Here is a 41,783-nt window from a genome sequence, read left to right on the forward strand (position 1 = left end):
GTGGCCCTGGGATACGTTAATCTCCCTGAGGTTACCGCGGAACGCTTCTTCACCGAAAACGGTGAACGGTGGTACCGCACCGGTGACCAGGGCAGATATCTCCCTGACGGCTGTCTTGAATTCCTCGGCAGAAAGGATCATCAGGTCAAGGTCAGAGGTCACCGCATTGAACTCGGGGAAATCGAATCCGCTCTCCGCTCCCTGCCTGAAATCGTCAGAGCCGTTGCAGTTACCGTGGGCAACCCTCCTCAGCTTGCAGTTGCGGCTGAGACTGAAAAGCAGTCTTCCGTAACCGCCGATGAAATCAGGGAAAAACTCTCCTCCATCGTTCCGGAATACATGGTTCCTAACCACATCGAATTCTATGAATCACTTCCGGTCAGCGCCAACGGCAAAATTGACCGCAAGGCCATCATCGGAAGCTTCAGTAACGTGAACACTTCCATGAAAGAAGAGGACAGACCGAGAGGGGAACTGGAAAACCGGGTTGCAAATATCTGGCAGAGGATTCTTAAACTTGAAAACATTTCAAGAAATGATGATTTCTTTATGTCCGGAGGAGACAGTCTGACGGCAACAAGATTTGTGCAGACACTGCAGCAGGAGAACATAACCTCCGCCCCGCTGCCTCTCAGAACCCTGTTTTCAACACCGACAATAGCATCAATATGCAGCTACATCGAACAGAACAGTCTCCGTGATCACGGCGATGCTGCTGACAACTCATATGAAGAAGGAACACTGTAACATGACACTTAACAGACAAGGCATTATAAGCCTGATGAAAAACATGGCTTCGCGAAACATTCATCTGTGGACCGAAAACGGCAACCTGAAATTCAAGGCTCCTGCCGGAGCCCTGACGGCTGACGACAGGAAGGCCATTGCCGACAACAGGCAGGCAGTAATCAGTTATCTTGACTCCCTGACAACCGTAACCCATGATGAAAACCACCGTTATGACGATTTTCCGCTTACGGATCTGCAGCTTGCATATTCTCTCGGACGCAGCAATATCTATGAATACGGCGGTGTGGGATGCCACAGCTACATTGAACTGGAAACAGACAGTCTGGACAGGGATCGTCTCGAAAAGGCATGGCACGCCCTTATCATGCGTCACGACATGCTTCGTGCGGTGATTTCAGCAAACGGCACCCAGCATGTGTTGAGGGAGGTTACTCTGCCGCACGTACCGCTGCATGATTTCAGTGCCATGACCGGGGAAGAAGCCGGAGCGGCTCTTCTTAAGCTCAGATCCGAAATGGATCACCGTGTCTACGATCCGGGACAATGGCCTCTTTTTGACGTCAGGGTTGTCAGAATGCCGGAACGCTCCATTCTGATTTTTTCCATTGATCTCATCATTGCCGACTTCGCCAGCATCCAGATACTGCTCGCCGAACTGGGACAGGCCTATGACCATGGTGCGGAAACACTTCCTCCTCTGCCTTTCACCTTCAGGGATGTAATGGTGGCCAGAAAAACCGAACAGAACAATCCTTTCCTTGAAGCCCTGCACACAAGGGATGAACAGTACTGGGCCGAGCAGGTAAAAACCATGCCTCTTCCGCCGGAACTTCCGGTAATTCCCGGAAGCGGAAGAAACCGCGACAATGTATCCGTAAGACGTTTCCACTATGCCATGGACAGCCTTAAGTGGCAGAAGCTTAAACAGCTTTCAATGGATAAAAAGCTCACGATATCAAGCGTTATCCTGGCGGCCTTCACTGAAGTTCTTGCCCGCTGGTCAAGAAATCCGGATCTCACCATCAATCTGACGCTGTTTAACCGTCCTGAAGGTGTTCAGAACATTGTAGGCGATTTCATTGACGTCAACGTTCTCGGCATCAGGGGAAGTCAGACCGGCTCCTTTGCCGAAAGGGTAATGATGATTCAGAACCGTCTCTGGGAAGACCTTGAGCATACCGGTTTTACCGGCATAAACGTTCTCAGGGCACTCAGCAGGGAACACGGTCAGAACATACTGATTCCGGTTGTCTACACCAGTACCCTGGGAGTAAAAAACGAAGCCCTTGAGAAAAATGACTTCATGAACAGAGCCTCCCTGCACTACGGCATCACCCAGACACCTCAGGTGTGGCTTGACTGTCAGACTACAGAACGCTACGGAACACTGCAGCTTGACTGGGACGTAAGAAACGGGGTATTCCCTGAAGGCCTGCCTGAAGCGGCATTTGAAGCCATGCAGAAACTTCTTGACGATCTTACCGACAGACCTCAGATCTGGGACAGTAACAGCACCGTCACCCTGCCTGACGACATGCTCGGACGCATCAGGGAAATCAATTCCGTTAAACGTGAACATGAGAACCTCTTTCTTCACGAAGGGCTGGTAAACAACGCCCTTAAGACACCGGATGCGCCTGCCGTATATGCAGCTGACGCCGAACTTTCATACATCCAGCTGGCAGGTGAAGCCCTCGCCATTGCGGACAGACTTAAATCGGCAGGCGTCGGAAAAGGCGACAACGTAGCCATTCTGCTTCCGAAATCAGCCCTGCAGTTTGCCTCCGTCTTCGGTGTTCTCTTCGCCGGTGCGGCATACGTGCCTATTGACTCCGGTCAGCCGGAATCCAGAATCAGGTCTATCATAGCCGATGCCGGAATCAGAGTTCTCATCACCGACGGCGCACATGAGGGGACGTCTTACGGAGAACACACTGAAAACATCACCCACGTACTCGGACAGACAGGTACCGGTACAGCCGGAACCGTGACCGCTCTGAAGGAAATGTCGGAGAAGCTCGCTTCATCTCATGATGAAACCGGCAGGGTTGCCTATATCATCTTCACCTCAGGCACCACCGGCAGACCGAAGGGGGTAATGGTAAGCCACAGGGCAGCATGGAACACCGTAAGTGAAGTTATTCTGCGCAATAACATCGGCAGCAGTGACCGGATGCTGTCACTTGCAAGCTACAGCTTTGACCTCTCCGTATGGGATAATTTCGGAACGACTCATGCCGGGGCAGCCCTCGTCATGATGCAGGAAAATGAAAGAACCGATCCTGAATGCTGGTGCAGTCTGATTGCCCGATACGGCGTAACCAGACTGAATACCGTACCTGCTCAGATGCAGATGCTCACCCAGTGGATGGAATGGGACGATAAGGCGAAGCTCAAAACTCTCAGAAGCGTATTCATGTCAGGAGACAAGATTCCGACCACCCTGCCTGACGAAATCAGAAAAATCTGTCCGGACATATCCGTCATCAGCATGGGAGGTCCAACCGAAACATCAATCTGGTGCGTGGAGTACCCTGTTACCGAAAGCTTTGCGGACAGACAGAGAATACCGTACGGAAAACCTCTGGCAAACCATGAAATTCTGATTCTCAACAGCAGACTTGAGCTGTGTCCTGAATATACTCCGGGAGAAATGTACATTGCCGGTGCCGGACTTGCCGACGGTTACTGCTCTGATCCGGAAAAAACAGCCGGGGCCTTCATTACTCATCCGGTATCCGGAAGAAAGCTCTACAAATCCGGAGACATCGGTTTTTACACCTCCGAAGGTCTTATTGAAATCCTCGGACGTGAGGACGGACAGGTAAAAATCAACGGCTACCGCATAGAACTGAGTGAAATAGAGGCGGCCATCGAACAGATTGATTTCGTAAAAACCGCCGCTGCGGTTCCGATTCAGGAAAATTCAACCATCGGAGCAGCCGTAACCATTGACGACAGGGTAAAGAACATCGGCGAAGACGTTCCGGAATTAATAAGAAAGGCTGTTTCCGACAGACTTCCTGCCTACATGATACCGGAAATCATCAGGATAACCGACAGACTGCCGCTCAGTGCCAACGGTAAAATCGACCGCAAGACCCTGATCCGCAGCTTTGCCGACATGCAGAAGGAGGAAAAGGCCGTCGAAAAACCTCTCGATACCAGAATTGAACAGGATCTGTTTGAAATATGGAAGGATATTCTGAAACATGACCGTATTTCACGTCAGGACAGCTTCTTCAATATCGGAGGTTCATCACTTTCCGCCATCACCCTGCTGAGCAGACTGCTGAGCCGCGGATATCCAGCCACTCTGGAACTCATATTCAACCACAGCACCTTTGCCGACATGGCTGAATGCATGAACAGAACCCAGGCTGAGCAGGCCGCATGGATTGAAAGCATCAGTCTTACCGACATGGCGGAAAAGGCAATGCACAATCTGAAAACCGCCCGTGAATTTGATCCGCATATCGGTACGCACAACGTATTCATGACCGGCTCAACCGGATATCTGGGAATCTACATTCTTTCACGACTGCTGAAGGAAACAGACTGCACCATGCACCTTCTGGTAAGAGCCAAATCCCCTGAAGAAGGTTATGCCCGCCTCCGCAAGGCCGCATCCGACAAGAATCAGTATCTTCCTGACAATCTTGAAGACAGGGTAAGCATCTATCACGGAGCCATGGACAGGGAAAGACTTGGACTGAGTGACGACGATTATCAGTATATAGCCTCAACATGCGACACCATCATTCACAATGCCTCCATCATCAACCTGATGGATCCGTTAAGCGCCATATTCCCGACCAACGTACAGGGTGTGGCCGGCATAGTTGAACTTGCCTCAACCTCCAGAGTAAAACAGATCAACTACATATCAACCATAGCCGTTCACTACGGTCTGGAAAACGCGGACATGTCCACGGTCATTCCCGAGAATACGGACATTCACAGATGGAAACAGCTGGATCTTACCTATGAACAGTCCAAAATCATGGCTGAAAACATCCTGTATCAGGCCAGAAAAAAGAACATCCCGGTGAACATTCTCCGTCCGAGCTCCATCACCTGGGACAGCAGTACGGACCATCCGTTCATCAACAACGACGCCTTCGTTAAATTCTACAAGGCCTGTCTGAGCGCCGGCAGTTATCCGGAATCACCTCTCAAGGTGAACATCGTTCCTGTTGACTACGTGGCGGAATGCGTATGTCTGGCAACCGTACACAGATACGGAAGCAGTCTTAACTACCATCTGGTATCCGACAGCAGTATTGAAGTAGGCAGAATCTACTCCTGGCTGCAGAATCTCGGATCAGGCATTGAAAGTCAGGATTTCAAAGGCTGGCTTAACGACCTCAGCGACAGTTTTGTGAACGGCTTCATCAGTCTCTACTTCAAAAACGATCTGAGCAGCGGAGGTCACTACAGCTACATGTGTGATGAAAACGCCAAACTGCTGAGTTTTAAGAATCTGAAACCATTCACCGTTTCTCCGGATTACTTTAAACCTCTGGTTGAAGCGTTTGCCGTCAGGAGCTGATTATGAACATGACAGAAAATACAGCGGCGGGCACAGGCATGAATAAGGCCTGTCATGAGGTAAAGGGTTCCCCGGATGAATTTTCCAGATGGTGGAGAACCTACCGCCATACCGAACATCCGCAGTCAAGACTCATATGTCTGCCTCATGCCGGCGGAGGAGCATCCTTCTACCGTAAATGGGCGGGAGAGCTTCCCTCCAGCATCGAGCTGGCGGCGATTCAGTATCCCGGCCATGAGGACAGAATGGCCGAGCCTCTTGTCAACAGCATGCCTGAACTTGTAAGCGGCATATGCGACTCCATCAGTCGCGGAGGTCTGCTCAGCCTGCCGTACATGATATTCGGTCACAGCATGGGAGGATATGTGGCATACGAACTGTGCCGTGAAATCAGAAGACGTGGACTTGAGGAACCTTATCACGTGTTTGTTTCTGCAAGTGAGGCCCCGGGAATGAAAGAAGACAGCTCATGGCATACATGCAGTGACGAAGAGCTTCTTTCCGAGGTCAGACGCGTATACGGCGACAGCAGCATCTGTCAGGATCGGGAAATTGCGGGAATGTTTCTTCCGGTAATCAGGAATGACTACGAACTTATCGAAAAGTGGCATCCGAATACGGATTCGGAACCTTTCAGAATCTCCCTGTCTTCTTTCTATGCCGACGGAGACAGTGAAATGAATCCTGCCAAGGCAGAAGGATGGAAAAAGGTTACCAGCAGAAATTTTGAAACAAGAAGATTCAACGGCAACCATTTCTATCTGCTGAAACATCAGCATGAAATTCTGAAATCAGTGGTTGTCACTGCCCGTCACCACTGTACAAAACGCCTGATGCTGCCGTAAAGACACAGAATCCGTAAGGCTGAAAAACAACCGCTGTCAGTAACTTATTTCATAGAATACGACAGCGGTTTCTTTTTTGGTAATGGCTTATTTCATTTACAAAAGCTTTAGCTACTACTGATTTCTATCAACGGATTCATTTTTATGAATACGACTATCTGTCCTAATGTACATGGGATTCTCCTGAGGATTACCTTGATTTATTTAAGGTTGGTTCTATAAATTAGTTTTTCTGGAGAAAAAAGGCAGAAAGCCAAAGGTAAGGGGGCACGCCGTAATAACACCTAGTATAGAAAGGTGAGGCTTCTGGCATAATGGTGGGTAATATACCAGCCCTCTGATGTACTTTTATAATTGAAAAACCATCTGTGTTTTTGTATTGTATTAGCGACCAAACTAAACATACAAAGTACCGGAGGTACCCACAGATGTTTTCTGCTAATACACTATGTAAAAAACTTCTCACTGTCAAGCCTCAGTTATAGAAGATGCAAACTTTTACCTGGATCAGGATGGTGTAAGTCACCTCAGGATTCATGCACGGACTGATAAATGGCATCAGGATGACTGTCCTTTCTGTCACAGGCGATGTCCTCGTTATGATCAGAGGATCGAACACCCTCGCACCTGGAGAAGTCTTGACTTCGGAGCTACCCTTGTAGAGGTTGAAGGCTGGACACATCGCATAGAGTGTCCTCAGCATGGTGTCGTAACAGCCTATGTTCCCTGGGCATATCCGGGAAGCGGATTCACCCGTGACTTTAATCTGACGGTCGGGCGCTGCGTTAACAGAACTCAGAACGACATCGAACCTGAATGCTCCAGAAGACTTGATAACCTCGTGAACATCGGCATTGACGAAACCAGCTACAAGAAGGGGCATAAATACATTACGGTCATCGTCAACCGTGATACTAACACTGTCGTCTGGGCATCACAGGAGCACGGCAAAGGCGTGCTGACACAGTTCTACAAGCAGCTGACTCCGGAGCTGCTTTCCTCCATCAAGGTCGTTACCGGAGATGGAGCAAAGTGGATCACGGAATGCGTAAATGAGTTCACACCAGACTGTGAACGATGTGTTGCCCCGTTCCACGTCGTACAGTGGGCTATGGATGCTCTCAACGAGGTTCGCCGCGAAGTATGGCGTGAAGCCTGTGCCGAGTTTACCAGGTTATCCAAAGAGCATCCGCGCAAGAATGGACGCCCCAAGGATGGAGATCCGAATACAGCGATTCTGAACGCTGCCAAAGCCAAAGCAGACGAGATTAAAAACTCTGCATACGCTCTTGGCAAGGCTCCGGAAAACCTGACGGAGAACCAGCAGAATCGGGTAGCCATGATCGCTGAAAACAATAACCGCCTGTACCGAGCTTACCGGATGAAGGAAATGCTTCGCCTTCTCCTGAAAATCAAGGATACGGACGAAGCAGGGGATGCCCTCAAACGATGGCTCTGGTGGGCAAGCCACAGTAGGATTGATGCTTTCAAGGAACAATACCTCAAGCTCAAGCGTCACAGGGAGCACATACTGAATGCAATACGGCTCGGCATGAGCAACGCACGAATTGAGGCAACTAATAACAAAATCAAGCTGATCGTCCGCAAGGCGTACGGTTTTCGAAATATCCAAAACATGCTCGATATGGTCTATCTGGTATGCTCGGATTTGAGGGGGCCACTTCCTAACAGAAAACCTCTAGGTGCATGATCAGCATAAACACTGGGGTTGATGGCATTTTTACCCACCATTACCCCAGAAAAGCCAGAAAGGTTACAGTTTTACAAAACACTGAGAATTAAAGGTATAGTACGTAGAATTGTGAAACTTGTATTACATCTGTTTCTCCACTTAAGGACTAAAACTAAAAAATCTTCTGAACTGTGACATTGTATGGTCTTTTTTCGTAACAATAATGTCTAAAATATACTCAATAAGAGTATATAGAAGTAAATAGTGAACAAGCGAATAATGAATGCATGAAATTATTAAAAAACATGACTTCATTCGTCAGATTTTTTTCACAGACTTTAACATAAACATTTCCATGGTACTTATTATGAATAAATTATCTCTGCTCTTTCTGTCAATATTTGCCTCCCTTGCAGGAATTCATGCCCTTGCAGACGAAATAACATCTGACGGAACCACGATTATCACCGATAATTTCAAGGTCGTTACACCTTCCAGAAATTCCAAATCACTTATTATTGTTAAAAAAGAAAATGAAATAGGCACATTAGGTGATAAGGTAGTCGTTTCCGGACAAAAAAATCCTGAAGATATTGCCTATGTAAAAAATGTTTCAGGCACAAACTACATAATCAAAAATAAACTTCTGGTTCAGTGTGCAAAGAACGTGAACTGCATTCCTTCAGGACTTGATGCCAGATCATTAAGTACTAATGTGTATGAAATTACCATAACTGATTATGACCAGTGGAAATCACTGCAGAAAGAACTAAAAAACGCTGACGGCATCCGTAAGGTCACCCCATCGTTTTATCACGGAAATAAACCTCAGCTTAAGTAATTTTTCCATGTCGGCCATGATCTGCATGGCACCGGTATGTCAAGGTTATAGAATAAAAAAACTGTAAGGCGCTTTATGAAACACAAATCAAACAAAACCTTCAATACAGCACTGTTTTACACCCTGTTTTTTTCTTCACTGGCTCTAACGGCCTGCGGAGGAAGTTCAGGCAGTAATGATAATCATGAACCATCTCCGAAACCAACGCCAGATCCTGACAGGATTATCTTCAGCATTATCGAAAAAGGAGATATTTTCTCCGGAAAACCTTATGTACTTTTAAATTCAGGTACTGACGATGTCAATGATTATCAGATACAGGCTAAATACGGCATTGTATCCTCTACTCATCCGCATACAGGAGCCGAAGCCCCCAAAAATCACCTGTACTACTATGTTCCTGAAGAAACATTGAAGAATTCTGATGATTTTTACAACATAACTGAAGAAATAACAATAACGTCAACAACAGATCCTGAAGAGACTGAAATAATTACATATACGATTGGAGCTGACGATCTCACAAACGGAGATCCTGTTTTTAAGGATCAGTGGCATATTAAAAATATAGGACAAAATCCTTTTGATGTTGATTTTTCTCCGGTCAGCGGCATCGATCTAAATGTTATTCATGCATGGCATCTCAGTGATCAGAATAAAGAACTTATCTCCGGGAAAAACGTAAAAGTAGGTATTATAGACACCCCTACTGACATTGAACACGAAGATCTCATTAATAAAATGTACACTCCTGATTCAGGCAAATCTTATATCAACACCGGAGTAACACAGGATGAAGTATTATACGACTCCACAATACTGCATGGTACCGCCGTATCCGGAATTATAGGAGCAGAATCCAATAACGGCAAGGGAGTAAGAGGTATAGCATACGATTCATCCATAACATCATATGACATACTGAATATGGATTTAACAGATTTTACGGCATGCAGTGATGACGGTATGCAGGTACTTAATGCCAGTCTCGGTTATGATGAGAGCGTAGAAGCATATGATCCTCAAATATCTGCAATTTATCAGAGCTTTTTTGAGAATAATATTCCGTTTATACGCGCAGCCGGAAATGAATTTGACGAACCGGATATATTTGATTCTCTTTACTACATCTCAGATCTTGAATGCGTTAAATATAAGATAGAATGTCAGTATAATCAGACATCTTCCTTTAATAGAGGAAGATATGTCATACATACCGGGGCTTTAAATTCATTAGGTATAAAATCGAGTTACTCGTCAACAGGATCTTTCATCTGGATAAGCGGTATGGGCGGTGAGTTCGGTTACGCATCATCAGAGTCTTCTGCCGCCATTGTCTCCAGTCTTTATCATTCAGCTCTGTCAGGTTTTGATGATTGGGATTACGGTACTCCATGGAGAAACAATAAGGAACTTGGTGAAAAAAGAAAATATTACACTCAAAGTATGAATGGTACATCTGCAGCCACTCCGTCCATTACAGGAGTGGCATCACTGATAATTCAGGCAAAACCAGACATTACCGTTCCTCAGCTCAGGTACATTCTGGCAACAACGGCAAACAACGACCAAACTGATGGCTGGAACACACTTGAGTATGACAAGGTTACCGTCAGTGGCGTATCAGGTTTGAAAGATAGTTATACCGCAGATCTTGGATGGTACGGCAATGGAGCTGGATTAAGATTCTCCAACCGTTATGGTTTTGGTGTCGCAAATGCAGGTAAAGCAGTCATAAAAGCTCTAAACTGCAACAGTGATCCGCTGTGCAAAAAAAGAGAAAAACTACCTGATGACTTTATCAGCACAAACTCAGAACCCTGCAGTTCCTCAGACTCCGGCCATACCGTGACCTGTATTTTTAATTCATTCGTAAATGCTGATGACAATTCCGCAATCAAAAATAATGTGGAAATAGAGGAAGTATCTCTTAACCTCAGTTCACTGGTCCTCACTGCCGATGATACAGATCCTGATGAATGTTCTGCATCATATGGTTCTATAAATAATATTACGGATCAGGGAATTTACTATTCTAAAAAACTCATGCAGATTGATATGACCTCACCACAGAATACTGCATCGGTTATTAAACCAATGTACACAATTTGGGATTTCAGTCCGGAAAGAATAAAGTCCACTTATCACTACAATGACTATGATTTTGAATTCCTTGTGCATAATTCGTCCTTTTTTACGGAAGAATTTTCACCAGATGACAGCTTCTCCGTGACTTTCCGAAGTATGTGCAGCATAGATGTTGCAACACTTAACAGGAATATTTACATTCTTGTGGGAGGTTATGAAAACCTGTAATTCAGAATCTACTTTTTATTATTGATAACTGTTCAGATTATCCGCTGAATTTCAAATAAAAAAGGAACTTCTCTTGTGGCAGAGATACATCCTGTATATGTATCTCTGCCACAGGAGAAGTTCCACGTCATATAAAGCTCAGCCGTCATTAGAAATATCATTTTTCTCAGCAGAGAACCTGACAAAAAACCGTTTGGCTCTGAAAAACGCCGGCACTCACGGTTTACTTCATCAATTTTCTGACTATGGCTGTCTCTTTTACCGCCACCGGATGTTGAAAATCCCCGTTCCCAATGTTCAACTTAATTACCGGTGTAAACTGGATTAAGGCTCATCGCCTAAACTTCCGCAAAATCAATATAACCGAAGACATCCATTCTACTTTTCCTTTCCGAACGGTTTGAACACCATGATCATGGCAGGCGTAATCATCAGATCACATACCAGTGCCACGAAAAACGCCGTGAAGGAACTCCAGGCAAACGTGAACGGTCCGGCAAATTTACTGTTCATGAAACTCAGCAGACATACTCCGGATATCATGGTGGTGAAAACAAGAACCCTGCCTATACTGAGTGAGGTTTCGATAAAAGCCTTCCTGTAACTGCCGCATTTGCTGAAAAAGAAGCGGTAGCGGGAAATGAAATGAACGGTGTCATCTATGCATACCCCCAGAATAATCGGTGCAAGAATAACCAGTACCATATTGACTCTCGCACCGGTCATGCCGACAAGTCCGAGCGTAATGACCACAGGAATCACGTTCGGAATCATGGACAGAAGGCCGAGCTTTACCGATCTGAACACCAGCGTCATTACCGCGAAAATGGTCAGAAAGGCATATATGAAACTGTACAGCTGACTTTCGGACAGATAATCCGCAACCCAGGTCAGAAGACATGAAGCCCCCGTAAATTCAATATTAAGAGAAGGAGTCTCCCTCTTTACGAAGTCATTTACGTCTTTCTCAAGCATCCTGACATCCCCGGTACTGAGGGATCTGGTTCTAATCTGAATATGAGCGGAATCGTAGGCAAAGCTTACGGTTTTATCAAATTCCTTTCCTCCGCCTGATTCATAAAGAAGGAGCAGATCACCGACTGATTCCTGCTTCTCGGGTATGGCATAGAATCTGTCATCGTTCCCGTGAATCGCTCTGTTTACCTGTTTCATCTGGTCAAGGAACGAAGAAGTCTGCAGCACCAGAGGATGTCCGTCCAGATAATTCTGCAGTTTTTCCAGATCCCTTATAAACCTCAAATCCTTGACACCGTTTTCCTTTCCGGTATCGGCAACCAGCTCCACGGACATGGAACCGCCCATGCGGCCGTCAACATAATCAAAATCCTGACGCAGAGGATCGGTTACCGGCAGATCCTGAATAAACGCCGTTTCGATTTTCAGATTCATGACTCCGAATGAGGCCGCGGCCACTGCGACTGCAGCCAGTATAATAATAACTCCGGGATATTTAATAACCGGTACGGTTGTCAGTCTTACAAGATGATCGAAAACATCATAACGTCTTGTGATTTTTTCCTTATTCCCCGCGTCGCCGGAAGCAAGAGGTCTGACTCTGGTAAAGCTTAAAACCGGAAGCGCAAATAAGAAGGTCATGCCGAGAGCAATGACGGAACCTATGGCTGCCTGAATGCCAAGTTCCCTGAGCGGCAGCAGATCCGTGAAAACGAAGGAGGAAAAACCGAGAGCGGTCGTAATCGTTGTCAGCAGCATCGGCAGTGATATGAGCTTCAGTGTTCTGTGCAGAGCCTCCTTTTTGGATACTCCCTCCACGTAAAGACTTCTGAATTCCGCTATGAGATGCACGGAGTCGCCTATGCCCACACAGAGAATAAGAATCGGTATCATCATGGCCAGCATGTTCAGAGTGAAGCCGAAAATCTGATAAAGTCCCATGGTCAGAATGACTGACAGCAGAACCGTCAGCAGAGGAATCAGGGTGCCTATTATGCTTCTGGTCGTAACGGCGAGCATCACAAGCATGCCAATCAGACCTGTGAGTACCCAGATCTGCCCTTCCTCCTGAATATCCCTGTCATTGAAATAACTGACTACGGGACTTCCGACGACTCTCACGTCCAGATCACGGTAATCCTTAAGAATTTCATAAATTCTGGCGGGAGCCTGATTTCTGAATTCATTGACACTGCCGGTTCCGCTTTCCGGATATTCCGTAAAGCTGACCACTATTCCCAGAATACCGCCATCCGCGCTTATGAGTCTGTTCCTGTATGCAGGATCAGCTGCTGCCCCGGCTGTAACAGAGGCTATCTGTCCGTCGGAAAGATCAAATCCTTCCAGCACGGGAGAAATACTGACGGTGTCGGATCCGTTAACAGATTTTACGGATTCGGCATTTCCCAGCCAGGTTACCCGATCCACGAAACTGACTTCTCTGTCCAGTCTGTGCACCAGGGAATCTACCCTTTTCAGAAATCCGACATCCATTTTTCCATGGCTGTCCGCCATAAGAAAAATAAAATCATCATTGCCGTAAGTATCATAATAGTTCTGCAGTCCCACATACGCGGGATCACCTTCGGCAAAAAAACTCTCATATGAATTATCCTGCTTCAGTTTCTGCATGAACTGACCTATTCCGAAGGTCAGCAGAAGCGAGAGAATAATACTCAGTATTCTGAACTTCAGGATAATGTCAACCAGTCGCATTTTCTCCATCCTTATTTTTATTCTGTTTATTTCAATCTGAATTCAATCGGCACCACAACCTTTATATCCCTTTCGGTTTTTGGAAATCTGCTGGACGCGTTTTTGACCGTAACCATGGCGGCCTGCCCCAGTATCTCCTCGCCGGATGAACTCCTGACAACCCTGATATCTCTGGTCAGACCGTTTTTTCCGACAATGAAGGATACAAGCACCACGCCCTGAATCCCCCTTCTCCTTGCCTGAGACGGGTAATAAAGACCTGCCTTGAGACTCTTTACAATCTGAGCCATCAGTTCGTTATCGGTTTTACCGAATACCATGGTTACCGGCTTTTCCGCCTGAACCGGAGTTCCCCGCACGGCCTCCGCACGAACCTTTTCGGCAGGAACCGCGGCAGCAGGATTCTCCCTGACCGGAGGTGTTATTTTTTCATTCCGTCTGACCGGCTCTGACTTCTTTTTCTTCAGCGGCTTTGGCTTTTTCACCTCTTTTTTCGGGCTGACAGGAGGAGGCGCCTCCCGCTTTTCCGGCTTTTTTATCTCCGGTTCCGGCGGAACCGGCACCTCCTCAATGACGGGGGCAGGCTCAGCCACGGGAACCTCCTGCACGGGAGCAGGCGGCATCAGGGTTTTCATCATGATTTTCACCACCTGTTCCCCGGAATTCATGACGGTCTTTGAATTCAGATGTCCTGCCAGTCTTATTCCGCCGAACACCAGCGGTATATAAAGAAACGCAGCCAGGATGAACGCCACTGAATTATAATTCTGCCTTTTTGGTGGCAATGCTGAAATTTTCATGACGAAGATCTCTCAACTTATCTAGCACTATAACAAACAGACCGAAATCCGCCTTTGTGTCTATGCGAAGCTCAAGATGGACATCGGAGTGGAGTTCGTTCAGAAAAACACTCAGTTCTTCCCTTGTGATCTTTCTGCCGTCAAAGTAAATATCGTTGTTTTCACCTATTTCCAGCAGCTTAACGTTATTTTCCGAATCGGCCGTTCTGTCGTCTGTTTCGGCATGAGGCAGATTAACCTTAATCTCCCCCTGGGCGATAAAGGTGGATACGCTCAGAACCATGCACAGCAGAACCAGCATGATGTCAATGAACGGCACTATGTTGAGCGGAGCCCTTGAAGGTATCAGTTTCATGATTATTTCTGCTCCGGAAGATTGCCTGCGATTACACTGATTTTTCTTGTCAGACCGTTATAAGCGATAAGTGCCGGTATCGCCACCACAAGTCCAAGTGCAGTGGCCTTGAGAGCCAGAGACATACCCACCATGATGTCCTTTGCGTTCAGTCCTCCGGACTGTCCCATTTCATAAAAGGTAATCATGATACCCAGCACCGTTCCCAGCAGACCGACGTACGGAGCGTTTGAATAGATAATGAATATGGTTGTCATGTTTCTTGTCAGTGCGGTCTCAATCTGCTGTCTGCCGCCGTATCCTTCCGGACTGAAGCGGCTCAGAAAAATATATCTTTCAATTGAATACCACAGAGCCAGAAATCCCATAAGCCCCAGTATCACGAAAATACTTATATCAACGATTTCCTTGATGTTCCCCATGTCTACCTCCGATTTACTGACAGCGTTGATTTGCGGATAAAAACCGCCGTGTAAAGAACATAAAAGTTAAGGCCTCCCGGGGAAGCCTTAACTGAAATAACAAACATATTTATGTTAGCTATAGCTAACATAAACGTAATTCTATATAAAAAGAAATATTAGATAAATCAGTAGTTTCACTTATGAAAAAATTTGTCAGTTAAGACAGGAATCACACTTCATCTTCACATCATTCATGCGACAATTTTTCATACCGTCTGATTTTTAGGCGGCTCACCGTTGTTACCCTGTATCCACAGTCTTCTGTATACCGGATTGTCCCTGATGAGCTGTTCATGCTTTCCGATACCGGCTATTCTGCCCTCCTCCATTACGATGATAAGATCGCTGTGGACGATGTTTTTCAGTTTGTGGGCAATAATAACCGCCGTTTTTCCCGCAGCCAGTCTGTCCACGGCTTTCTGCATCGCATGGCAGTTATAGACATCCAGACTTGAGGTTATCTCATCAAGCAGTATTACCGGAGCATCCTTGAGCATGCATCTGGCAATGCAGAGCCTCTGACGTTCCCCGCCGCTGAAGTTTCTGCCGGCTTCCTCCACCCTGTCATCAGGCATGGCAAAATCCACCCCCGCTCTCCGCATCACCTCTAGAATCTCCTCATCCGATGCGTCTTTTTTTCCGAGACGGATGTTGTCGGCAACACTTCCCTTAAAAAGGTATGAGTCCTGAAAAACCATGGCGTATCTGCGCATCAGACATTCAGGTTCAATCAGGGATATGTCCGTAAGCTCCCCTGTCTCCGCGTTACCCATTAAAACCCAGCCTTCATCAGGTTTGTAGAAACCCGCAAGAAGCTTTACCAGCGTCGATTTGCCGCATCCGCTCGGGCCGACGACCGCCACCGTGCTGCCGCTTCGGAGTTCAAGGCTGATGTTATCCAGAATCTTACGTTTTTTATCGTAGGAGAAGCTGACGTTTCTCATTACGAGATCGCATCCTGAAGGAAGTTCGGTAACAGATCCCTCGGGACAGGGACTGTTCATCAGTCCGGCTATGTTTTTTCCGGACTCGGAAAAATACTGCAGCATCATGAAATTGATGCTGAAGGCTATGAACGGAGCAATACTGCGTGAAGCGGCAAGCATCAGAATAAGAAATTCCATAATGGAGATTTCCCCCTGAACCATTTTGTACTGACCGTACATAACCATGATGCCGATTCCGGCGCCGACACATGACATGGCTGTAAGAGCCAGAGGCATCAGGGTAACCTCAAGTCTGATGCTTTCCTTTCGCAGATTATTCAGGCTCTCCTCAAATCTTCTGAAACGATCTCCCTGCATGTTATTGGTTTTTATGGTGGTAATACCCTCTATGTATTCAGTAAGTCTTGAGGATGCTTCTACGGAGGCCTTCATCTGTTTTCTGCTGAGGCCGGCTCCTATAAAGCGGACGGCAAACAATACCGCGAGAGCCAGAGGAATGCAGCAGAAGAAGCTTACCGCAAGACCGCTGTTGTAGAAGAACAGCCCCGTAAAAACGGCCACGGTAATCAGAAGTGATGAAAACAGCTGAGGGATGATATGTGAATTGGCATTTTCCAGATTCGAAAAATCCTTCATCATGCTGTGGCTTACTTTTGCGGGATTCAGATTATCAAGGGTACCGAGTGACAGTCTGCGAATATGCTCGGCAAGCCTTAACCGGCCCCTGGTGGAATTGTTGTAGGTGGCCACGTAATTGGCATTGTATGCCGGTACGGAAGCAAAGTAACAGAAAAACATGTACAGGACCGCGCCAGCGCATATCATGTAAAGATACGCCGGGGACGTACGCTCCCCTCCGAGATACGGATCAAGCAGCAGATACAGCAGTCCGATGACAAAGAAAAAGCCTCCGAAATTGGCCAGATCACAGATGCAGGTAGCCGCCAGGGATTTAAAAAAATGACCGCTTCTGTTACCTGTAAGATTGCGTATAGCCTCAATCATGCCATATCCTCCCTGCTGTTAAGACTCCATCTGTCAGCATTCTCATAAAGTTCCCATAATTTACGGTATTCAGCGGAATTTCCGAGCAGTGACTGATGAGTTCCCCTTGCGACGATTCTCCCGTCGTCAACCATTATGATTTCATCAGCATCGGTAATGCTGTTAAGCTTGTGGGCCACCATAATTATGGTTCTGTTCTTTTTCAGTTCATTCAGTGCCCTGTTCAGCCTGAGTTCGTTTTCGGAATCAAGAGCTGAACTCACCTCATCAAGAAGCAGTACCGGAGAATTCTTAAGAATAGCCCTGGCAATGTTAAGCCTCTGTTTTTCACCTCCTGACAGAACATCTCCGCTGTTGCCTATGTGATAATCAAGGCCGTATTTCATGAGAATGTCATCACACTGAGCCAGTCTCGCAGCATTCAGAATTTCCTCATCGGTGGCGTCTGTTTTACCTGCCATAATGTTTTCCCTGATGGTTCCGTCAAACATAAAGGTCTTCTGAAGAACGATCCCCACCTTTTCCATAAGACACTTTTCAGACATCTCCCTGATATCCGTTCCGCCTATTCTTATGCATCCGGAATCAACATCGTGAAATCTCGACAGCAGAGACAGAATACTGCTCTTTCCGGAACCGCTTCTGCCGATGATCGCCAGACTCCGGCCTTCCTCAACCCTGAAGCTTATGTCTCTGACTCCCCCCGGGGCATGATGTCCTTCGCTGAGTTCTCCCGAATTCCGGGTAATACTTTCCGAACCGTATTTCTCATCATGATAAGTGAAGCTTACATGATCAAATTCCACGGAGGAACCTGAAGGTTCTTTCGGGTTTTCGGGAACTGGAAGAGGCTCAACCGAAAATATCGCATCAATTCTCTCCACGCCTTCATTGATGGTCATTACCACGTTTGATATGTTCATAATATTCATGAGAGACGGCAGGATCGCATTGGACAGCACGGTGAAAAACAGTGCCGACAGCACAATCCCGGAATTCTCCGGTGATGATGAATTGATCCAGATAACCACGGGATAGATGAAGAATATGAAGAAATTGACAAGGATGGTAAAGATAATGAAATCCCGGCTTCCCCTGTCTGCAAATCTCAGAGCGAAATCACGATAGGTAATGACGCTTTTTTTCAGTGATGAAAAAGAACCGGCGCTCAGACTGAACATTTTAAAAACCTGAATTCCCCTGGCAAATTCCATGGAGGAGGCATTGATATCCTCCAGGGCCTTGAAATATCCCCTTATTTCCTTTTTCACTCCCTCATCACCGTAGATGCGGAACTGAATGAACAGTGAAAGGGCATAAACAAGAATACAGATGAGCCCCAGCTGCCAGTCGGCATAAAGATACATGATAAACACCGCGGCGGCACCGGTGAGAGTCATGACCATATCTGGTATTTTGTGGGATATGAAGAGCTCAATCAGATCCGCATTGTCATGAATGGTCTTGTGAATCTCTCCGGTACTGACCCTAGTAAAATACCCGAGAGGCAGAGCAGCCAGATGCTCTGCCAGTCTGATTCGCAGATTGAAAATTATTCTGAAGGCCGCAAAGTGACTCAGTATGAAACTTCCGCCGTTGAACAGCATGGAAAGCAGAACGCTTGCCACGGCGGTGATTCCCCAGAAGAAAACCTCATCGGTATCCTGAGGTAAAGATGTTCCGCGGGATTCAATATATATGCTTATGATTTTATAGGAAGCTATGTAGGGAACAATCTGAATGACAGTTGACACTGCGGCAAGCACCGCGGAGACGATGAGGAACCATTTTTTCTCACCGCTTATTTCCAGCAGTCTCGGAATACCTTTTTTCTTATCCGTATTCAATTTGACACCCTCCTGAAAATGAATGCAGAGGAAATAAAAAAAGCCCGTTACAGACAGATTATGTAACGGGCAAAAGCTGTAACGCTAGAAACTGTACTTAAGTTTAACGCCAACGTTACGAGGAGCAGCCATTGAATAGAAGCGGACTCCGTAAGTACTGCCGTTATCTATTGAATTGGCATACTTCTTGTCACCCGCATTTTCTATATAAGCCTTGATTTCAAGATTCTTTAAAATCTCGGCACTGGCGTACATGTCAAAGATAGTGTATCCGCCCTGGGATTCCTGGTCCAGTCCGCTGTTTTCGAATACGGAGGTGTAACCTTCACCGAAATAGGTCTTGGACTGGTAGCGAACGCTGCCGCCGAAATGAGCCGAGAAATCCGCAAACTTCAGGGCTGTCACGTCAATAAGCCCGGTAGCCACGAATTTCGGAGCGTTGGCCGGATGTTTGGTATAGTCACCGGTGTCGTTTCTGGCATCGGCATAGGTCATGGAAATTCCCGCAGCCACGCGTTCGGCATGGTATCCCAGAGTAAGTTCACCGCCGGCAGAATGCATTCTGCCGATGTTTCTCAGAGGAGTCATATACGAGTTTTCCACAATGGTATAGGCCTGACGATCATGAACATCCATATAGAACAGAGCGGCATTGGCATCAAAACCGTTGTCATATGCCATATGATAGCCTAACTCATAGTTATACGTTTTTTCAGGTCTGTAGCCTTCCGCATCCAGCTCTGAAGTCGGAAATCTGCTGAACCCGCCAGATTTTGAACCGCTTGATGAAAGAACATAGACTCTCTGTCCCGGAACAAAGGTATATCCGAAGGCAGCCTTGTAGTCAAACATGTCATAACTGTTTTCAACATGATCCATACTGTAGCCGAAATTATAGGTACCGTTGGCCTTGGCCTGGTCATGTTCCATTCGCAGTCCGATGTCAATATCAAAGATTGACTCACTGCCGACACCGAAGTTATAAGCCACATCACTGAAAACAGAGAAACTCAGGTCATCAGTTCTCAGGTCAACCTGACCGATTGGGAACATTGTTCCGCCTATTAGCTCCTGATAAACAGGATTGTCTGAAATATCAATCTGAGCCAGAACGTAATTGTCAACCTTTGACTTTGTGGCGTTAACACCGATTACAGCCTTCCCGGAATCATAGATGTCTCCGGAATTACCGAGTTCGGCAACATAACGTACTTCCTGTGTGAACTGTCTGGTTCTGATATTGTTGTTTCCGCATCTGCCCTGACCCATCATATAAAGTTCGCATGAATCAGAATCATTGACACTGGTGATACTGTTGATTGAATCGCCGTTATCACGGTAATAATCAAGCTTTACATAGGCGGTATATGAGGTTCTGTCCTCTACGGGATCAATTTCGTCCTGTATGTGTCCTGAATTAATCAGAGCCTGGTAAGCCTCTTCATAGCCGCCGAAATACTCTGCCACGTCGGGATTCGACGCCATGACTCCGGCAAGATACGAACCGGTAAAGTCAGGATTGCGATTAATACCGTTGCCGCTGAGTTTTCCGTTTCTGTATTCCTCTTCGGTCAGAGCCACATTACTCTGATGTCCCCTGTCCTTGGTATACGCTCCTCCGAGAGTAACCACCATCGGAATATTTTCACCGCCGTCAAAATACAGTGCTCCGTTAATTCCGTAGGATTCTCCGGTGTTGTAGTTTGAACCGTCAGTATCCTTAATCCATCCGTAGTCTTTCTGATTGATTAACCCGATCTTTCCGTAAACGGTTTTGCCGTAAAGAGCTCCGCCGGCATCAACCTTGTTTTTCCAGTAGAGTTTTGAATAGTCTGATTCAAGATCCGCATAATTGCCGTCAATCATCGGATTTCTGGTGGTTACGTTGATAATACCGATCTGAGCGCCGCTTCCGTATACAGACCCCTGGGGACCTTTGAGAATTTCCACGCTGCTGACATCGTTAAACTGCTGGTTCATCTGAGAAAACGGCTGAGCCACGCCGTCAACATACACGGTTACGCCGGAATTATATATGTTTCCGGAATTGATGCCTCTGATGGTGTATTTTGTCAGCTGTCTGCTTCCGAAACCTGAAGCCGGAGTAATGGCTGACGCCACTCTGGTCAAATCCTTTACCCCTCTGACCTCGTTCCTTTCGAGAACCTCTTCGCCGGCGACTTCGGCCTGACCGCTCAGTGATACGAGATCCTGACTGTACTTGTTTGCCGTAACGCTGATGGTATCAAGTTTGAAATCATACTCTTCATCAGCCGATGCCTGGCCGCACGCCAGCATTACCGATGATGCCACGGCTGTCATCACCAGTCTACTTTTTCTGTTGTCCGCATTCATAAATATCTTTCTCCGGTTTCCCTGTTCTTTTTTAAGACAGAGGATAAAAATCGTTATATGGTGGTTTTCTGCAATTTGGAATTATGATTATTGGTTGCATCCTGTCAGGTTCATCAGTCCGCAGGTTTTTGATACCAGTCAAAAAAGCCCCGCTAAGATACCACATGTGTTAGCCGTTGTTAACACGAATTAGCATTAACTAACAAATTTTATCACTACGGGAATTCTCATTCAGATTGCATAAAACTCCGGAAACGCTGATTCTGCAGTACTTTTCACCTCTTCATAACTAATCAGAATAAAAATATAGTGAAAATAATTATCAGGCAGAATATTTAAACAACCTGCATAATAATGAACGGATAAGGCTGAGGAACAACAGCTTTACATCACGGTTCATCACAACAATCAGGAGTCGCATTCGCGTGCGGCTCCTCAGGGCTTTTCCGCACAGAATACATATCAGTCGACAGTTTGACGTAAAAAGGAACAGCCATGAAAAAACCTGAAACCATCTACCTTGAGCAGTGCCTTGCTCACTGCAACATTGCAAATTCAATCGCCTATCACTTCACCGGCACCCTGAATCTGCCGTATTTTCAGAAAAGCGTGCAGGATGTGCTCAGTCGTGTTGACAAATTCCAGTATGAACTTACCGGAACCGATGAGGGAAACATCACCTGGAAGGAAATGAAAAAGCCTGTTCCGCCTGTTAAACTTCTGCATACGCGGAATTTTGATGAAAGTTTCGGGGAATTCACCGCATCCATCTTTGACCTCTGCAGTGAATACCGTTACTTTCCTCTGTTTTTCACGGTATTTTCCGAATCGGCAGACAACGGCTCCGGGGCGACTGATGAAAAACCGGTGACCGTTACCGGAAAATTTTATCTGGTACAGACACTGAACCATGCCTACTGCGACGGCAGAAGCTGTGAATTTCTGCTTAACATGATTACCGAATACTACAATGCCCTGACGGAAAACAACGTTCAGGCACAAACAGGGATACTTAAGACAGTTTCCGATGCCTGCACGGTCTCCAGCGACAGAGTATATTCATTCGGCAGAAGTGATTCTCTGATTAAAATCAGTCCGTGGCAGCAGCTGAAAAATCTCTTCAGACTGATAACCATGAAGCTCAGCGACAGTGGCGGATTTTCGGTTAAATATCCCGTTATTGAATCAGAGTGGGAAAACTTCCGCCGGCAGAAGCATTATCCACAAATGCATTATTTCGACCTGAACCCGCTCGTAAGGCACTACCAGCAGAAAAATTCCTCCGTGAACATCAACAGCCTTATAACAGCCCTGCTTGTTAAAGCCTTTTATCACGTAAACGGCAGCATGAACGGTCACCCGGAAAAGAAAATGATCTCCTTCCGCATGATGTCCGACATTCTGTCTGCAAGACACAGACAGAAGCTGATCGGAAACTACTGTGCCTATGCCCCGCTGATTACCGACGGAAGCAAATCACTCATGGACGTGGCTGAGGACATCGTGAAACAGGTGGAAATATTCAGAAAAAACAAGCTTGACGTAACCATGTACAAGTTTCTTGAATTCGCACTCAGAAACCGCATGGCAGGAAAAAAGGACGATCCGACATCATTTACCGTCTCTCTCGTACTGCACCGAAAATTCATGAAGCATCCGAAATTTCTCAAGGGAACCACGTTTATCCGCACTACCGGAGCTCTTAACTACTCACCTCTTGATGTTCTGGGTGCCAAACTTAACAACAAGGTCGGCCCGACTCTGAGCATCTCTGATGACAATGTACTGTTTGTGACCTATTACCCGCTCATAGGAGGGGATCAGACGCTGAATAAAGTGACCGAGGCATTAAAAACCGTTATGAAAAACGAAATATCCTTGATAAATTCACCATACTAGAAAATATAATGATAACTGGACAAAATTAAACAAAACAATCCGTAATGTACCTTAACGGAGGCAATCATGGATAAATTCATCAGGTCTCGGAATCAGCTCGTCATAAATTCACATTCCGTGGAAATCATCGAATTTGATGAAAACGGGCTTTACGATAAACTGCCTGAGGAATACGGAATAGAGATGCCGTTCAGTCTTGACAGAGCCGTGGCCAAGCGAAAGGCCGAATTCATTGCCGGAAGAATCGCCTGCCGCAGACTGCTTGATTCCTACGGAAACAGCGGACAGGTCAGCATCAATGCCGACAGAAGCCCGGCATGGCCTGACGGTTTCACCGGTTCTATCAGCCATGACGGCAGAATAGCCTGTGCCGTGGTGCTCCCAAGAGCGGGAGAAAACTCCGGCATAGGAATAGATCTGTGTGTCAGCATGACGGATCAGAATGCTCTGGAAGTTGCCGACAACATCTGCATTTTCAATGAAATAAGTCAGTTCGACAGTATCCAGCTGCCTACCATGGATGCCCTGAGAGTCATTTTTTCCGCCAAGGAAAGTCTCTATAAATCCATCTATCCGATAATCAGACGTTTTGTGGATTTCAAGGAAGTCCTGATAAGCTCGGTAACCGGAACCCCGGATGAGGGAATAATAACATTCACTGCGGCAAACAGAAATGATCTCCCGCTGTCCGTGGTTGAGGAATTCCATGTCCATTACCGCAGATTCGATCACAACGGGATCACAGGTTTCATCACCCTCGCCTGCAACAGAATCAGCTGTGACTGAGCGGATTGACAAACATTACTCGAGCTACGGATATTTCTGAATCATGTTTAACGCATGTCTGACATTCCTCTCGAAATGCCGGCAGTCTCATTCCGTCAGCAGTGACGTTCCTGAATATTTGCGGTATTAAATTTTCCGCCCGATGAAAACATCTTGAACCGGAACACATAATGTACAGTCTTATATTTATACAATATAAATACCAAATTGTACATTATACCTTTAAAAAAGGAATCATCATGGATAAGGATGTCTATAAATGTGATTTAAGCAGTGACTATCTTCTTGCTCTCAATAATATTTTAAAACGCACCCGCAGGAAAACAGCATCAAAGGAAGAACTTGCCAGAGAACTTAACATGCCTCTGTCAGAGATAGAAATTCCATGTTCGTACCTGGTAGAATACGGCTATGCCTTTCCTGACGACAGCGACCGTTTTGAAATTTACGATTTCGGAACCGAAACCGTTGAAGAATACCAGAAAATTCATGCAGGAATCGCCAGATATCTCAAAGATACGCTTAAAATAGATGCTCTTGAAGCGTGCAGAAACGCCGCCGCATTCAGAAACCTTATGCAGGATGAAACAGTAGAGGATATTCTGCAGTACGTCGAAGAACGCCATCTGCCAAAACTCGATGAAGAAGACATCACCATCATCTATCCTGCTCTCCATGCCTACATAAGTGAAACGCGATACGACCTGCTGGATCCGATTTACCTTCTTATCGAAGGTTCGGAACATCCTCAGTCGGAAACGTTCACTGTTCAGGATTTCATGAACATGTGCAATATGTCACCTGATCGTCGTCAGATTGCTGAAAAACATCTGAAAAAAGCGCAGGAACAGGGACTTATTGAAATAAACAAATACGGTTCGATGTCGCTTACGTCAGAAGGCTGCGCCAAATGTATGGAGTATGTAAAAAAACAGCTTTGTCTGGTGAAGTTTTTTGAATACACGCTGAACTATGATGACGATGACGAAAGTGCCGGACAGTCCGCATGGGCATGTAAATACCGTATTACAGACGCGGCATTTACGGCAGTTGAAGAATATCTGAAAAAAAACGGCATAGACATCGGTGAATACTGATTTTTAAGAAGTTTTTCAGACATATGAAAAATCATCAGACGACACATAAAAACTCTATAAAATTCCTGCAGTAATCTTTTTACTGCTTCCGATTCATGAATTTGTACCTGAAAACATTATAAATGATGCTGAAAGAACTTGTAATTTACATTACGCACAGACACTTTTATCAAAATTATGAACATCCGTTGCATAACGGATGTTCAGTACTTGACCGGTTCAGTATTAAGCGATTAAAGTTTAAATTATAGACAAATCAGAGATTTCCATGATTTAAACCTTAATTATGATGATTGTTCTGGTTTCGTATTACCGTAATCTGAATTTCTTCCAAATCGCTGTCTGGGGGACGTAACCAATGAAAAACAAATTACTGTTCTGCGGCATCGGATTATTATCCTCATGCCTGACTTCATCCGCTTATGCCGACGAACCTCTCAGTCGGGATGAGTTAACCATCTGGGTAAGCGAGCATAAAGGATACACCGGCATGGTTAAGGTGGCTGCCAAGTTTGAACATGATACCGGATACAGGATTAACGTAGAACATTTTGACTCACTTCCGGCAAAGTTTCAGGAAAGAGCCTCATGCGGTGGCGGACCGGACATTCTGGTATGGGCGCATGACCGCTACGGTGAATGGACAAAACTCGGACTTCTTGAAGAAATCAAGCCTACTAAAGAAGAACTTGAAAAATTCTATGACATCTCCTGGGATGCCATGAAAATCAACGGCAAATATTACGGATATCCTTTTGCGGTTGAAGCCGTGTCACTAATCTGCAACAGGGATCTGGTTCCGAATCCTCCTAAAACCTTTGAGGAATTCATGACTCTTGACGCTGAAATGCAGGAAAAAGGCAAACATGCGTTTCTGTGGGATTACAACAACGTCTACTATTCCTACCCTATACTTTCCGCAAACGGCGGGTATTCATATAAGAGAAACGAAGACGGCTCATACGACATACAGAATATCGGTGTCAGCAATGAGGGAACTCAGAAAGGCCTTAACTACATTGTAAAGATGGTTCAGGGCGGACATCTTCCGATCCAGACCGAATATAAATCCATGGAAGCTGATTTCATTGACGGCAAAGTCGGCTGTATCATCAACGGCCCGTGGGGATGGAAAAACTACAAGAACATGAACTACAGCGTCAACACCTTCCCTACCCTTGAAGGAAAACAGGGGAAACCGTTTGTAGGCGTGCTTGGACTGGTGATAAACAAATCATCATTCCACAAGGAAGCCGCCAAAAAGTTTCTGACCGAATATCTGCTCACCGACTACGGTTACGAGGAAGTAAACAACGCTTCACAGCTTGGTTCAGTGGCTCTCAAATCCTTTGAAACCAAACTTGAAAGTGATCCTCGCATCATGACCACCATGAAGAACGCCCAGTCAGGAGTTATCATGCCTAACGTTCCGGAAATGAACATCTTCTGGAGTTCAGTAAGAGAAGCCATCAAACGCGCGACAAGCGGCAGACAGACGGCTGACAAGGCTCTGAAGACTGCGGAAAGCCGTATCAGAAAAGTGAAGTAGCATTCCGTGTCGCACTGCCGGGAGATAAATACGGTTTTACGTCTGCATCAGTAAAATTAAGCACCGCATGAATATGCATGCAGTGCCTAATTTTAAAACTTCGTATGAACGCCGGATGAAAAACAATGATTACCGCAGAATATAAATAAGTGAGAATATGTTTGACCAAGAATTAATAGATAATGAGCCCGGAGCGAGAAATCAAAAAAAACAGTTCAGATTACACTTCTGTTCCGGAACAGGATTTTGTCTCAGTTTTCCACAGAAAATTACTGATTTCTTCGAAAAAACAACAGTGTAATACCAATTACCTGATAACCATTGTGACAAAGGACGCCCATGAAAATCTCAAAAAAACAGAAGATATATTTCATCGTCATTTTATGCATTCTTATCATCCTGCCCGTAACATATGCGGTTATTTATCCCTTCTCAGACCGAAGTATACTGTATATTGCCCAGATCCCATGTATTGTAATCTATATTTGTGGCCCGTGGCTTTTAGATAAAGATGACAGGGACATCATATCTGAAGCCAACCGTAAAGTAGAGGCTCTCAAGACTGTCTTACAAAAAAATAACTATTTCACCAGAAAAATCTGGGAACAAAAATACAGCGAATACCAGAAAAAACATCCGCTTGAAAAACACCAGCTCAGAGCCGCATCGATAATGTCCGATCTGTCATGGCAATACATGAAAAAGATCATCCGGAAGAGCTTTCTGGTTCCTGTCCTGACAATCCCTGCCGGATTCGTTCTGTGGCTGGGATATATCGCAGATTACGTAAATCCTATACGCAGTGCCAAGGAGGAAACATACGGAATTCTTCTGACAATTGCAGCCGAAAATCTTTTATTTGTCATGCTCATTTATCTCTTTTCCCGCCTTGTTTTCAACAGATGGATTCAAGACCTCTCTGACGCCCATATAATCAAAAACTCATATGCCGACGGTTATGCTTTTACCAATTCGTACTTCAGTCTCGTTATCGGCTCAACCTACATACACGGATTTGACGGAGAAGATTTCTTCAGCGTTCCTAAAAAGGATATAAAAAAGGTTAAATGCCGGATTCAACGCATAAATGAAAATGATAAGATTCTTTTTTCACGACGGACATTTATGAATCTGACTAAAGCAGTGCAAATTCTGACCTTTTTTTCCAAATCCAGCGTGCATCACCACCGCAGCTACCGCAAATCGTACCGGGACACCTATGTATTCAGCATCAAATTACTGACTGATGTCAGGAGCATACATGTTGCCCTTGATCAGTTTCAGATAAAAATGGTTATGGACCATTTTTTCCCGGATATTTCAGACTGTCTGAACGTCGAATACGGCTACAAGGAAATGTTTTACGGTATATTACCTCCTTCAGGAGGTTCATCCGGCCCGGTTCTCAGCGAAGACAAATACTGATTTTCTGCTTAATGAATCCTGAGAAACGACATCATGCGGTATGCTGAGGAATATTGGTTCAGTTTTTGATCCCAAAGGTTTTGTTTTTTCCGACTATGATGCAGAAGAAAGCACGCAGAACTTTTGAAATACGGTATCAGATATCAGGCAGTTATTGCCGGGGCTTATCAGGTTTCTGAGGATTTAACATCTGATTCTGCAGGATGCACAAATCAAAAATTCTTGTAAATATACAGGTGTGCGGATACATCAGACTGAACGGAACATGAACACGCTCCGTAAAAAACCGGAATTACGTCCAGTGCTTCAGGAACACGGCCGTGCATTCTTAAGAAATTAATGCACAGCGTGCAGAATTACTGCTTATCTGATTCTTCTGAAGAACATTCCCCGGCATTTTTTTTGCCGGAACCGATATGTTCATCCTTAACGTCAGCAACCAGCTTCTCAAGAGCAGTTTTCTGCTGATCGGTAAGCTGACTGTATACCCAGCCGAAAACACCTATCATGAATACGGTATTCAGAATGCCGTTCCCGTAGGTCTTATAGTTAACCCACAGATTTTCGGCTTCATCACTGTTGATATTCATGATTTCCGGAAGTCTGAATGCGATAACGTAGTTTAAACATGCGCAGAGCAGAAAATACACGGCTGTTGCCACTGCGGCCTTTTTGAGCACGCTCTCGGGAATTGGAGTCTTACACCCGGTCAGAGCTTCAATGATATCCTTTTTGAAAACAAACTGACACAGCAGAATGGCAACGGCGATGACACTGTTTACCACCGAAACCTTCCACTTAATGAAATCAGGATCCTTTACGAGAATTGTCGGTATGGCAAAGATGAAAAGCACCAGAATAACCACAATCTGAATTCTGGTAATCTTACCCTGTAAAAACCAGCTTCCTCCAAGCGTTATGACTGAGGAGATAACCACGGCAATTGTAGCGTAGATAAGGTTATGATCAGAAAACTTGTAAGTCAGAAAAAAACAGATTGCAGGAAGGATATTTAAAAGTAATTTCATTTTTTGACAGTCCTTGCGTAAAGCTGACTCATTCTACCACATTTATACAGTATTTATAAACAAATATTAAAAATATTCACGCTTGTATCTGACAGGCTGATGTTTTATATATCGGTAATATATTCTATATAAATCTTGCTGCTGTTTTTATAATTATTGAGGATAAAACGACATGAAACAGCGTTAAATGCATGTCTCAGCAAACGTATCCTTTATGCCGCACTTTTTTCTCCGAATCAGGAAGATGCGTATTCCCCGATACGCCGGGGAATTCTCTGCGCCTGACGTCACCTCCTGCGCGTATAACCGGGAGACACCGTATCCAGAATCATCCGCAAAAACGCAACCTTTAAATATGCAAAAAATCATTTTGTATGCAGCCGGCATTTAACTATAATAAGAACAGATAAATTCAGTAAAGTTCAATTGCCAACCATAAGGATAAGACATCATGTGGTACTTAATTTACGCGGAAGACATTCCAAACTCAAACGAAGTAAGAAGCAAGGCTCGTCCTGCTCATATCGCAAGACTCAAGGAACTGATTGCAGAAGATCGTCTGCTGCTTGCAGGTCCAAACCCTAACATCGATTCAGAAGAACCTGGTGAAGCAGGTTTTTCAGGCTCAGCAATCATTGCAAAGTTCAATTCTCTTGAAGAGGCAAAAGCCTGGGCCGAAGACGATCCTTACTGGCATCAGGGCGTTTACCGGAAAGGTACCGGCATTGTTAAGCCGTTTAAGATTACCGCCAAGATGAACGGAGCATCATTCTAATGAAAATTACCAGGGCTGTTATTCCAGTGGCAGGACTGGGCACCAGAATGCTGCCTGCAACCAAAGCAATTCCGAAGGAAATGCTGCCGGTTGTGGACAAGCCTCTGATTCAGTATGTGGTGAATGAAGCCGCATCCGCAGGAATCAAAGACATAATCCTGGTAACTCATTCATCAAAGAATGCCATAGAAAATCATTTTGACCACAGTTTCGAACTGGAAGCCACTCTTGAAAAGCGTGTTAAGCGCCAGCTTCTTGATGAAATCCAGTCAATATGTCCGCGCGACGTAACCATCATGCACGTACGTCAGGGTGAAGCAAAGGGGCTGGCTCACGCCATCAGGTGTGCGGCAGCGCTCGTCAACAACGAGCCTTTTGCCGTTATTCTCCCGGACGTGCTTATTGATGAATACGCCTCCGACCTCAGAAAAGACAATCTCAGGGAAATGATTGAACGTTTTGAGGAAACCGGCGTAAGTCAGATCATGGTTGAACCGGTATCTCCTGACGAGGTGTCATCCTACGGTGTAGTCAATATTCCTGAAGAATGCAAAAACCGCGACATCGCCCAGGGCGAAACTCTCCCGATTACCGGCTTTATTGAAAAACCAAAGAAGGAAGAGGCACCGAGCAATCTGGCCATCGTGGGCCGTTACGTTCTGTCTTCTGACATCTGGGATCTTTTCAAGGAAACCCCGGTGGGAGCCGGCGGAGAAATCCAGCTTACCGATACCTTAAGACTGCTTCTTAAGGAAAAATCAATTGAGGCATACGTCCTCAAGGGCAGAAGTCTGGACTGCGGTTCAAAGATCGGATATATCAAGGCGTTCGTGGAATATGCCCTGAACAACGAAAAGCTTGGAGCTGAATTCAGGGAATACCTGAAAACCGAAGTTATGCCCAAGGTAACCGAAAACAGATAACCGTTTTTCGGTTCATAAAATAACAGAGGGGAACATCTCTCCTCTCTCTTATCCGTACATGCGAATCCGCATGCGACGTTCAGAACATTACCGATAACAGACCGTTGCCGTATTTCCCGCCCTTTTCTCCTTCTGAATGATGGAAATCTCAGGCAGTCGCACGGCGGCGGTTTTATTTTTCCGGAATCCGGACGCTGTTCAGTTCATTCTGATATGCGATACCGCGCTCTTTTGAAAAGAAGTCGATGGTCAGTGCAGTGAGAGCGATTAGAATCAGAAAAAGCACCGGCTTTCAGGCTTCAGCCGTTATTTCTGGGAAACAAACAGCTTTTGAGCCTCGCTTCCGCCGAATACTCCGGTATCCTTGTTATGCAGAGCCTTGCCCTTGTCAAGAACAGGATAGAACTTGGCAAATTCATCCTTATGATTCAGGTAGTAGTCATATACCCCGTGCCAGTCATCGAGATTCTTCACCTCAAGAGTCCTGAGCTTGTAGGTCTCGTTGACATTGTTCATTTTGGCCAGCGCCAGAAGATCACTGCCTACGCATTCCCTGTTGAAATCCACGCATCTTAAGACAAAAGTGGTGGTAAGCAGAACACCTTCCCTGTCGGCACTGATGTCTTTACCTTCCTGAAGATAGGCAAGAACAGGTCTCAGAGTGTATTTCGGAGCGGCACTCTTATAAACATGGTGACCGGAAAACAGGCCTACGGCCTCTCTGCCTGCAGCTTCAGCTGTCAGTGATTCCTCCACTTCAAAACCCGTGGTGTAGCTGTACTCGGTATCGTCAATGCTGATGGTTTCGGCACCTGCAGCGGAAACACCGGTTATAAGCACACTGCCTAGCAGCAGTTTGGTAAAAACATTCATTATCAGACTCCAAATCTAATCAACAATGCCGGCAAATTTTTCAAAGAAGTCAGGAAAGGTCTTGGCACAGCACTTCGGATCGTTGATGATCACATCGGTTGCGAATGAAACCAGAGCGAAGCACATGGCCATACGATGGTCATTATATGTGTCTATGGCAACATTCCTGTTGATTTTACCCGGTGTGATTTCCAGATAATCCTCTCCTTCCACGCATTCAATTCCCAGCTTTCTGAGCTCATTGGCCATGGCTCTGAGACGGTCGGTCTCCTTCACGCGCCAGTTGGCAACATTGCGGATAACCGTTTTGCCGCCGGCAAAAAGAGCCAGAGGAACGGCAGTCATGGCGGCGTCAGGAATACTGTTCATATCCATGTCCACTCCATGCAGCGGAGCTCTTTCGCACTCTATGAAATCATCCCCCATGACAACCTTGGCCCCCATGGCACAGAGAACCTTCACGAATTTCACGTCACCCTGTACGGAATGCAGCCCCACGCCGGTAACCCTTACCTTGCCTGCAATGGCGCCTGCAGCCAGGAAGTATGAAGCGGCTGATGCATCACCTTCAACCAGAAAGGTATCCGGACTTACATAGCTCTGACCGTTTTTAATGAAGAATTCCTTATAGTCCCTGTTCTCAACGGTTACGCCGAATGATTTCATCATCCCGATTGTAATATCAATATAAGGCTTTGATACCAGCTCACCCTTTATTTTAAGAAGTACGTCACCGTCCATCAGAGGAGCAGCCATCAGGAAGGCGGAAATGAACTGACTGGATACGGAACCGTCGATTTCGGCAACGCCGCCAGTAAGCTTCTTTCCACGGATTTTAAGAGGAGGGTATCCATCCTTCTTCAGATAGGTGACATCCGCACCAAGCTGACGTACCGCATCAATCAGATGAGCAATCGGACGCTCTTCCATGCGCGGTTCCCCGGTAAGCACGTATTCTCCTGATGAATTGCACAGCACCGCGGTAATAGGTCTCATGGCAGTACCGGCATTTCCCAAAAACAGTTCCAGAGGTTTGGATGAACTGAAGGCTTCGCCGAGACCGTATACGGTGCATTCGGTTCTGTCTTCACTGAGTTCATACTCAACACCGAGCAGAGCAAGGGCGTTAAGCATGTGCCTCGTATCATCGCTGTCAAGAAGATTGGTGATTCTGGTCTTGCCTCTGGCAAGTGATGACAGCAGCAGGGCTCTGTTTGATAAACTCTTTGAGCCCGGAAGATTAACCATACCGCAGGCTCTGTCTTTTTTATTTAACTTTATTGATTCCATTTCTGTTACTTTTAATTTTTGTTTTTTGGGAAAAAATCTGCTTAAAAACATTTTTACTTATTATTCATATCCAGAAAACTGCCTTCCGACCATGCCTTTCCGTAGTGCCGCGTAATTCCGGCATTACACCATTAGTCTGATTTTATCAGAAAACCGCTGATGTCTCTCCGTAAGTTCAGGAATTTCTTCCACAGATATGACCTGCCGCCTCCTCCTGAACTTCCCGGTATAATCATGCCGGGCTGGATTCAGCCGTTTTCCGCCGGTACTTTCATGATACCGGTGTGGCAGTTAATTAGAGACGGATGAAAGATTGGCACCTTCCTCGGCAATGGCCTGAATTTCATCTGGCTTCTGCGCGTTTTCACCGTTTTCCTTATTCTGCTGTTCCTCTATGTTTTTCTGACGGCGGATTTCCATGCGTGCCTCGATGGATTTCATCAGTTCGTCAGGAACATCAAAATCACAGGTATATTCATCAACGGCAGTGGTGTTGGTGTAGTGATATTCTCTGGATCTCACGATAAAGTCCTGACGTCTTTCACGACGCTCCTCGGTATTGAAATACCACTGACGCAGTTTGGTCAGCAGAATGGTGTAGTGGTCAAAATTAAGACCGTCGCCGTAAATCTGAATACCGCAGTTTATGGCCTGATCCATATGATCCCTTGCCAGCAGTACTTCAGGTCTGCTTTCGAGATTAAGTGTAAGGATTTCCTGAAAGGACTTTGCGTTCTGCAGAAGAACCTTGTATTCGTATTCGTTAACCTCAGACGCCATTTCCTTCTGCATGCGTTCTTCGATTTCATCACGTATTCTGCTGCCGTCACTGTCGATGCCTTCAATGGTAACGTCGTATTCGGAAATCTTCTCCTTGTTCTTTTTACAGCCTGTGACATTAACACAGCACAGAGCCACACACAGTACAATAAGCCATGACTTAAACTTCATTATCGGAATATCCTTCTCTTCTTTTCTGTTTGTTATTGTTTGTCCTTCGGTAATCCTCATTCAGGTCGCATCCGCGAACCGGTTACCAGCTGTCATCGGGATCATACCGGGGAATGTCCTCTTCCTTTCCTCTGGATATCAGCACCAGATCCTCAATGTATTCCTCCAGATAGAGCACGTTGCCGTTGGACAGAGTCAGCATGATGCCTCTCTCCAGATAGGCATAATCACTTTTGGGAAACTCGTCGGTGTAATCGTCGTTGTCAATAACGCATCCCACGACTCCCAGCTGTTTTCCCTTAAGACAGACCAGATCGCCTGTTTTTATAATACGATTATCCGAATATCTCAATACTCTCTTCCCGTAGTCTGTGCGGATTCACCTGATCTGAAGGCTTCATATCACCTTTCCGCCGCATCCTTGATTCCCCAGTCTGTCAGATTTTATACAATCTGTTCGCTTTAGTCTATTTTACCGGTGATTTTTTACCGTTCTTTCTGCCGTTATTTTTTCCGAAACCGCCGTTTCCCTGTGAATGGCGGTCTGGCTGTCCGGATCCTTTTCCGTGTTTTACGCCGCTTCCGCCCTGTGATGAGCCGAAACGTCTGCCGTCCCTGCCGAAGGAGTTTCCGGCAGGCTTTCCCCTGCCGTCAGGTTTTCCGGAACCGGATCTTCCGCGCACCTTACCCCTGCCTTCCGTCAGCGGGTCATAAGGAGGCACCAGGGCCCCGGCGCCTCTGCCGATAAACTGAGGCATGTTCAGCTCAATGAGAGCCTCACGCACGGTTTCGTAATTATCGGGATCATGGTAACGCAGAATCGCCTTCTGTCTTCTTCTTGCCACGTCACCTTTGGCCACAAAAACGTCCGGTTCGGTTTCCCGCGTAATCGGTCTGTACGGATTGAATCCGGTGTAATACATTGCCGAAGCTCCGGACATCGGCGTCGGATAGAAATTCTGCACCTGATCCACCTGAAAATCATTTCTCTTGAGCCATACGGCAAGATTTATCATTGAAGCCACGGTTGAGCCGGGATGAGACGACATGAAGTACGGTATTATGTACTGTTTCTTTCCCGCCTCACTGCTGTAGCGGTCAAACAGTTTCTTGAAATCATAGTAAATCTTTTCATCAGGCTTGAGCATGAGCTCCAGTACCTCCGGAGCCATGTGCTCGGGAGCAATCTTCAGATGTCCGCCCACATGATATGTCACCAGCTCCCTGATGTAGTTTTCATCAAAGAGAGCCAGATCGATTCTGACCCCGGAGGCGATAAGAATCTTTTTGATGAAAGGCAGAGCCCTGGCATCACGATAAAGCTGTATCAGTCTGCCGTGATCCTTGTTGAGAAATCTGCACGGTGTCGGATAGAGACATGACGGCTTGCGGCAGAGACTGCGCATTCTGGCATTGGTACATCCCAGACCGTACATGTTGGCGGACGGCCCGCCCAGATCCGAAATCACTCCGGTAAATCCCGGAGTCTTTTCACTGATTTCCTTAAGCTCGTTCAGGATTGATTTTTCCGAACGGCTCTGAATTCTCTTGCCTTCATGAGCCACTATCGAACAGAAACTGCACCCGCCGAAGCAGCCTCTCATTATGGAGACGGAATTCTTAATCATCTCAAAGGCCGGAATTTCCTGACCTTTGTATGCCGGATGCGGTACTCTCCTGAAAGGCAGAGCATAGACATAGTCAAGCTCGGCAGAGCTTAACGGAAATGTCGGAGGATTAACCCACACGTAGCGTTCACCGTGCTTCTGCACCAGGGCTCTGGCGCATTCAGGATTGCACTCCCTGATGAATATCCTGCGTACATGGGCGTACAGTCTTCTGTCCTGTTTTACGTCCTGAACCGAAGGCAGCAGGATGTATTCCCTGTCATGCAGCTTCTTTTCAAGAGAAATCTTTCTGTCGGATGCACCTGTCACCTGAGATGAATTCTGCGGGACATCTTCCGCCGTAAACGGAATTGCCTCCCCGCCTGCAGACGGATTTTCTTTTCCGCCGTCGTCGGTATGACACATCACGCAGTACGGATTCGGTTCAGGTTCAATGAATCCCGGAGTATCCACGGTGGTGGAATCAATCCCTACCCACTCCGGAAGAGCCTTTTTAACCATTACCGCGGTGCCGCGGACATCCCTTATCTCCCTGACTGATTCTCCGGCAGCAAGACGCATGGCAATCTCAGCCAGAGGGCGTTCCCCGTTACCGAACACCAGAATGTCGGCCTTTGAATCCGGCAGAACAGAATTCTTGACGGTATCAGACCAGTAGTCGTAGTGAGCCAGACGGCGGAGCGAAGCCTCGATACCTCCGATAATGACCGGAATATCCTTATATGCCTCCCTAACCCTCTGGGTATAGACAGTCACTGCCCTGTCCGGTCTTCTGCCGGCGACATTTCCGGGAGTATAGGCATCGTCACTGCGGATTTTTCTGTCGGCGGTGTAGTGATTTATCATGGAATCCATATTGCCGGCATTAACCCCGAAAAAGAGATTCGGACGGCCGAGAGTCATGAAAGCGTCCTTGGAGTGCCAGTCAGGCTGGGAAATAACCCCCACCCTGAAGCCGAATGACTCAAGATACCTGCCGACGATGGAGGTGCAGAAGCTGGGATGATCTATATAGGCGTCACCGGTGACGATAATGATGTCACAGCTGTCCCATCCGAGTTTATCCATCTCCTTTCTGCTCATCGGCAGAAACGGAGCCGGAACATGATTTTTACGGTATTTAGGATAGGTGCGGATGTCTTTACAGTGATATTTTTCAAAGTCTTTAAAATCATTATCCGTAATGTATTCTTCATCCTTTGCGGCTGTCATGCGCACCTCTTCAAGTGAATTGAAACAAACAGATTGGTACCGTCTTTAACTACTTCATGCTGATAAAGGACAGAAATTCCGGCAGACTGTTGTGATGCATGGTCATGTATACGAGCAGAGCCATGTATGCGATGTATGTTGTCACCCAGAATGCACCTATTCTTCTGCCGAGTCTGGCATCCTTTGTTCTGAGTCTCATGGAGAACAGCAGGAGACTCATGGTAAGAAACAGACAGAAACCGCCGTCTCTTACGAGCTCAATCCTGTCCACGTCATACGGAAGAATCACGCCGGCAAGGCCCAGTACCGCGGTATTGTTGAATATGTTCGAACCGATGATGTTGCCTACGGCAAGTTCATTGTTACCCTTTCTGGCAGCAATGACTGAAGCCGTGAGTTCAGGCAGAGAGGTTCCGACTGCCACCACGGTAAGACCGATGATAACCTCGCTTATCTCAAGAACCTTGGCGATTTCCACGGCCCCGAAAACAATCACCTTCGAGCTTACCACCATCAGGACAAGACCGAAGAAAGTGTACAGAGATGATTTTAACGGTCCGAGATTTCTTGCCTCCTCGGAACATTCCTCAATCTGCACGTCGGCCTCTTCGCTGTCCTGTGCGAGTTTTCCGGCCCTGGCAAGCTTTCTGGCTCTGAATCCCTCGTAAACGGTATACATCACGAACAGTGAAATGAATACCAGAAGACCGGCGGATTCAGCCTTGGAAATATGTCCGTCCATGGCAAAAATCAGCGGACCCACAACTGAAAGAAGCAGCAGAGGATATTCCTTTCTGAAAAGACTGCGCTGAACCCAGAGCGGTGCTATCAGAGCGGTAACACCTAGTATCAGCGAAATGTTGCAGATGTTGGATCCCCAGGCGTTACCGAGAGCAAGCTTTGAGCTTCCTTCAAGAGCGGAAAAAATGGATACCATTATTTCGGGAGCGGATGTACCGAAACCTACTATAAGTACACCTATCAGTATTTCCGGAACACCCAGACACAGGGCAAGACCTGATGCCCCGTCAACAAACTTCTGAGCACTGTATATGAGAATAACGAAACCCAGTATCACGCATAACAGGGCTATTGTAATGGACATGAAAAAACTCCCGAACGTTGTAAGAGACGCGGCAGGCGCCGCGTTCTCCTGTATTCCCCCCCGCTGAATACGGACTTTACGTGCACTGCACATGTGCAGAATTTCTCATATCCGCCGGGGCTTAATGTATAAGTGCCGTAATTATACAATATTTACCGCCATCTTTTTAAACTAAAAAAAGATGCACGGTCTCAACGGATGTTTCAGTTCCCGGCAAACCGTGACAGACAGCCGCGGAGCCCCGGTATTTACGTCAAAATGCTTGATTTTACGGACTGAAATTGTATATGATTCTGTTTCGGAATCTGCGGAAACAACAGGATGAAACAGGCCTGAGACAGCCGGGATCCGATATGCGCGACAATGATTAAAACAGTCGCGCACGTAAACATTTTAGAATGCGGCATTCTTCGACATTCTTATAAATGGAACCTTATTTCGACATTTTTAGAATGGAATCAATAAAATGGCCAGTAACAGCAAACAGAATATAAAATCAGCGGTAATTGCCGTAAACAAACGAGCCAGCCATGACTACTTTCTTGAACAGCATTTTGAGGCGGGCATCAGCCTTCAGGGCTGGGAAGTAAAAGCCCTCAGAGCCGGCAGAGCCAGTATCGTGGACGGATACGTAACCATCAAGAGGGGTGAAATATTCCTTATCGGTGCCAACATCACTCCGCTGGATCAGGCTTGCACCCACGTAATCTGCGATCCGACCAGAACCAGAAAACTGCTTCTGAACCGTCGTGAAATCGACAAGCTCATCGGTGCCGTGGAAAGAGCCGGATACACCATCGTTCCGCTTAAGCTCTACTGGAAAAAATCCCTGGTTAAGCTTGAAATATCCCTTGCCCGAGGCAAGCAGAGTCACGATAAGCGCGATTCAATCAAGGAACGCGAATGGAAGCGTGACCAGGCCAGAGTAATGAAGAAGGCTGCCCGTTAACGGAGTAATGCGAATAATTATTGAATAGCAAAATTATTCTTGAATTCTTCATAAAAGATGATATATTTAGAATCAGTAGGACGCTTTAAGCACTTATCTGACACAGAATAAAGGGGATGATTAGGATTCGACTGGAAGAGTGAAGTCAAGACAGCATGTAGAGGCGTGGGTGGCCTCTTAAAAAACCCACAAAAAGATAATCGCAAACGATGAATCTTACGCTTTAGCTGCTTAATAACCAGCGACAAGCAAAAACCGTAGTCAGAGCCTAAAAAACTACTGGACTACCCGGAGCCTGGGTTTGACAATAGGTTCAGAATCTCCGGATCCCAATATTGTATCGGGTGAATCCTTGACTGAAGGAGTAGCCTTAAATCTATTCAGTCTGGTAAATCTGCAGCGTGTCGGTCCGCGTCCGGTTTACGAGATTAAAAGATTCGACTAAACATGTAGACGTTGAGATCTAGCCTTTTGGGACGCGGGTTCAAATCCCGCCATCTCCACCAATAGAGACAGCAGCCTTTCAGGCTGCTGTTTTTGTTTTAACGGAATACATCAGTCGTGAATTCTGTATGCCTTCAGAAGCTTTTCGCCATATGACATGTCGTCAGGATTATGACTGCCTCTGCCGGTATCCAGACTTCTGACTGCCTGCAGATCATTTTCATCAAGAGAAAAATCAAAGATATCAAAATTCTCTCTGATATGCTGAACGGATACTGACTTCGGCACGGGGATGATTCCCTCCTCGACATGCCATCTGAGAATTATCTGACTCATGTTTCCCACATAATTTTGAGTGAAAAAATATAATTCAACCTTAATCCATACGGTTTAGGTGTTTTTTAAAAACATGTATTGATTTTTATGACAGTTTTGGAGCTTTTGGTGAAGCGAATTCTTCGTACATTTTCATGAAAAAGCGACTCTGACTGCAGAGCCGCTCCGTTAAGAATAATCACAGTCCGAGACCGGAGAAGTTTAGATTTTATGAGCAATAAAAGACACGATCCATTCAGGGGATAAATTATCCCCTGACCGTTATTAACAGAATGTTTTACCTTACTTAAGTTTCGAGTAATCCTTATCACTTACGGGCTCAAGCCATTCGTTGGAGCTTCCTTCGGCCGGTATTTCCACGGCTATGTGTGAAAACCAGCTGTCCGGTGCCGCACCGTGCCAGTGCTTCACCCCGGGAGCAACGGTTACGCTGTCCCCCTTCTTAAGAACCACGGGGTCCTTTCCCCATTCCTGGTAATATCCCCTGCCGCCGGTCACAATCAGAATCTGACCGCCTTTATGATGAATGTGCCAGTTGTTCCTGCCCCCCGGCTCAAAGGTTACGTTGGCCGTAAACACCCCGTTGCTGTTAATGGTTTTAAGATAACTTCTGCCGGTAAAATATTTGGCGTAGGCATCATTCGGTTCACCTATGCCGAACTCGGACATTTTGGCTTTTGAGGCGGTCTGTCTGATTTTGAGAATATCCGCATCACTGAGTCCGAGTCTTTTGCCTATGTTGATATGGGCATTCAGCTGAGGTTCAAGTCCGTCAACCGCGGAAAGAGCAGCAATGGTTGCCACCTCTCTGTCCAGGTCGGAAAGAACTCCCCTTGAAAATATGTCGGCAAAGAGATGTTCCTTCAGAAAAATATCAATTGCCGGAGCGAAATCGAACAGAGGTCCCTCAACCTTGCTTCCTGTAAGTTCTATCTGCTTGCGGTCGCCGATATAAATCTTTCTGGCAGAGGATTCCAGGGTAACCCCCATGGATCCTTCCCTGTAATTGCCTGCCTTGGCCACATCCATCAGTACGTTGAGTGCATTGAGACTTTTCGGGAAACCGCAGTAGGCATACATCTGCACCAGAACCTCCTTGACCTCGTTCACGGTAAGCTCATCGCTCAGCCCCTGAATTATCGCACTTTCAAGGTTTTTCATATCACCTGCTGCCGTATATGCGGAAATGACGGCAATTTCCATTCGGGAATCAGTAAGCAGCTTCTCGCTGACGGCTTCTTTTTCAGTATTCATCTGTGCCGTTTCTTCACTTTTAAGATTATCCCGACTCTCATCAGCCAAAACACTGCCGGCCCCGATAATTGACGCTATGCAGACAATTCCAGTTAAAAATTTCATACAATCCCCTTTTTACCGAATTTGCGAATCCTGCCCGCAGGTACAGGTTCCGGCACTACGTATTCCGCACAACCAGACAACCGGCGTCCGTAAAAAAACCGGATACACTTTAATCCATTGTAAAAAGAATTGTCATGATGATATCAGTATGAATTGTTAAAGTGTGAAATCAGCATATAGATTAAATGACAAAGGTAAACAGCTTGTTGTCTTTGCTTTAATAAAAACAAAGGTTTTTAGGCGTTTGAAAAAGCTGGCAGACGGAAATTGGTTTGCCCGACAGAATCAGATGATTCCGTCAACTGCAGTCTGATTATATCCTGCAGATTCACTTCAAAAACCACAGCACGCCGTAAAAGCGTGGTTATAAGGCACAACAGCAGTTTTTACCCCGGTTAAACCGAAATACCTGTTATGAAACGACCTTTGTCAAGCAGAAATTTAGGCAAGACATTTTCCTCAGTGTAAGCACGGCATTGGCCACTCTGTTATACGGGGGTTGGTTACCTCAGGTCAATGGTTCGCCGCGAATTCTATTTGTCTTTCGTCGAGGATCACTGTTCATAGTGCCATCATGGTATCATCGTAGATAATTCAAACCTTCTTGATGAAAAACGTCTTATCTAAATCACTGTCAGTTTCAGATGTTTAAATAATCACATCCGGCTATAAATTTACTCTAATTAAACCATT

30 protein-coding genes and 1 other RNA gene are annotated in these 41,783 nt (G+C 46.0%); 15 read left to right on the top strand and 16 right to left on the bottom strand.

All coding sequences use genetic code 11. From position 1 onward, the window contains the following. From T489_RS15690 to T489_RS0106355, 6 genes are all read left to right on the top strand, one after another. A partial coding sequence (locus T489_RS15690) for a phosphopantetheine-binding protein (RefSeq protein WP_031579220.1) occupies positions 1–747 on the top strand: 747 nt, incomplete at its 5' end. 1 nt (position 748) lies between these two features. After that, positions 749–5,302, top strand: coding sequence for a non-ribosomal peptide synthetase (locus T489_RS13535; RefSeq protein WP_051621850.1), 4,554 nt, complete (start codon positions 749–751; stop codon positions 5,300–5,302). Positions 5,303–5,304: 2 nt separating this feature from the next. Beyond that, positions 5,305–6,147, top strand: coding sequence for a thioesterase II family protein (locus tag T489_RS13540; protein ID WP_037318996.1), 843 nt, complete (start codon positions 5,305–5,307; stop codon positions 6,145–6,147). Between the two features lie 841 nt (positions 6,148–6,988). Next, entirely contained in the window at positions 6,989–7,858 is an 870-nt protein-coding gene (locus tag T489_RS0106345) for a transposase (RefSeq protein ID WP_198020431.1), read from the top strand. A gap of 349 nt (positions 7,859–8,207) precedes the next feature. After that, positions 8,208–8,681 carry a hypothetical protein gene (locus tag T489_RS0106350; RefSeq protein WP_157608083.1) on the top strand — a complete coding sequence of 158 codons (474 nt, stop codon included), beginning with the start codon at positions 8,208–8,210 and terminating at the stop codon, positions 8,679–8,681. 75 nt (positions 8,682–8,756) lie between these two features. Then, a complete protein-coding gene (locus T489_RS0106355) occupies positions 8,757–10,997 on the top strand; it encodes a S8 family serine peptidase (RefSeq protein WP_031579226.1) in 2,241 nt (746 codons plus the stop codon). Between the two features lie 378 nt (positions 10,998–11,375). On the opposite strand, the gene T489_RS0106360 is transcribed toward T489_RS0106355, so the two are convergent. The 7 genes from T489_RS0106360 to T489_RS0106390 all read right to left on the bottom strand — a co-directional run bounded on the left by T489_RS0106360 (position 11,376) and on the right by T489_RS0106390 (position 21,461). Then, a complete protein-coding gene (locus tag T489_RS0106360) occupies positions 11,376–13,688 on the bottom strand; it encodes an efflux RND transporter permease subunit (RefSeq protein WP_031579227.1) in 2,313 nt (770 codons plus the stop codon). Positions 13,689–13,714: 26 nt separating this feature from the next. Then, complete coding sequence (locus tag T489_RS0106365) at positions 13,715–14,488, bottom strand: energy transducer TonB (RefSeq protein ID WP_084155433.1); 774 nt, start codon at positions 14,486–14,488, stop codon at positions 13,715–13,717. Then, the gene (locus T489_RS0106370; protein ID WP_031579229.1) at positions 14,448–14,843 is read right to left on the bottom strand and encodes a biopolymer transporter ExbD; all 396 of its coding nucleotides are present in this window, start codon (positions 14,841–14,843) and stop codon (positions 14,448–14,450) included. The genes T489_RS0106365 and T489_RS0106370 overlap by 41 nt, the downstream gene beginning before the upstream one ends. Positions 14,844–14,845: 2 nt before the next feature. Further along, positions 14,846–15,265, bottom strand: a complete 420-nt coding sequence (gene exbB, locus T489_RS0106375; RefSeq protein ID WP_031579230.1) for a TonB-system energizer ExbB — start codon at positions 15,263–15,265, stop codon at positions 14,846–14,848. 248 nt (positions 15,266–15,513) lie between these two features. Next, positions 15,514–17,259 carry an ABC transporter ATP-binding protein gene (locus T489_RS0106380; RefSeq protein WP_051621851.1) on the bottom strand — a complete coding sequence of 582 codons (1,746 nt, stop codon included), beginning with the start codon at positions 17,257–17,259 and terminating at the stop codon, positions 15,514–15,516. Then, positions 17,256–19,106, bottom strand: a complete 1,851-nt coding sequence (locus tag T489_RS0106385; RefSeq protein ID WP_031579232.1) for an ABC transporter ATP-binding protein — start codon at positions 19,104–19,106, stop codon at positions 17,256–17,258. Before T489_RS0106385 ends, T489_RS0106380 begins: the two co-directional genes overlap by 4 nt. Before the next feature lie 84 nt (positions 19,107–19,190). Then, positions 19,191–21,461, bottom strand: coding sequence for a TonB-dependent receptor (locus tag T489_RS0106390; RefSeq protein WP_031579233.1), 2,271 nt, complete (start codon positions 21,459–21,461; stop codon positions 19,191–19,193). A gap of 495 nt (positions 21,462–21,956) precedes the next feature. Between T489_RS0106390 and T489_RS0106395 the strand changes: the two genes are divergently transcribed. The 5 genes from T489_RS0106395 (at position 21,957) to T489_RS0106415 (ending at position 28,217) form a co-directional block, all read left to right on the top strand. Next, positions 21,957–23,360 carry a hypothetical protein gene (locus T489_RS0106395; protein ID WP_031579234.1) on the top strand — a complete coding sequence of 468 codons (1,404 nt, stop codon included), beginning with the start codon at positions 21,957–21,959 and terminating at the stop codon, positions 23,358–23,360. A gap of 66 nt (positions 23,361–23,426) precedes the next feature. Further along, on the top strand, positions 23,427–24,146 hold the full coding sequence (locus tag T489_RS0106400) for a 4'-phosphopantetheinyl transferase family protein (RefSeq protein WP_031579235.1): 720 nt from the start codon (positions 23,427–23,429) through the stop codon (positions 24,144–24,146). Between the two features lie 239 nt (positions 24,147–24,385). Beyond that, on the top strand, positions 24,386–25,243 hold the full coding sequence (locus tag T489_RS0106405; RefSeq protein WP_031579236.1) for a helix-turn-helix domain-containing protein: 858 nt from the start codon (positions 24,386–24,388) through the stop codon (positions 25,241–25,243). 358 nt (positions 25,244–25,601) lie between these two features. Beyond that, positions 25,602–26,792 (top strand): maltose/maltodextrin ABC transporter substrate-binding protein MalE, encoded by a 1,191-nt coding sequence (gene malE / locus T489_RS0106410; protein ID WP_031579237.1) that lies wholly within the window; start codon positions 25,602–25,604, stop codon positions 26,790–26,792. A gap of 339 nt (positions 26,793–27,131) precedes the next feature. Further along, complete coding sequence (locus T489_RS0106415) at positions 27,132–28,217, top strand: hypothetical protein (RefSeq protein WP_031579238.1); 1,086 nt, start codon at positions 27,132–27,134, stop codon at positions 28,215–28,217. A 356-nt stretch (positions 28,218–28,573) separates the two neighbouring features. On the opposite strand, the gene T489_RS0106425 is transcribed toward T489_RS0106415, so the two are convergent. Further along, the gene (locus T489_RS0106425; protein WP_031579239.1) at positions 28,574–29,245 is read right to left on the bottom strand and encodes an inner membrane-spanning protein YciB; all 672 of its coding nucleotides are present in this window, start codon (positions 29,243–29,245) and stop codon (positions 28,574–28,576) included. Positions 29,246–29,696: 451 nt separating this feature from the next. Between T489_RS0106425 and T489_RS0106430 the strand changes: the two genes are divergently transcribed. Together T489_RS0106430 and galU are read left to right on the top strand one after the other, a co-directional pair. Further along, a complete protein-coding gene (locus T489_RS0106430; protein ID WP_031579240.1) occupies positions 29,697–30,020 on the top strand; it encodes a YciI family protein in 324 nt (107 codons plus the stop codon). Next, positions 30,020–30,943 carry a UTP--glucose-1-phosphate uridylyltransferase GalU gene (gene galU / locus T489_RS0106435; RefSeq protein WP_031579242.1) on the top strand — a complete coding sequence of 308 codons (924 nt, stop codon included), beginning with the start codon at positions 30,020–30,022 and terminating at the stop codon, positions 30,941–30,943. The genes T489_RS0106430 and galU overlap by 1 nt, the downstream gene beginning before the upstream one ends. Before the next feature lie 306 nt (positions 30,944–31,249). Here galU and T489_RS0106440 read toward each other — a convergent pair whose 3' ends face one another. From T489_RS0106440 to T489_RS0106470, 6 genes are all read right to left on the bottom strand, one after another. Further along, on the bottom strand, positions 31,250–31,816 hold the full coding sequence (locus T489_RS0106440) for a phosphatidylserine/phosphatidylglycerophosphate/cardiolipin synthase family protein (protein ID WP_031579243.1): 567 nt from the start codon (positions 31,814–31,816) through the stop codon (positions 31,250–31,252). A 15-nt stretch (positions 31,817–31,831) separates the two neighbouring features. Further along, entirely contained in the window at positions 31,832–33,106 is a 1,275-nt protein-coding gene (aroA, locus tag T489_RS0106445) for a 3-phosphoshikimate 1-carboxyvinyltransferase (RefSeq protein ID WP_031579244.1), read from the bottom strand. 291 nt (positions 33,107–33,397) lie between these two features. Then, positions 33,398–34,057: a hypothetical protein gene (locus T489_RS0106455; RefSeq protein WP_143066472.1), complete on the bottom strand. Its 660-nt coding sequence runs from the start codon at positions 34,055–34,057 to the stop codon at positions 33,398–33,400. Between the two features lie 82 nt (positions 34,058–34,139). After that, complete coding sequence (locus T489_RS0106460; protein ID WP_031579246.1) at positions 34,140–34,409, bottom strand: hypothetical protein; 270 nt, start codon at positions 34,407–34,409, stop codon at positions 34,140–34,142. A gap of 115 nt (positions 34,410–34,524) precedes the next feature. Then, a complete protein-coding gene (locus T489_RS0106465; protein WP_157608085.1) occupies positions 34,525–36,897 on the bottom strand; it encodes a YgiQ family radical SAM protein in 2,373 nt (790 codons plus the stop codon). Positions 36,898–36,946: 49 nt separating this feature from the next. Next, positions 36,947–38,002, bottom strand: coding sequence for a calcium/sodium antiporter (locus T489_RS0106470; protein ID WP_051621852.1), 1,056 nt, complete (start codon positions 38,000–38,002; stop codon positions 36,947–36,949). Positions 38,003–38,468: 466 nt separating this feature from the next. Here T489_RS0106470 and smpB point away from each other — a divergent pair, with 466 nt between their 5' ends. Further along, a complete protein-coding gene (smpB, locus tag T489_RS0106475; protein ID WP_031579249.1) occupies positions 38,469–38,951 on the top strand; it encodes an SsrA-binding protein SmpB in 483 nt (160 codons plus the stop codon). Between the two features lie 112 nt (positions 38,952–39,063). Continuing rightward, positions 39,064–39,457: a transfer-messenger RNA gene (gene ssrA / locus T489_RS14615) on the top strand. A 49-nt stretch (positions 39,458–39,506) separates the two neighbouring features. Here ssrA and T489_RS0106485 read toward each other — a convergent pair. Continuing rightward, complete coding sequence (locus T489_RS0106485) at positions 39,507–39,731, bottom strand: aldo/keto reductase (protein ID WP_157608087.1); 225 nt, start codon at positions 39,729–39,731, stop codon at positions 39,507–39,509. A gap of 282 nt (positions 39,732–40,013) precedes the next feature. Next, entirely contained in the window at positions 40,014–41,090 is a 1,077-nt protein-coding gene (locus T489_RS15410) for a carboxymuconolactone decarboxylase family protein (protein WP_051621853.1), read from the bottom strand. Positions 41,091–41,783: the final 693 nt, after the last annotated feature.

The sequence above is a fragment of the Ruminobacter sp. RM87 genome, from assembly GCF_000701925.1.
GTDB classification, from domain to species: Bacteria; Pseudomonadota; Gammaproteobacteria; order Enterobacterales; family Succinivibrionaceae; genus Ruminobacter; species Ruminobacter amylophilus.

What these genes read in the sequence shown, in the direction of transcription:
- T489_RS0106360 (WP_031579227.1), bottom strand. Translation starts at nt 13,688, where the DNA reads ATGCGACTGGTTGACATTATCCTGAAGTTCAGAATACTGAGTATTATT.
- galU (WP_031579242.1), top strand. Translation starts at nt 30,020, where the DNA reads ATGAAAATTACCAGGGCTGTTATTCCAGTGGCAGGACTGGGCACCAGA.
- T489_RS0106465 (WP_157608085.1), bottom strand. Translation starts at nt 36,897, where the DNA reads ATGACAGCCGCAAAGGATGAAGAATACATTACGGATAATGATTTTAAA.
- T489_RS0106395 (WP_031579234.1), top strand. Translation starts at nt 21,957, where the DNA reads ATGAAAAAACCTGAAACCATCTACCTTGAGCAGTGCCTTGCTCACTGC.
- T489_RS0106380 (WP_051621851.1), bottom strand. Translation starts at nt 17,259, where the DNA reads ATGATTGAGGCTATACGCAATCTTACAGGTAACAGAAGCGGTCATTTT.
- T489_RS0106350 (WP_157608083.1), top strand. Translation starts at nt 8,208, where the DNA reads ATGAATAAATTATCTCTGCTCTTTCTGTCAATATTTGCCTCCCTTGCA.
- T489_RS0106400 (WP_031579235.1), top strand. Translation starts at nt 23,427, where the DNA reads ATGGATAAATTCATCAGGTCTCGGAATCAGCTCGTCATAAATTCACAT.
- smpB (WP_031579249.1), top strand. Translation starts at nt 38,469, where the DNA reads ATGGCCAGTAACAGCAAACAGAATATAAAATCAGCGGTAATTGCCGTA.
- T489_RS0106370 (WP_031579229.1), bottom strand. Translation starts at nt 14,843, where the DNA reads ATGAAACTGATACCTTCAAGGGCTCCGCTCAACATAGTGCCGTTCATT.
- T489_RS0106365 (WP_084155433.1), bottom strand. Translation starts at nt 14,488, where the DNA reads ATGAAAATTTCAGCATTGCCACCAAAAAGGCAGAATTATAATTCAGTG.
- T489_RS0106455 (WP_143066472.1), bottom strand. Translation starts at nt 34,057, where the DNA reads ATGAAGTTTAAGTCATGGCTTATTGTACTGTGTGTGGCTCTGTGCTGT.
- T489_RS0106430 (WP_031579240.1), top strand. Translation starts at nt 29,697, where the DNA reads ATGTGGTACTTAATTTACGCGGAAGACATTCCAAACTCAAACGAAGTA.
- T489_RS0106470 (WP_051621852.1), bottom strand. Translation starts at nt 38,002, where the DNA reads ATGTCCATTACAATAGCCCTGTTATGCGTGATACTGGGTTTCGTTATT.
- exbB (WP_031579230.1), bottom strand. Translation starts at nt 15,265, where the DNA reads ATGGGGAACATCAAGGAAATCGTTGATATAAGTATTTTCGTGATACTG.
- T489_RS0106415 (WP_031579238.1), top strand. Translation starts at nt 27,132, where the DNA reads ATGAAAATCTCAAAAAAACAGAAGATATATTTCATCGTCATTTTATGC.
- T489_RS0106440 (WP_031579243.1), bottom strand. Translation starts at nt 31,816, where the DNA reads ATGAATGTTTTTACCAAACTGCTGCTAGGCAGTGTGCTTATAACCGGT.
- malE (WP_031579237.1), top strand. Translation starts at nt 25,602, where the DNA reads ATGAAAAACAAATTACTGTTCTGCGGCATCGGATTATTATCCTCATGC.
- aroA (WP_031579244.1), bottom strand. Translation starts at nt 33,106, where the DNA reads ATGGAATCAATAAAGTTAAATAAAAAAGACAGAGCCTGCGGTATGGTT.
- T489_RS0106390 (WP_031579233.1), bottom strand. Translation starts at nt 21,461, where the DNA reads ATGAATGCGGACAACAGAAAAAGTAGACTGGTGATGACAGCCGTGGCA.
- T489_RS0106485 (WP_157608087.1), bottom strand. Translation starts at nt 39,731, where the DNA reads ATGAGTCAGATAATTCTCAGATGGCATGTCGAGGAGGGAATCATCCCC.
- T489_RS0106355 (WP_031579226.1), top strand. Translation starts at nt 8,757, where the DNA reads ATGAAACACAAATCAAACAAAACCTTCAATACAGCACTGTTTTACACC.
- T489_RS13540 (WP_037318996.1), top strand. Translation starts at nt 5,305, where the DNA reads ATGAACATGACAGAAAATACAGCGGCGGGCACAGGCATGAATAAGGCC.
- T489_RS13535 (WP_051621850.1), top strand. Translation starts at nt 749, where the DNA reads ATGACACTTAACAGACAAGGCATTATAAGCCTGATGAAAAACATGGCT.
- T489_RS0106405 (WP_031579236.1), top strand. Translation starts at nt 24,386, where the DNA reads ATGGATAAGGATGTCTATAAATGTGATTTAAGCAGTGACTATCTTCTT.
- T489_RS0106425 (WP_031579239.1), bottom strand. Translation starts at nt 29,245, where the DNA reads ATGAAATTACTTTTAAATATCCTTCCTGCAATCTGTTTTTTTCTGACT.
- T489_RS15410 (WP_051621853.1), bottom strand. Translation starts at nt 41,090, where the DNA reads ATGAAATTTTTAACTGGAATTGTCTGCATAGCGTCAATTATCGGGGCC.